Annotated in this window: 57 protein-coding genes (1 of these 57 running past the window's edge); 36 read left to right on the top strand and 21 right to left on the bottom strand. The window is 66.9% G+C overall.

Annotation, left to right across the window (positions count from 1 at the left end; genetic code table 11):
• From PV772_RS14770 to PV772_RS14745, 6 genes are all read left to right on the top strand, one after another.
• A protein-coding gene (locus PV772_RS14770; protein ID WP_347886636.1) for a bifunctional aldolase/short-chain dehydrogenase crosses the window boundary here: on the top strand, positions 1–173 show its final stretch. The gene continues 1,864 nt to the left of window position 1, outside the view; 173 of the gene's 2,037 nt are visible here — the last part of the coding sequence; its start codon lies off the left edge, out of view; its stop codon occupies positions 171–173.
• Positions 170–1,639, top strand: a complete 1,470-nt coding sequence (locus PV772_RS14765; protein WP_347886635.1) for a rhamnulokinase family protein — start codon at positions 170–172, stop codon at positions 1,637–1,639. The genes PV772_RS14770 and PV772_RS14765 overlap by 4 nt, the downstream gene beginning before the upstream one ends.
• 2 nt (positions 1,640–1,641) lie before the next feature.
• On the top strand, positions 1,642–2,655 hold the full coding sequence (locus tag PV772_RS14760; RefSeq protein ID WP_347886634.1) for an acetylxylan esterase: 1,014 nt from the start codon (positions 1,642–1,644) through the stop codon (positions 2,653–2,655).
• A 241-nt stretch (positions 2,656–2,896) separates the two neighbouring features.
• Entirely contained in the window at positions 2,897–4,018 is a 1,122-nt protein-coding gene (locus PV772_RS14755) for a 3-deoxy-7-phosphoheptulonate synthase (RefSeq protein WP_141182398.1), read from the top strand.
• A gap of 155 nt (positions 4,019–4,173) precedes the next feature.
• Positions 4,174–4,386, top strand: a complete 213-nt coding sequence (locus PV772_RS14750) for a helix-turn-helix domain-containing protein (RefSeq protein WP_018761777.1) — start codon at positions 4,174–4,176, stop codon at positions 4,384–4,386.
• Between the two features lie 151 nt (positions 4,387–4,537).
• Positions 4,538–4,636, top strand: coding sequence for an AURKAIP1/COX24 domain-containing protein (locus PV772_RS14745; RefSeq protein ID WP_003792170.1), 99 nt, complete (start codon positions 4,538–4,540; stop codon positions 4,634–4,636).
• A 60-nt stretch (positions 4,637–4,696) separates the two neighbouring features.
• Here the strand turns inward: PV772_RS14745 and PV772_RS14740 are convergent, their stop codons facing one another.
• Positions 4,697–5,515, bottom strand: a complete 819-nt coding sequence (locus PV772_RS14740) for an HAD-IB family hydrolase (RefSeq protein ID WP_141159431.1) — start codon at positions 5,513–5,515, stop codon at positions 4,697–4,699.
• A 78-nt stretch (positions 5,516–5,593) separates the two neighbouring features.
• On the opposite strand from PV772_RS14740, the gene PV772_RS14735 reads away from it, so the two are divergent.
• Positions 5,594–5,848, top strand: a complete 255-nt coding sequence (locus PV772_RS14735; protein WP_347886633.1) for a glutaredoxin family protein — start codon at positions 5,594–5,596, stop codon at positions 5,846–5,848.
• Between the two features lie 10 nt (positions 5,849–5,858).
• A complete protein-coding gene (locus tag PV772_RS14730; protein ID WP_141159433.1) occupies positions 5,859–6,563 on the top strand; it encodes a redox-sensing transcriptional repressor Rex in 705 nt (234 codons plus the stop codon).
• Positions 6,564–6,632: 69 nt separating this feature from the next.
• On the opposite strand, the gene PV772_RS14725 is transcribed toward PV772_RS14730, so the two are convergent.
• From PV772_RS14725 to PV772_RS14715, 3 genes are all read right to left on the bottom strand, one after another.
• On the bottom strand, positions 6,633–7,415 hold the full coding sequence (locus tag PV772_RS14725) for a hypothetical protein (protein ID WP_347886632.1): 783 nt from the start codon (positions 7,413–7,415) through the stop codon (positions 6,633–6,635).
• The gene (locus PV772_RS14720) at positions 7,412–7,543 is read right to left on the bottom strand and encodes a hypothetical protein (protein ID WP_347886631.1); all 132 of its coding nucleotides are present in this window, start codon (positions 7,541–7,543) and stop codon (positions 7,412–7,414) included. The genes PV772_RS14725 and PV772_RS14720 overlap by 4 nt, the downstream gene beginning before the upstream one ends.
• 94 nt (positions 7,544–7,637) lie before the next feature.
• Complete coding sequence (locus tag PV772_RS14715; protein WP_141159435.1) at positions 7,638–8,186, bottom strand: YceI family protein; 549 nt, start codon at positions 8,184–8,186, stop codon at positions 7,638–7,640.
• A gap of 215 nt (positions 8,187–8,401) precedes the next feature.
• Here PV772_RS14715 and PV772_RS14710 point away from each other — a divergent pair, with 215 nt between their 5' ends.
• The 10 genes from PV772_RS14710 (at position 8,402) to PV772_RS14665 (ending at position 22,388) form a co-directional block, all read left to right on the top strand.
• Complete coding sequence (locus PV772_RS14710) at positions 8,402–9,082, top strand: histidine phosphatase family protein (RefSeq protein ID WP_347886630.1); 681 nt, start codon at positions 8,402–8,404, stop codon at positions 9,080–9,082.
• A 53-nt stretch (positions 9,083–9,135) separates the two neighbouring features.
• Entirely contained in the window at positions 9,136–9,696 is a 561-nt protein-coding gene (locus PV772_RS14705) for a TlpA disulfide reductase family protein (RefSeq protein ID WP_210411397.1), read from the top strand.
• Positions 9,697–9,711: 15 nt separating this feature from the next.
• Positions 9,712–10,467, top strand: a complete 756-nt coding sequence (locus PV772_RS14700; RefSeq protein ID WP_347886629.1) for a cytochrome c biogenesis protein CcdA — start codon at positions 9,712–9,714, stop codon at positions 10,465–10,467.
• Complete coding sequence (locus PV772_RS14695) at positions 10,467–12,224, top strand: cytochrome c biogenesis protein ResB (protein WP_347886628.1); 1,758 nt, start codon at positions 10,467–10,469, stop codon at positions 12,222–12,224. Before PV772_RS14700 ends, PV772_RS14695 begins: the two co-directional genes overlap by 1 nt.
• Positions 12,224–13,312: a c-type cytochrome biogenesis protein CcsB gene (gene ccsB, locus PV772_RS14690; RefSeq protein WP_141159439.1), complete on the top strand. Its 1,089-nt coding sequence runs from the start codon at positions 12,224–12,226 to the stop codon at positions 13,310–13,312. The genes PV772_RS14695 and ccsB overlap by 1 nt, the downstream gene beginning before the upstream one ends.
• 172 nt (positions 13,313–13,484) lie before the next feature.
• Positions 13,485–15,623, top strand: a complete 2,139-nt coding sequence (locus PV772_RS14685; RefSeq protein ID WP_347886627.1) for an Hsp70 family protein — start codon at positions 13,485–13,487, stop codon at positions 15,621–15,623.
• A gap of 1 nt (position 15,624) precedes the next feature.
• Positions 15,625–17,712, top strand: coding sequence for a LuxR C-terminal-related transcriptional regulator (locus PV772_RS14680; RefSeq protein WP_347886626.1), 2,088 nt, complete (start codon positions 15,625–15,627; stop codon positions 17,710–17,712).
• 163 nt (positions 17,713–17,875) lie between these two features.
• The gene (locus PV772_RS14675) at positions 17,876–18,922 is read left to right on the top strand and encodes an IniB N-terminal domain-containing protein (RefSeq protein WP_347886625.1); all 1,047 of its coding nucleotides are present in this window, start codon (positions 17,876–17,878) and stop codon (positions 18,920–18,922) included.
• A gap of 95 nt (positions 18,923–19,017) precedes the next feature.
• Complete coding sequence (locus PV772_RS14670; RefSeq protein ID WP_347886624.1) at positions 19,018–20,886, top strand: dynamin family protein; 1,869 nt, start codon at positions 19,018–19,020, stop codon at positions 20,884–20,886.
• On the top strand, positions 20,883–22,388 hold the full coding sequence (locus tag PV772_RS14665; RefSeq protein WP_347886623.1) for a dynamin family protein: 1,506 nt from the start codon (positions 20,883–20,885) through the stop codon (positions 22,386–22,388). The genes PV772_RS14670 and PV772_RS14665 overlap by 4 nt, the downstream gene beginning before the upstream one ends.
• Positions 22,389–22,398: 10 nt before the next feature.
• Here PV772_RS14665 and PV772_RS14660 read toward each other — a convergent pair whose 3' ends face one another.
• Together PV772_RS14660 and PV772_RS14655 are read right to left on the bottom strand one after the other, a co-directional pair.
• Positions 22,399–22,968 (bottom strand): hypothetical protein, encoded by a 570-nt coding sequence (locus PV772_RS14660; RefSeq protein ID WP_246839845.1) that lies wholly within the window; start codon positions 22,966–22,968, stop codon positions 22,399–22,401.
• 5 nt (positions 22,969–22,973) lie between these two features.
• Complete coding sequence (locus PV772_RS14655) at positions 22,974–23,363, bottom strand: PLD nuclease N-terminal domain-containing protein (protein WP_347886622.1); 390 nt, start codon at positions 23,361–23,363, stop codon at positions 22,974–22,976.
• 61 nt (positions 23,364–23,424) lie between these two features.
• Between PV772_RS14655 and PV772_RS14650 the strand changes: the two genes are divergently transcribed.
• The gene (locus PV772_RS14650; protein ID WP_347886621.1) at positions 23,425–23,736 is read left to right on the top strand and encodes a DUF4229 domain-containing protein; all 312 of its coding nucleotides are present in this window, start codon (positions 23,425–23,427) and stop codon (positions 23,734–23,736) included.
• Here the strand turns inward: PV772_RS14650 and PV772_RS14645 are convergent.
• From PV772_RS14645 to PV772_RS14625, 5 genes are all read right to left on the bottom strand, one after another.
• Positions 23,733–24,614: a 1,4-dihydroxy-2-naphthoate polyprenyltransferase gene (locus tag PV772_RS14645; protein WP_141182387.1), complete on the bottom strand. Its 882-nt coding sequence runs from the start codon at positions 24,612–24,614 to the stop codon at positions 23,733–23,735. The genes PV772_RS14650 and PV772_RS14645 overlap by 4 nt on opposite strands.
• A gap of 75 nt (positions 24,615–24,689) precedes the next feature.
• Positions 24,690–25,901: an AMP-binding protein gene (locus PV772_RS14640; protein ID WP_347886620.1), complete on the bottom strand. Its 1,212-nt coding sequence runs from the start codon at positions 25,899–25,901 to the stop codon at positions 24,690–24,692.
• A 12-nt stretch (positions 25,902–25,913) separates the two neighbouring features.
• Positions 25,914–26,867 carry a 1,4-dihydroxy-2-naphthoyl-CoA synthase gene (locus PV772_RS14635; protein ID WP_043452376.1) on the bottom strand — a complete coding sequence of 318 codons (954 nt, stop codon included), beginning with the start codon at positions 26,865–26,867 and terminating at the stop codon, positions 25,914–25,916.
• A 22-nt stretch (positions 26,868–26,889) separates the two neighbouring features.
• Positions 26,890–27,330, bottom strand: a complete 441-nt coding sequence (locus tag PV772_RS14630) for a VOC family protein (protein ID WP_307359571.1) — start codon at positions 27,328–27,330, stop codon at positions 26,890–26,892.
• 51 nt (positions 27,331–27,381) lie between these two features.
• Positions 27,382–28,143 (bottom strand): lysostaphin resistance A-like protein, encoded by a 762-nt coding sequence (locus tag PV772_RS14625; RefSeq protein WP_347886619.1) that lies wholly within the window; start codon positions 28,141–28,143, stop codon positions 27,382–27,384.
• 209 nt (positions 28,144–28,352) lie between these two features.
• Between PV772_RS14625 and PV772_RS14620 the strand changes: the two genes are divergently transcribed.
• A complete protein-coding gene (locus PV772_RS14620; protein ID WP_141159452.1) occupies positions 28,353–29,813 on the top strand; it encodes an amino acid permease in 1,461 nt (486 codons plus the stop codon).
• A 102-nt stretch (positions 29,814–29,915) separates the two neighbouring features.
• Here PV772_RS14620 and PV772_RS14615 read toward each other — a convergent pair whose 3' ends face one another.
• Complete coding sequence (locus tag PV772_RS14615) at positions 29,916–30,653, bottom strand: dienelactone hydrolase family protein (RefSeq protein ID WP_141159453.1); 738 nt, start codon at positions 30,651–30,653, stop codon at positions 29,916–29,918.
• A gap of 126 nt (positions 30,654–30,779) precedes the next feature.
• Between PV772_RS14615 and PV772_RS14610 the strand changes: the two genes are divergently transcribed.
• Complete coding sequence (locus PV772_RS14610) at positions 30,780–31,835, top strand: DNA polymerase IV (protein ID WP_347886649.1); 1,056 nt, start codon at positions 30,780–30,782, stop codon at positions 31,833–31,835.
• Positions 31,836–31,994: 159 nt separating this feature from the next.
• On the opposite strand, the gene PV772_RS14605 is transcribed toward PV772_RS14610, so the two are convergent.
• Positions 31,995–32,171: a CsbD family protein gene (locus PV772_RS14605; RefSeq protein WP_043452369.1), complete on the bottom strand. Its 177-nt coding sequence runs from the start codon at positions 32,169–32,171 to the stop codon at positions 31,995–31,997.
• Between the two features lie 124 nt (positions 32,172–32,295).
• Here PV772_RS14605 and PV772_RS14600 point away from each other — a divergent pair, with 124 nt between their 5' ends.
• From PV772_RS14600 to PV772_RS14585, 4 genes are all read left to right on the top strand, one after another.
• Positions 32,296–32,970, top strand: a complete 675-nt coding sequence (locus PV772_RS14600) for a pentapeptide repeat-containing protein (RefSeq protein ID WP_141159454.1) — start codon at positions 32,296–32,298, stop codon at positions 32,968–32,970.
• Positions 32,971–33,088: 118 nt separating this feature from the next.
• The gene (locus PV772_RS14595) at positions 33,089–34,315 is read left to right on the top strand and encodes a thiolase family protein (RefSeq protein ID WP_347886618.1); all 1,227 of its coding nucleotides are present in this window, start codon (positions 33,089–33,091) and stop codon (positions 34,313–34,315) included.
• Positions 34,315–35,121, top strand: coding sequence for an enoyl-CoA hydratase/isomerase family protein (locus tag PV772_RS14590; RefSeq protein WP_347886617.1), 807 nt, complete (start codon positions 34,315–34,317; stop codon positions 35,119–35,121). The genes PV772_RS14595 and PV772_RS14590 overlap by 1 nt, the downstream gene beginning before the upstream one ends.
• 3 nt (positions 35,122–35,124) lie before the next feature.
• Positions 35,125–35,997, top strand: a complete 873-nt coding sequence (locus PV772_RS14585) for a 3-hydroxyacyl-CoA dehydrogenase family protein (RefSeq protein WP_347886616.1) — start codon at positions 35,125–35,127, stop codon at positions 35,995–35,997.
• A 24-nt stretch (positions 35,998–36,021) separates the two neighbouring features.
• Here the strand turns inward: PV772_RS14585 and PV772_RS14580 are convergent, their stop codons facing one another.
• A complete protein-coding gene (locus PV772_RS14580; protein ID WP_141159459.1) occupies positions 36,022–36,255 on the bottom strand; it encodes a DUF6480 family protein in 234 nt (77 codons plus the stop codon).
• A 77-nt stretch (positions 36,256–36,332) separates the two neighbouring features.
• Between PV772_RS14580 and PV772_RS14575 the strand changes: the two genes are divergently transcribed.
• The 3 genes from PV772_RS14575 to PV772_RS14565 all read left to right on the top strand — a co-directional run bounded on the left by PV772_RS14575 (position 36,333) and on the right by PV772_RS14565 (position 40,056).
• Positions 36,333–36,941, top strand: coding sequence for a GNAT family protein (locus PV772_RS14575; RefSeq protein ID WP_347886615.1), 609 nt, complete (start codon positions 36,333–36,335; stop codon positions 36,939–36,941).
• A gap of 203 nt (positions 36,942–37,144) precedes the next feature.
• Positions 37,145–37,843 carry a tyrosine-protein phosphatase gene (locus PV772_RS14570; RefSeq protein WP_347886648.1) on the top strand — a complete coding sequence of 233 codons (699 nt, stop codon included), beginning with the start codon at positions 37,145–37,147 and terminating at the stop codon, positions 37,841–37,843.
• 95 nt (positions 37,844–37,938) lie between these two features.
• The gene (locus PV772_RS14565) at positions 37,939–40,056 is read left to right on the top strand and encodes a S1 family peptidase (protein ID WP_347886614.1); all 2,118 of its coding nucleotides are present in this window, start codon (positions 37,939–37,941) and stop codon (positions 40,054–40,056) included.
• 21 nt (positions 40,057–40,077) lie between these two features.
• Here the strand turns inward: PV772_RS14565 and PV772_RS14560 are convergent, their stop codons facing one another.
• Positions 40,078–40,521: a hotdog fold thioesterase gene (locus PV772_RS14560; protein WP_347886613.1), complete on the bottom strand. Its 444-nt coding sequence runs from the start codon at positions 40,519–40,521 to the stop codon at positions 40,078–40,080.
• Positions 40,522–40,663: 142 nt separating this feature from the next.
• Here PV772_RS14560 and paaZ point away from each other — a divergent pair, with 142 nt between their 5' ends.
• Positions 40,664–42,775, top strand: a complete 2,112-nt coding sequence (gene paaZ, locus PV772_RS14555) for a phenylacetic acid degradation bifunctional protein PaaZ (RefSeq protein ID WP_347886612.1) — start codon at positions 40,664–40,666, stop codon at positions 42,773–42,775.
• Positions 42,776–42,953: 178 nt separating this feature from the next.
• On the top strand, positions 42,954–43,349 hold the full coding sequence (locus PV772_RS14550; protein WP_347886611.1) for a VOC family protein: 396 nt from the start codon (positions 42,954–42,956) through the stop codon (positions 43,347–43,349).
• Between the two features lie 83 nt (positions 43,350–43,432).
• On the opposite strand, the gene PV772_RS14545 is transcribed toward PV772_RS14550, so the two are convergent.
• The 4 genes from PV772_RS14545 to PV772_RS14530 form a co-directional block, all read right to left on the bottom strand.
• On the bottom strand, positions 43,433–43,738 hold the full coding sequence (locus PV772_RS14545; RefSeq protein WP_141159465.1) for a hypothetical protein: 306 nt from the start codon (positions 43,736–43,738) through the stop codon (positions 43,433–43,435).
• A 103-nt stretch (positions 43,739–43,841) separates the two neighbouring features.
• The gene (locus tag PV772_RS14540) at positions 43,842–44,471 is read right to left on the bottom strand and encodes a TetR/AcrR family transcriptional regulator (protein ID WP_347886610.1); all 630 of its coding nucleotides are present in this window, start codon (positions 44,469–44,471) and stop codon (positions 43,842–43,844) included.
• Between the two features lie 91 nt (positions 44,472–44,562).
• Positions 44,563–45,915, bottom strand: a complete 1,353-nt coding sequence (gene paaK / locus PV772_RS14535) for a phenylacetate--CoA ligase PaaK (RefSeq protein ID WP_141182369.1) — start codon at positions 45,913–45,915, stop codon at positions 44,563–44,565.
• Positions 45,916–45,922: 7 nt separating this feature from the next.
• Complete coding sequence (locus tag PV772_RS14530; protein WP_141159468.1) at positions 45,923–46,399, bottom strand: hotdog fold thioesterase; 477 nt, start codon at positions 46,397–46,399, stop codon at positions 45,923–45,925.
• 342 nt (positions 46,400–46,741) lie between these two features.
• Here PV772_RS14530 and pta point away from each other — a divergent pair, with 342 nt between their 5' ends.
• From pta to PV772_RS14510, 4 genes are all read left to right on the top strand, one after another.
• On the top strand, positions 46,742–48,811 hold the full coding sequence (gene pta, locus PV772_RS14525) for a phosphate acetyltransferase (RefSeq protein ID WP_347886609.1): 2,070 nt from the start codon (positions 46,742–46,744) through the stop codon (positions 48,809–48,811).
• A gap of 53 nt (positions 48,812–48,864) precedes the next feature.
• A complete protein-coding gene (locus PV772_RS14520; protein ID WP_307359538.1) occupies positions 48,865–51,600 on the top strand; it encodes a LuxR C-terminal-related transcriptional regulator in 2,736 nt (911 codons plus the stop codon).
• Positions 51,601–51,727: 127 nt separating this feature from the next.
• Positions 51,728–52,408, top strand: coding sequence for a hypothetical protein (locus tag PV772_RS14515; protein ID WP_307359535.1), 681 nt, complete (start codon positions 51,728–51,730; stop codon positions 52,406–52,408).
• Positions 52,409–52,503: 95 nt separating this feature from the next.
• Entirely contained in the window at positions 52,504–52,689 is a 186-nt protein-coding gene (locus PV772_RS14510) for a hypothetical protein (protein WP_210411369.1), read from the top strand.
• Here the strand turns inward: PV772_RS14510 and PV772_RS14505 are convergent.
• Entirely contained in the window at positions 52,686–52,979 is a 294-nt protein-coding gene (locus PV772_RS14505) for a hypothetical protein (RefSeq protein WP_347886608.1), read from the bottom strand. The genes PV772_RS14510 and PV772_RS14505 overlap by 4 nt on opposite strands.
• A 104-nt stretch (positions 52,980–53,083) precedes the next feature.
• Here PV772_RS14505 and PV772_RS14500 point away from each other — a divergent pair, with 104 nt between their 5' ends.
• A complete protein-coding gene (locus tag PV772_RS14500) occupies positions 53,084–53,440 on the top strand; it encodes a VOC family protein (RefSeq protein ID WP_347886607.1) in 357 nt (118 codons plus the stop codon).
• A gap of 54 nt (positions 53,441–53,494) precedes the next feature.
• On the top strand, positions 53,495–54,658 hold the full coding sequence (locus PV772_RS14495; RefSeq protein ID WP_141159474.1) for an acetate kinase: 1,164 nt from the start codon (positions 53,495–53,497) through the stop codon (positions 54,656–54,658).
• A gap of 13 nt (positions 54,659–54,671) precedes the next feature.
• Here PV772_RS14495 and dctP read toward each other — a convergent pair whose 3' ends face one another.
• Complete coding sequence (gene dctP, locus PV772_RS14490; RefSeq protein ID WP_347886606.1) at positions 54,672–55,784, bottom strand: TRAP transporter substrate-binding protein DctP; 1,113 nt, start codon at positions 55,782–55,784, stop codon at positions 54,672–54,674.
• Between the last annotated feature and the right edge of the window lie 174 nt (positions 55,785–55,958).

Below are 55,958 nucleotides of genomic sequence, written 5' to 3'. Positions count from 1 at the left end.
TGGACGAGGAGAAACTGGGCGAATACTACGCCCAGCGCACCCTTCTCAAGCGCGAGGTCCTGCCCGAGCACGTGGCCAACGCCGCCGCCGTGCTCACCAGCAACGAACTGTCCCACACCACCGGCCTGCACATCCCCGTGGACGCCGGGGTGGCGGCGGCCTTCCTCCGGTGAGCACGTCTTCGAACGGTGTCGACGGCGGCGTGTTCGCCGCCGTCGACATCGGCGCCTCCTCCGGCCGCGTGATCCTTGGCCGCGCCAGCGGGAGCGGAATATCGCTGCAGACCGTCCACCGCTTTCCCAACGGCGTGGTGGAGCACGACGGCGGCCTCCGCTGGGACTTCGACGCCCTGTTCACGGAAGTCCTTGCCGGCCTTCGGGCCGCGGCCACCGTGGCCTCGGCGCAGGGCGAAGCGATTGCCAGTATTGGCATCGACACCTGGGCAGTGGACTACGGACTGGTCAACAAGGCCGGCGAGCTCGTGGCCCAGCCCTTCAGCTACCGGGACGACCGCAGCCGGGCCGCCGTCGCGCCCGTGCATGCCAAGCTCGACCCGAGCCGGCTGTACCAGACCACGGGGCTGCAGTTCCTGCAGTTCAACACCATCTACCAGCTGGCCACCGAACGCGGCCTGGACGGGCTGCAGGCACTCCTCATCCCGGACCTGATCGCCTTCCGGCTCACCGGCGTGCGGCGGACCGAGGCCACCAACGCCTCCACCACCGGGCTGTTCGACGCCGTGGCAGGGGAGTGGGCCACCGAATTCTTCACGGCGCTGGGCTTGCGGAAGGACCTGTTCCCGCCCCTGATCCAGCCCGGTGAAACTGTCGGCACCCTGCTGCCGGAGATCGCCGCGCAGGTGGGGCTTCCGCAGGACACGAAAGTTGTGGCCGTCGGCTCCCACGACACCGCGTCCGCCGTCGCCGCAGTCCCCGCACAGGGCGAAAACTTTGCCTACATCTCCTCAGGCACGTGGTCGCTGGTGGGGCTGGAACTGAAACATCCGGTCCTGACCGAGGCCAGCCGGGAAGCGAACTTCACCAATGAACGCGGCGTGGACGGCACCACCCGCTACCTGCGGAACGTGGGCGGACTGTGGCTGCTGAGCGAATGCCAGCGCACCTGGGCATCGGAAGGGTTCAAACCCGACCTCACGGCCCTGCTGGCCGCGGCCGCCGCTTTGCCCGCCGGCGGCCCCCAGATCAACGCCGACGATCCGTACTTCATCGCCCCGGACAACATGCCGGAGCGCATCCGTGCGGCAGTCCGGCGCACCGGCGATGTCCTGTCCAGCGAACCGGCAGCCATCACCCGCTGCATCATGGACAGCCTTGCGGCCGGCTACGCCAGGACCATCACTGCTGCGGAACGCCTCGCCGGCCGTTCCGTGGACGTGGTGCACGTGGTGGGCGGCGGCTCCCAGAACGCCCTGCTTTGCCAGCTCACGGCCAACGCCACCGGACGTCCCGTCGTCGCCGGGCCGGTCGAAGCCACCGCCCTGGGCAACGTGCTGGTCCAGGCCCGGGCCGCCGGGGCCATTGCCGGCGGACTGGCCGAGCTCCGCCGGATCGTCGCCACCGGGACCAGCCTGGACCGGTACCAACCACTTGTCGCTGCGCGCCAGGGATGCGTGAATTAGGAATGCCCCTTTTCGACCTCCCCCTCGCCCAGCTGCGCAGCTATACCTCCGGGGTCACGCCACCGGGGGACCTCCAGGCGTTTTGGGATGCCACGGTGGGGGAAGCGCGGGCGTATCCACTGGACGCCACTTTCGAACCGGTGGAGAACTACCTGACCGTGATCGACACCTTCGACGCCACGTTCTCCGGCTTTGGCGGCGCGCCCATCAAAGGTTGGCTGCACCTGCCGGCCAACCGGGAGGCAGGCGCCCGGCTGCCGGTGGTAGTGACCTACATTGGCTATTCCGGCGGCCGTGGCCTGGTCAACCAGGACACGCGCTGGGCGCAGGCCGGGTACGCGCACTTCATTATGGACACCCGCGGCCAGGGGTACGGCGGCCTGGTGGGTGATACGGCTGATCCGCATCCGTCCGCGGGCGACGTGGCGCATGCTGGCCTGATGACGAGGGGCATCTCGAGCCGGGAGGATTACTACTACCGCCGTGTCTACGTGGACGCCTTCCGCGCGGTGGAGGCCGCCCAGGCCCACCCCGCCGTCGATCCTGCCAAAGTGGTGCTGGCCGGTGTCAGCCAGGGTGGCGGCCTGGTGGTGGCCACGGCGGGGCTCACCGCGGGACGGCTCGACGGCGTCATCGCCGCGCTGCCCGACGTCCCCTTCCTCCAGGACTTCCCCCGCGCCATCGACATCACCCCGCGCGGCCCGTACCCGGAGATCGCCCAGTTCCTCGCCCGGCACCGGGACCGGTACGACGCCGCCATGGAGGTCCTCAACTATTTCGACGGCGTCAATTTGGCCGCCTGGGCCTCCGTTCCGGCGCTGTACTCCGCTGCCCAGATGGACGACATCTGCCCGCCGTCGACGGTTTTCGCCAGCTTCAACGCCTATGGATCAGCGGCAGCATCGGGCGGCAATCCCGGTAAGGAGATGGAGGTGTACCGGTTCAACAACCACGAAGGCGGCCAGGAACACCACTGGATCCGGCAGCTGCAGTTCCTGCGCAAGCTGCTGGGGTAGGCGGCGCGGGAATGTGACGGACACGGATTTTGCGGCGGCGGGCGGCCGGGCTTATGGTCTTTCCCATGACTAACCGTTGGTATGCGTATTTTTCGTTGGCTCTGGAGGAGCCCGCGTCTAACTGACACGCATCCAACTTCCTTCAGAGCCAACAGGGCAGAGATCATTCTCTGCCCTTCGCCGTTTCTCCGGCGGGTTCTGAAATCCGGGCCCGCTTCCCATCTGGAACAGGACCCCGAACATGAGCACCGCAACAGCAGCAGCCCCGGCCAGCGACACCAAGTCCACCTCGAACCTGCGCGTCAGCGAATTCACCCCGCTGCCCACCCCGTCGGCACTCCTCACCAAACTGCCACTGGACGCCCGGGCCGCTGCCGTCGTCGAACGCGGCCGCGATGAGGTGCGCGCCATCATGGACGGCGTGGACGACCGCCTGCTGGTCATCGTAGGCCCCTGCTCCATCCACGACCCCAAGGCCGGCCTCGAGTACGCGCGGCGGCTGGTCAGCCAGGCCGAGAAGCACAAGGAAGACCTGCTGATTGTCATGCGGACCTACTTCGAGAAGCCGCGTACCACGGTGGGCTGGAAGGGCCTGATCAACGATCCCCGGCTGGACGGCAGCCACGACATGGTCACCGGCCTCCGCACGGCCCGGCAGTTCCTGCAGCAGGTCACCGCGCTGGGTCTGCCCACCGCCACTGAATTCCTGGAACCGATCAGCCCCCAGTACATGGCTGACCTGATCTCGTGGGGCGCCATCGGTGCGCGTACCACGGAGAGCCAGATCCACCGGCAGCTGGCGTCCGGGCTTTCCATGCCCATCGGGTTCAAGAACGGGACCGACGGCGGCCTGCAGGTTGCCATCGATGCCTGCGGTGCCGCCGCGGCGGCGCAGGCGTTCCTGGGGATCGACGGCGAGGGCCGGGCAGCGCTGGTGGCAACGGCAGGAAACCCCGACACCCACGTCATCCTCCGCGGCGGCCGGAAGGGGCCCAACTACTCCGCGGCCGACGTGGAACGGGCCTCCACCGAATTGGCAGGCAAGGGGCTCAATCCCCGCCTGATCGTTGACGCCAGCCACGCCAACAGCGGCAAGAGCCACCACCGGCAGGCGGAGGTCGCGCTGGAGATCGGTGCCCAGCTTGAAGAGGGGGGAGTGGCAGCCCGGGCCGTTGCCGGCGTCATGCTGGAAAGCTTTCTGGTGGGCGGAGCCCAGAACCTGGATGTTGCAGAGCACGCGGCGGGGCGCTCCACGCTGGTCTACGGCCAGAGCGTGACGGACGCCTGCATGGACTGGGATGTCTCGGCTTCGGTCCTGGAGCAGCTGGCAGCGTCGGCGCGGAAGCGGCGGCAGCAGAATTAGGGGGCGAAATAGGGGAGGCCACTACTTTCACATCTGCCACATGAACATCTAGAGTATCTTCTTAGGTGGTTGGTGGATGGCTCAGCATCGGAACACCGCATTGGCACGTACCTGGGGTCACTGTTGTCCATCCGTCAGCAAAGGAAAATAGGGAAATGTCGGCAGAACAGAACTTCTCCAACGCGAAGTTCCTGACCGTGGCTGAAGTGGCCGAGGTCATGCGCGTCTCCAAAATGACTGTTTACCGCCTGGTCCACTCCGGCGAAATGCCCGCGGTGCGCTTCGGCCGCTCCTACCGGGTCCCCGAAAACGCCGTCGAACAGTACCTTAAGGGCGCTGTTGTGGACGGCCACAGCGAGACCGCCTGAGGCGGCCTGTCCTGAGCCGCTCCCGATAAGCGGTACCCTGTTAAGGAACGTTTTACGTCATTGTAAGAATCTGTCAGTTGTTCAGTTCGTAGCTTTGTCCACGGACATTTCCCATCAGGCAGGTACTGCATCTAGTTTGTAAGGAACTTTCGTGGGTTCAGTTATCAAGAAGCGTCGCAAGCGTATGGCCAAGAAGAAGCACCGCAAGCTGCTTCGCAAGACTCGTCACCAGCGCCGCAACAAGAAGTAGCAATACTTCGAACAGCGTGAAGATGCCCGTCGCCCTCCAAGGCGGCGGGCATTTTTTTGGCTACGCCCGGGGGCCGCGGATGCGGGCGAAGCCTTTCCAGAGGCCGTAGATGGCGCCGCCGAAGGTTGCTGCCTTGAGGCCAAGGGTGGCGGCGCGGCGGCCGGCGCGGAAATCGTAGACCGGCCAGTTCCGGTCGCGGGCGTGGCGGCGGAGCTTGGCGTCCGGGTTGATGGCAACCGGGTGGCCTACCAGCGAGAGCAGCGGAACGTCGTTGTAGGAATCGCTGTACGCCCAGCAGCGCTTGAGGTCCAGGTCCTCCTGGTCCGCGATGGCCTGCACGGCTACCGCCTTGGCCGAACCGTGGAGGATGTCTCCCACCAGGCGTCCGGTGTACATACCGTCCGACACTTCCCCCACCGTGCCCAAGGCCCCCGTCAGCCCCAGCCGGGTGGAGATCACCGTGGCCACTTCGATGGGCGTGGCCGTTACCAGCCAGACGCGGCGGCCCACCCGGAGGTGCTGTTCAGCCAACGCCTTGGCACCTGGCCAGATCCGCGACGCGATCATCTCGTCGTAGACCTCTTCGCCCAGCGCCTTGATGTCGTCAACGGTGATGCCGGCGGCGAGGGTCAGGGCCGAATCGCGGACCGCATGGACGTCGTCGATGTTTTCCCCGCGCGCCACGAACTTGAACTGCTTCCACGCGAACCCGGCAGCCTCAGTGAGCGTAAACGCCCCCCGCTGGTGCATCTTGCGGGCCACATGGAAGAGGCTGGCACCGCGCATCAAGGTATTGTCCACGTCGAAAAACGCCGCCTCACCGGGCTGCGGGGCAGCAACCGGCCGTGTAACGACGGCAACGTATTTCTCCTCGGGCATGGACTTGAGTCTAGTCAATCCACATGGCCGGCGCGGTCGGCGTCAACTGCACGGCGCGAACGGCGATACCGTTAAGCCATGGCCACCCCCCGCGTCGTCCTGGTCACCAAAGCTGAGTGCCACCTCTGCGAAGAGGCGCGCGACGCCGTCGGCCGGGTCACTTCCGCGTTGGGCCTTGAATGGAGCGAAGAGCTGGTGGACAACCAGCCCGAACTGCGCGAGCGCTACGCAGAAGAGATTCCCGTGGTCCTGGTGGACGGGGTGCAGCGCGACTTTTGGAAAATCGACGAAGCCCGGCTGGAACGCGTCCTGCGGCGCGCCATGGCCAAGTAGGGGGATGCGAATGACGTCCTTGGATTCAACCCCCCAGCCTGTGCCGGACGTGCCGGATGCCGCGGGCTCACCGGCCAAGCAGATTCCTCCCGCCGCCGTGGCCCGGTTGACGCTATACCTGCGTGCCCTGAATACGTTGCTGGCCGAGGGGGTTGAGCGTGTTTCGTCGGAATCGCTCGCGGAAGCCTCCGGCGTCAGTTCCTCCACGCTGCGCAAGGACCTGTCCCATGTGGGGTCCTACGGGACCAGGGGAGTGGGCTATGAGGTGCAGTACCTGAGCCGCCACATCGCTGCGGCCCTGGGGCTGACCCATGACTGGAAAGTGGCCATCGTCGGAGCCGGAAACCTGGGCAAAGCACTGGCACGCTACGGCGGCTTCGAATCGCGGGGCTTCGACGTGGTGGCCATTTTCGACGCGGACCAGATGGTGGTGGGCAACGAGGTGGGCTGGCTGCGGGTCAGCGACGTGGCAGACCTCGAGACCGTCCTCCACCGCACCGGGGCCAACATGGTGGTGCTGGCACTTCCCGCGGCGGTGGCCCAGGGCATCTGCGACCGGGTGGTGGCGGCCGGTGTGCACAGCGTGCTCAGCTTCGCTCCCGTCATGCTGCAGGTCCCTGAAGGAGTGAACCTCCGCAAAGTGGACATGGCCACCGAGCTCCAGATCCTGGCCTATCACGCCCAACGAGCGCAGGCGCCGGGACAGCCGGCCTGAGCCCCGGTTTAAAAGCGGTGGCCCGGGATGCTGGACATCCCGGGCCACCGCTGCGTTCTGCCGTAGGCGTTACCGCCCGTAAGGGTTGCCGAAACCGCCGGAATAGGGGTTGGCGAACGGCTGCTGTTTCCGGAAGTACGGGGCAGCGGCCGGGAGGTAGAGCAGGACAATGGCGGCGATGCCCAGGACCGTCCCGAGCGTTCCGAAGGTGGGGACCCCGAACAGGCCCAAAACGGAGAGCGCTGCAAACACGGTTCCGAGGATGCGTGCCCAGTTTTTGCCCTTGCGGACAAAGAACGCCACCAGCAGGTAGAGCGCGACGCCGATGATCGCGAAGACCACCAGCGTGCCGGCGATGACGCTCTTGATGTCGTCATACGTAACGGCCGCTCCGCTGGCTTTCACCTGCTGCTCAAAAGCCTGACGGAACTGTGGGTCATCGAGCTGGGTGAGGCCGGCGAGCACGGAAACGACAAAGATCACGGCGGACGCGATCAGCAGCCAGAACGAGATGTTCACCAGTTGCGGGATGCCGTTGCTTCCCGCCGGCTGGGGCTGCTCCGAGGGGTATTGGCCGTACGGGGACTGGCCATACGGCGACTGCCCGTACTGGGGAGCATTCTGGCCATATTGGGAACCGTACTGCGGCGCATTCTGGCCGTACTGCGGTGCTGCCGGGGGCTGCGAGCCGTATTGGGGCTGGTTCTGGCCGTACTGCGGTGCGTTCTGGCCGTACTGGGGCGCGTTTTGGCCGTAGCGCGGCTGCTCGGGTCCGGGCTGCTGGCTGCCGGACTGGGCATTGCCGGAATAGGGGTCTTGGGGCGCGGGAGGCGGGACGGGAGGAGTACTCATGGGCGTTCCTTCTGCAGGTCGGGATCCGGGTGGGCTGCCGGGATTCGGTCCTCAGCCTTCCCCCCAGCATGGCTTAGCTCCACCGTACCCCCGGCGGCGGGGATGTGGGTGATGCGGGCGGTATTCACGCGCAGAACTGTGACCTGGAACGGCGCCTTTAAACAGCGCACCCCGGCGCCGGGCCGGGAAAGGCCTGGTGCCGGGGTGCCCCGGATGGGGAAGTTATGCTGCGGGGGCGATGAAGGCAAGCTCCAGGTTGATGGCAACCTTGTCGCTGACCAGGACGCCGCCGGCTTCGAGGACGGCGTTCCAGGTAAGGCCGAAGTCCTTGCGGCTGATGGTGGTCTCGGCGGTCAGGCCGGCGCGGGTGTTGCCGAACGGATCGACGGCCACGCCGTGGAGCTCGGTCTCGAGGGCCACGGGGCGGGTGACACCCTTGATGGTGAGGTCGCCCTGGAGCTCGTAGGCGTCGCCCTTGGGGACGATCGCGTTGGAAACGAAGGAGATCTCCGGAAACTTCTCGACGTCGAAGAAGTCTTCGCCGCGGACGTGGCCGTCGCGGTTGGCGTCGCCGGAGTCGAAGCTGGCGGTCTTGATGGTGGCGTTGACCTTGGAGTCGGCCACGTTCTCGGCGAGGCTCAGGGTGGCCTCGGCTTCCTTGAACTGGCCGCGGACCTTGCTGATGCCGGCGTGCCGGACGGTGAAGCCGATCTCGCTGTGGGAGTTGTCGAGGGTCCAGGTGCCGGTGGTGACGTCTGCGGGAAGTGCCATGATGTTGCTCCTTGGTGTGAATGCCTGCTGTGGTCCTGCGGTTGAATCTTCATCGGTTGAAGCCTCAACTATCTTGCTGCATCCAGTATAAACATGCGTTTGCATGTTTTGTTCCCGCTTTCGGAACATTTCTTCAGAAACTTAAGTTCTACTCTTTGTAGAAAGCGCGTCCCGGAGATTTCGGATCGCACGCCATCTTTGAGAAACTGGTAAACATGCCCCAAGCCACTGTCCATCTGCTCCGCCACGGCGAGGTCCACAATCCCGACGGCGTTCTCTACGGACGGCTCCCGGAATTCCACCTCTCCGAGCTGGGGCAGGAGATGGCCCGGACCCTGGCCGAGCACTTCCGGCAGCGCGCCGAGCGCGGCGCCCGGATTACCTACCTGGCCGCCTCACCGCTTGACCGTGCGCAGGAAACCGCGCGGCCGACGTCGGAAGCGCTGCGCCTGCAGATCCACACCGACCAGCGCATCATCGAAGCGGAAAACTACTTTGAGGGCATGAAGGTCACCAGGGCTGAACTCCGCCGGCCAAAGCACTGGCCTCGCCTGGTCAACCCGCTGCGCCCGTCGTGGGGCGAACCGTACAAGGAGCAGGCGGCAAGAGTGGCGGCTGCGGTGCAGGACGCACGGCTGCGCGCCATCGAACTGGCCGGCGGCGACTTTGGTGCCGCTGGCCCCGAGGCCATCCTCGTCAGCCACCAGCTTCCAATCTGGGCGGCACGGCTGAGCGCGGAGGGCCGGCCGCTGTGGCACGACCCGCGCAAGCGCGAGTGCACCCTGACATCCCTTACGTCCCTGGTTTTCGACGACGACGGCTCGCTTTTGCGGGTCGAGTACAGCGAGCCTGCGGCGTCCCTTCTTCCCGGTGCCGCCAGCACCCCTGGAGCCTAGCAGTGAGCAACAACAACCTTCCCTCGCGCCGGAGCCTGCTCTCGGCAGGCGGCATGGCCCTGACCGCGCTGACCCTTGGCCTGTCCGGCTGCGCACAGGAGGATGCCCTGGCCAAGCAGGCCAAGGCCGGCGACAACAAGAACTATGTTGCCGGCGACGGCTCCGTAACCGAGTTCGCCGCCGGGGACCGCAAGGAAGCCGTGCAGATCCAGGGAGCGCTTTTCAGCGGCGCCGCCGTGACCCCCGCAGACTTCCAGGGCAAGGTCAGCGTCCTGAACTTCTGGTTCGCCGCCTGCGCGCCGTGCCGCGTGGAGGCGCCGCTCCTGGAGGAGCTGCACCAGGAGTTCAAGGACCAGGGCGTGCAGTTCTTCGGCGTCAACCTCCGGGACGAGAAGCCCACGGCCGAAGCGTTCGAGAAGACCTTCAACCTGACCTACCCCAGCTTTGACGACAAGGACGGCAGCGTCCTGCTCTCCGTGTCGGGCCTGGTCCCGCCCGGCGCCGTACCCACCACGCTGGTGCTGGACAAGCAGGGCCGCGTGGCCTCCCGCGTCCTCGGGGAAATCGAGAAGGGCACCCTGAAAGCCCTCATCACCGCCGCCGTGGCGGAATAGGGACGGGCCGGGACCGTGAACAGCCCCTTCGCCGAAGCCATCCTCAGCGGCTCCCTCCTGCTCGCCATTCCGGTGGCCCTGCTGGCAGGACTGGTGTCCTTCCTTTCGCCGTGCGTCCTTCCCCTGGTTCCCGGATACCTGGGCTACGTGACCGGCCTGAGCGGCGTGGACCTGCAGAAGCAGAAACGCGGGCGGATGCTTGCGGGCATTGGGTTGTTCGTCCTGGGCTTCTCCGCGATCTTCGTCCTGCTGGGCGGTGCATTCGGCCAGCTGGGCACGCTGATTACGGGCAGCCAGAATGCCTGGATCACCCAGCTCCTGGGCGTCCTGGTCATCATCATGGGGATCGTCTTCATGGGCGGTTTCAGCTGGCTGCAGCGTGACGCGAAGATCCACGCCAAGCCGCCCGCCGGGCTCTGGGGAGCGCCACTGCTGGGCCTGACCTTCGGCCTGGGCTGGGCCCCGTGCATCGGCCCCACCTACTCCGCAGTGCAGCTGCTCAGCCTCTCCGGCGGATCCTCTGCGGCCAAGGGGGCTTTCCTGGCCTTTGTCTACAGCCTGGGACTTGGCATCCCGTTCCTGCTGATCGCCCTGGCCCTGCGCCGGGGGATGGGCGTCATGGCGTTCTTCCGGAAGCACCGCGTGGCCATCCAGCGGACCGGCGGCGGGATCCTGGTGGTGCTCGGGATTTTGATGGCCACCGGGGTGTGGGGTGCCTGGGTGACCGGGCTGCAGTACTGGTTCCAAACCGATGTGAAGTTGCCGATCTGATGAGCGAGCGTGTGAACGTAAAGAAGAAGCAATCCGCCCCTGTGGCAGAGGCGAAAGCCCAGGCCGCCCTTCCGGCCCTGGGACCCAAGGGCATGCTGCGGTGGGCCTGGACCCAGCTGACCAGCATGCGCACCGCGCTGTTCCTGCTGCTGCTCCTGGCCGTGGCCGCGGTCCCGGGATCACTGTTCCCGCAACGCCCGGCAAACCCGGCGGTGGTAACCCAGTACATCAAGGACCACCCTGACTACGGCAAGCTGCTGGACTCCCTGCAGCTCTACGACGTCTACTCCTCGGCCTGGTTCTCGGCGATCTACCTGCTGCTGTTCATCTCCCTGATCGGCTGTGTGGTACCCCGCGCCATCGCCCACTACAAGGCCATGCGCTCCCAGCCGCCGCGGACCCCGCAGCGCCTCTCCCGGCTGCCCGAATACGGCACCCTGGTGATCCCCTCCGGTGCTGCCATCCCGTCGTCGGACGCCATCAACGGCGCGGCCCGGGTGCTGCGGAAACGCGGCTACCGGGTGGAGGTCAGGGATGCCGACGGCGCCCTTCCGTCCCTGGGTGCCGAACGCGGCTTCATGAAGGAAGTGGGCAACCTGGTCTTCCACACCTCGCTCATCGGCGTGCTGGTGTCCGTGGCAGCCGGCGGCCTGTTCGGGTACAGCGGCCAGCGCATCCTGGTCGAAGGCGACACGTTCGTGAACACCCTGGTGGGCTACGACCAGTTCAACCCGGGAACCAACTTCCAGCCCAGCCAGCTCCAGCCCTACTCGCTGCAGCTGGACAAGTTCAACATCACGTTCGACCGTGAATCCAAGGGCAAGTTCGGCCAGCCCATCGACTTTGCCGCCACGGTAACCACCAAGGAAAACCCGGACGCTCCGCCCAAGCAGGAGACCCTGAAGGTCAACGACCCCGTGAGCCTGGGAGGCACCAGCATCTACCTCACCGGCAACGGTTACGCCCCGGTGGTGACTATCCGGGACGGAGCGGGCAACGTGGCCATGCAGGGCCCGGTGGTCGCAAAGCTGCAGGGCGAGAACTACTACTCCTCCGTAGTGATCAAGGTCCCTGACGCCCAGCCGGACCAGCTGGGCTTCGTGGGCTTCTTCCTCCCCACCGCGTTCGTCACGGACAAGAATGTCTCCTTCAGCGCCGACCCCGAGCTGTTCAACCCGCAGCTGACCCTGAACTCGTACTACGGCGACCTGGGCCTGAACAAGGGTGCCCCGCAGAACGTCTTCGAACTGGATGTCAAGAACCTGACCCCGCTTAACGCCCGGAACCTGGCTGCCGGCGGCATTACGCTGGCACCGGGCTCCACCTACACGCTGCCCGACGGCAAGGGCAGCATCAGCTTCGACGGCGTCAAGCGGTACATCGGCGTGGACATCCACCACAATCCCGGGCAGCTGTCCGCCCTTGTCTTCGCGCTGCTGGCCGTGGCAGGCCTGATCCTCTCGCTCTACGTCAACCGCCGGCGCGTCTGGGTACGCACCGGCACCGCCGCCGACGGCCGCACCATGGTGGAATACGGGCTCCTGGCCCGCGGTGAGGACCACCGCCTGGCCGGCGAGGCAGCAGCGCTGCGGAAACTCTTCACCGCAGAGTGGCAATTGCCTGACGAGGCGGCCCCTGGGGATACCGCTTCCGCAGGCGCCGCCCCGTCCCAGCAAACTCCCAGCCGGGCAGGCGATAATGTCGCAGGCTCCGTCAGCACCCCAGCAGGCCCCACCGGGCCCAAAAAGGACCAGTAATGCCATTTGGAATCAACGAAACCATGGGCCAGTACAGCGAACTCTTCATGCTGCTGGCGGCGGGCACCTATACGGTGGCCTTCATCGCCTTCGCCTGGGACCTGGCCAAGAGCAGCAAGGCCCTGCGCGCCGTGGACCTCAAGGCAGCCCAGGCCGGGACCGCCGCCAGGGTTCCCGTGGGAGCCGGCGTTGCCACGGGATCTGCCGGGGGCCGCCTGAGCGGGCCGGCCGACCGTGCCGAGCGCCCGTCGTCGTCCACTGCCAAGGCCGGCGGCGCAGGAACGGATGGCATCGTGACGGCGGGCGGCGACATGAAGTATGCCGCGGAACGCCGCGTTCCGGCGCGGGTCGCCGTGGCCCTGACCACCCTGGCAGTCCTGATCCATGCCGCCGGCGTGGTCACCAGGGCGCTGGGAGCCGGGCGCGTGCCATGGGGCAACATGTACGAATTCCTCACCACCGGCGCCTTCCTGGTGGCGGCCGTATTCCTGCTCTCGCTCATCCGCCGCGACCTGCGCTTCCTGGGCACTTTCGTGGTGGGCCTGGTGATCATCATGATGGTGGCCGCCTCGGTGGCTTTCTGGACCCCCGTCGGCCACCTTGTTCCCGCCCTGCAGAGCTACTGGCTGGTCATCCACGTTTCCATCGCCGTGCTTTCCTCGGCCCTTTTCACCCTGACGTTCGCGATGTCGGCACTGCAGCTGGTCCAGTCCCACCGGCAGAAGACCGTTGCCGCCGGCGGGACCGACAAACTTGGTTTCATGCGCCTGGTGCCCTCGGCACTGAGCCTTGAGAACCTGTCCTACCGGATCAACGCCATCGCCTTCATTGGCTGGACCTTCACCCTCATGTTCGGTGCCATCTGGGCCGAAAAAGCCTGGGGCCGGTTCTGGGGCTGGGACACCAAAGAGGTGTGGACGTTCGTGATCTGGGTTGTCTACGCCGGATACCTGCACGCGCGTGCCACGCGCGGCTGGACCGGTACCCGCGCCGCCTGGCTCTCGATCGTGGGCTACTTCTGCGTGATCTTCAACTTCACCATCGTGAACACCTTGTTCAACGGGCTCCACTCCTACTCCGGCCTCTAGGAGGGCCTTCCCGGCCGGCAGCGACCGGGAAACCACGCACAACGCGGCACCTGCCCGCCAAATAACCATTCGATGTAGCAACAGGGCTGTCCCCGGGTCCCTCGGAATGCTACGTTGGTGACGTTCACTGTGATGAAGCTTGCATGTGGACGGCCAGCCTTCCGAGGTAACAATGAGCTACGCACTCGCCGTAGACGTCGGGACCAGTTTCACGGCAGCCGCCGTGGTTCGCTTTCACCAAGGTCCTTCCGCTGTGCCCGAGTGCCTGCCCCTGGGCGCGCGTGGAGCTTCCATCCCCTCCGTGGTCTACTTCCCGGAGGAAGGCACCGTCCTGGTGGGCGAGGCTGCGGAACGCCGCGGACTGGACTCGCCGGAACGCGTTGCCCGTGAATTCAAACGCCGCATCGGCGACGACGTGCCCATCATCCTTGGCACCCTGTCACTGCAGCCGGAGGACGTCTTCGCCACCGTCGCCCGTTGGGTTGCAGACCGGGCCGCAGAACGCGAGGGCGGTCCGGCGTCGGCCGTCTACCTGACCCACCCGGCCGCCTGGGGCAGCCACCGGCTGTCCGTGATCCGCGAGGCCCTCACCGCCCACGGCGTGCAGAACGTGACCCTCCTCCCCGAACCCGAGGCCGCCGCACTGCACTACGCATCCCAGGTGCGCGTGGAGGAAGGCAGCACCATCGCCGTGTACGACCTCGGCGGGGGCACCTTCGACACCGCCGTCCTTAGGAAGGTCGGCACCAGCCGCTTCGAACTGCTTGGCCGCCCCGAGGGCATTGAAGACCTCGGCGGCGCCGATTTCGACGCTGCGGTATTCAGCTACGTCGCCGCCCATACCGGCAATGCCCTGGCGGACCTTGATGCCACCGATCCCGCGGTCCTCGGCGCCCTGGCCCGGCTCCGGCGCGAATGCGTGGAAGCCAAGGAAGCCCTGTCTGCGGACAGCGAGGCAAGCATTCCGGTGCTCCTGCCGGGCGTGCAGCAGCAGGTCCGCCTGGTCCGTTCAGAGTTTGAGGCCCTGATCGAAGAGCCCGTGCGGGAAACGGTGGATGCGCTCGAACACTCCCTGGCCCAGCTCCACCTTGCGCCGGCGGACCTGTCGACGGTGCTGCTGATCGGCGGTTCGTCGCGGATCCCGCTGGTGGCCCAGGTGGTCTCAGAGGAGCTGGACCGGCCCATTGCAGTGGACGCGGACCCCAAGTCCTCCATCTGCCTGGGGGCGGCCGTGGCGGCGCTACTGGCCCATACCGCAGCAGCCCTGGAAGCGGCGGCACCGGCGGGAACTGAAGCCAAGAAAACCCTTGCGGCAGGGACTGATGCGCGCAGCGAAGGGGCGCCGGCCGTCGTCGTACCCCCGGCCGTGCCACCCGCCCCGACCGGACCGGCGATGCCCAGCTGGTCCCGCAAATATGCGACGGCGGGAGCCGGGCCTGGGCAGGGCGCCGGCCGGCGTGAGTGGCACGGTGGAAGGGGAGCCCATGCACCGAAACCCACCGTCCGCATCACTGCCGTCGCCGCGGCGGCTGCGCTCCTGACGGTCCTCACGGCAACTGCCGCGCAAAGTCCCGACGGCTTTGGAAGCCTGACCGCCATGTTCGTGCCGCAGGCCGGCGCGAGCACGGAGGGCGGCTCCACCGGCCAGGCAACTCCGGGTGCAGGGGCAACACCAACGGTGGATGCGCCCCAGCCACTGGCAGGCATCGAAGCGAGTGTCCGGAAGCCAATCGGGCAGGTACCCGGACTTGACGTATCCGCCTCACCGACCACCCGGCAGGCCTCGGGAGGTGAACTGGCCGTGGGCGGAGCAAAGCCGGGCGGCCCGGCAGCCGCCGGCGGGAATCCACCCCCCGGAGCCAACACGGGTGCAACAGGGACGGGTATCATTCCCGACTCGGCCACCGTGGGTCCGGCAATGCCGCCGGGCACCGCCGAGGCCGTCCCAACAGGCCCCGCCCCCGTTGACACGGCGTCGCCGGACCCTACGACGCCCAGCCCCACGGACACCACCCAGCCAACAACGACGGACCCGGGCACGCCGTCGCCCAGAGGCACCGGCGAACCGTCGGGTTCCGGCACCCCTACCCCTGATCCCGGCACGTCGTCCCCCGGCACCGGGGAAACGACCCCCACCGCGGTGCCCACCACCATGGCGGCCCCGGACCCGACAGGTGATCCCGTCGTTTCCCCTACGGCTGACCTGACGCCCACCCCGGCCGTTGCACCGTCACCCACTCCGGAGGACGCCACCACCAGTCCCAGTGAAACTGCCGTCGCAACAGCCTCGACCACCTCACCGGGGGCCTGACATGGATGGAAACCTGCAGCGGGCAGAGCGGCCCGTACCACTGCACACCGCACCGGACCACCAGGGGCACCCACCCCATGTGGCGGAGTTGATGGCCAAACAGCTGAAAGGCGCGAACGCTGCCCTGCGGGAGCTGCTGCTGGCGCTCTCGGTTGGCTTCGCCCTGCCCGGCCCGTTGCCCGCGGACCTCCAGCACAAGTTGATGAGTGGCACCGTGGAGGACCTCGATTCCCTGGTGGACCGCGCCGAAGCGGCCGGGCTGCTGACACCGGACGGCACGGTGGTAGGGACCGCCCAGCACGCGCTGCTGAGCGCCGCGCCCACCGCCAAAGTCCACGCGCTCCAGCGCGAGCTGGTGACGGTTTTCGCGTCCGCGGGCCAACCACTTGGCAACCTGGCCCGCGAGTTGGCCAGGGGCGGCCTGGCGGATCCCCGGGTGGCTGCGGAACTGGAGCAGGCGGCGGACGCCATGCTCGAAACCGACCCCCGCCTTGCATCGCAACTCTACGAGGAAGCACTCCTGGCAGGCTCCGATCCGCTTGCCTTGGCAGCCCGGCGCGCCCAGGCCGCCGCTGGTGACGGGGAACTCGACGCAGCGGCCCGCATCATCGATGCCCTCCTGGTCAGCCCGGATCCGCCGGACGTGCGCCGCGGAGCCGACGTCGCTGCTGCCGTTTGGGCTCAGCGCGGCATGCTGGCCCGGGGCGCGGACGTGTACAGCTGGCTGGGCCCGGGACGGGTGGGACCCTCCGCCCCGCTCGCTGCCGTCGCCATGATCGGCGCCGGCGACCGGGCAGCGGCGGAGGCCTTCTTCAGGCCTGAGGCTCCTGCGGCCTCGCCAACGCTCCTCGCGGCCGCCCTGGTGCAGACCGGCCAGGGAATCCTCGCATCCCTGGGAGACAAACCGCACCAGGGCATCCCCATCCTGATCCACGCCTCGGACATGCTGAACTCTGCAGGCACAGCCCTTCCGCTGCCCGAAACGCCCGCCGCGCTGGCGGCCCTGCTGGCCCTGCACAGCGGGGAACCGCACCTGGCCGAAACCGTCTGCCGGGCAGCCGCGGCGGCCGGGCAGGGCGGCCATACTGCCCAGCCCCGGCTCCTGCTGCTCCAGGCCTGGGCAGCCATGATGCAGGACAAACTGGAGGACGCCCGGCTGGCGGCCACGGAAGCAGCCAAAGCAAACCATTGGCCGCTGGTCCCGCGCGATGAGTTCATGAGCGCGGCCCTGGAAGTGGGCCTTGCCCGCAGGAACGGCGACGTCCCCGAGCTCATCAGGGCATGGGAACGGGCGCGCGAAGCCATGCTCCACACATCAGTGGACCTGTACAACCTGCTGCCGTGGGGGGAACTGCTGATCGCAGCCGCCAGGCTGCGTGAGACGCGCCGCGTGGCGCAGTACCTGGAGGACGCCTGGAAGCTGTTGGGGCGCTTGGGCGGCCCTGCTCTGTGGGCCGTTCCCCTGCACTGGTCCGCCGTGCAGGCTGCATTGCTGAGCGAAAGCCCGGCCGATCTCGCCCCGCACGCAACAGCATTGGCACGGGCGTCTACCCACAGCCAGCTCGCTGCCGTACTCGCCACGGCAGGCAAGGCCTGGGTCTCCGTGCTGGCCGGCCGCTTCCGGACCGCGGAGGTGGAGGGCGCGGCAAGGCTGCTCGGTGCGGTGGGAATGCCATGGGAGGGTGCCCGGCTCGCCGGCCATGCCGCAGCCCGTGCGGAGGAGCGGCGCGACATGATGCGCCTGCTCTCGTGCGCCCGGGACCTTCATCCGCAGGGGAGCCCCGCCGGCGGAGCGTCTGGGGCAGCGGAAGTGCAGGCCGGCACCGGTGCCGACAACGGAGGCAAAGGGGCCCAGCCGGACGCGTCCGGTTTGAGCGAGCGCGAAAAGGAAGTGGCCAGGCTGGTGCTTGAAGGCAAGACGTACCGGGAGATCGGCGAGGCGATCTACATCTCGCCCAGGACGGCGGAGCACCACATCGCCAGGATCCGGCGCCGGCTGGGGGCGGAAAACAGGTCAGACCTGCTGGCCCGCCTCCGCCTGTCCCTTGGCGTGGAGCATTCCCAGCAGTTGAATCCACAGCAGGAATAACCCTAATACCCCTACGCGCGGAGGTGCTGGCGCCCCGGAACGGCATTCGCGGGTAGGGGGGATGCGCCCGATGCCCTGTCCCCGGCGACGTATCTAGGTTGGAAACACTCGGATACGTTCACCGGATGATCCACAACTCAATGAAGATGTGAGGACCACGCATATGCCAACGCTCGCAAATGACCTTGTCCAGTTCCTCATGCAACTTTTTGGGGACCGGGAAGCGGTCCAGGCGTTCCTGGATAACCCGGAAAGGGCGCTTGAGGAACACGGGCTGGCCAACGTGTGCTCGGCCGACGTTGACGCCGCGATGCCAGTCGTCCTCGACTATGCGCCCATCACCCTCAATGCCCTCTCCTTCGTCCGGGGAAACGCCGGCAGCGTGTGGCACGGGTCCGCAGGTGCTCCCGCCACACACGCCGGAAACGCCCCGGCCATCCACGCCGGCGGGATGGCTGCCGGCTATGGCGGCGCCAACTACGACCACGATGACCACGCCCATGCGGTCCAGCAGCTCCAAAACGTGGTGAACCACTTCTCCTACACCACCCAGACCACCATGCTGGACGACCGGGATACCATTACGGACCAGTCCGTCAACCAGAACATCTGGGCGGATGGGGACGTGGAGCAGTGGTTCGACAACCACGCCGCGGTGGCTTCCGGCGACCGTGCCGTCGCCGCCGGTGACGACGCCGCTGTCCGGGACTCCAACAACGTCAGGGATTCCTACAACACCGACCATTCGACCGATAGCTCCACGGACAACTCCGTCCATGCCGGCGGTGACGTCAGCATCGGCACCGAGGAGACGGACATCTCCGGCTCCTTCAATACTGACCTCGACCTGGACGTGGACGATTCCTTTAACGACAGCCCGGACAATTCCTACCACCCGGACTATTCGGACCATTCCGTCAGTACCGACATGGACCTCGACGCCAGGAACTCGTTCAACGACAATTCCACGAACAGTGCCGTGGATGTGGACGATTCCTTCAACCAGGACAGTTCCATGGCCACGGCAGTGGAAGTCCACGCGGACGACGCCTTCCAGGACAACCCGGCCACGAGCCTCGCGGAGGACAGCCTGGTGGCCGCCGACAACCAACTCGATTTCACGGAGGACAGCTCCACGCACACTGATGTGGACCCGGACAACCATGCGGCCATCGATGATGCAGTGGTTGACGACTCCACCGCGCTGTAACACGCTAGTTCCGTAAGGCGAACCGCCGCGCGGGCGGGCACTGGGCAGGGGGACACGCTGTGGCAGAGGCAGGACCGGCAAGGCCACCGGGGCCCATGACAGCCGGACAGCTGGTGAAGCTCCTGGAACAGGGGCTCCAGCTGGTGGGCGACGGGGACCGCGCTGACCTCCGCCGAAGGCTGGAGCAGGCAATGGCCCGGCTGCAGGACCCCAGCATCAGGGTCATTGTGGTGGGGGAGTTCAAACAGGGCAAGAGCAAGCTCATTAACGCCCTGGTCAACGCTCCGGTCTGCCCGGTGGACGACGACATCGCCACTTCCCTGCCCACCATCGTCCGCTACGGCGAACCGGCTTCGGCCGCCGTCCTGGTCCCCGCGACGGACACCCCTGCCGGGGACGCGCACGGCCTGGCCGCGGAGGACGGCGTGGAGCGCCGTCCCATCGAACTTTCCGACCTGCCGGCCCTTGTCTCCGAGCAGGGCAACCCGGGAAACAGCCGCAACCTCACGGCAGCCGAAGTCTGCCTGCCCCGTCGCATCCTGACCGGCGGCCTCACCATCATCGATTCCCCGGGCGTTGGCGGCATGGGCTCGGCCCACACCCTGACCACCCTCACCGCCCTGCCCACCGCGGACGCCATGCTGCTGGTCTCGGACGCATCCCAGGAGTACACGGAACCGGAGCTGCGGTTCCTGCGCCAGGCCATGCGCATTACCCCCAGCGTGGCCGCGGTCCTGTCCAAGACAGACCTCTACCCGGACTGGCGGCGCGTCGAGGAGCTGGACAGGGCCCACCTGGAGCAGGTGGCACCTGACATCCCGCTGTTCCCGTTGTCGGCCGACCTCCGCCTGGAGGCTTCACGGCTCCAGGACGCCGAGCTCAACAGTGAATCCGGTTTCCCGGACCTGGTGGCCCACTTGCGCAATGAGATCGTGGGAAAGGCCCAGCGCATCCAGCGGCGCTCCGTCAGCCAGGACCTGCTCTCCGTCACCGAGAACCTCCGTCTGTCCCTGCAGTCCGAGCTTGAGGCGCTGGAGAACCCCCGCGGCACCCCGCAGATGCTCGCAGCCCTGGAACAGGCCAAGACGGAGGCGGACGAACTGCGGAAGCGCTCGGCAAGGTGGCAGCTGACGCTCAGCGATGGCATCAACGACCTCATCGCCGACATGGAATACGATCTCCGCGACCGCCTGCGCCGGATCCAGAGGGAAGCCGAGACGGCCATCGACCAGGGCGACCCGGGGCCGGTCTGGACGCAATTCTCCCAGTGGCTTGAGGAATGCGTTGCCGCAGCGGTTTCGGACACGTTCGTCTGGACCAGCGAGCGGTCCCAATGGCTGGCGGCGCAGGTGGCCGAACACTTTGCCGCCGACGAGGTGGCCCTGCCCGTCCTGCATGTGGCGGAGTCCGGGGACGCGCTGGACCCGGTGGACCAGATGCCGGCGCTGGACCCTGGCCGCGTGAACCCCATCCAAAAGGTCCTCATCGGTATGCGCGGGTCCTACGGAGGCGTCCTGATGTTTGGGCTGCTGACCGGCATTTTCGGGATGGCCCTGATCAATCCGCTCTCGGTGGGCGCCGGGCTGCTGCTGGGACGCAAGGCCTACCGGGAGGACAAGGAAACGCGGCTGAAGCGGCGGCAGGGGGAGGCCAAGGCGCTGGTCAGGCGGCAGCTGGACGATGTGACGTTCCAGGTGGGAAAGCAGTTGAAGGACAGGCTGCGCCTGGTGCAGCGCACCATCCGGGACCACTTCACCGAGATCGCCGACGAATACCACCGGTCCCTGTCGGATTCGGTGGCAGCAGCCCAGAAGGCAGCCAATTCCTACGCCCAGGAAAGGGAGGGCCGCATTCAGGACATCAAGGCTGAACTCAAAAAGGTGGATGCCCTGCACCGCGCCGCGGAAGCGGTGTCTGCCGAAGTTTCCGCCTCCGGTGCCCGTTCTGCGGCGGGGGTGGGATGACGGCGTCCACCACGGCCGGAGCCGCAGGCCTGATCCGCGAGGCACTCGAGGTGTATGCCGATGACCCGCCCGCCATCCAGGCGCTGCAGGGCCATGCGCAGCGGTTGGCCGAGCCGTTGAGGATTGCCATTGCGGGAATGGTGAAGGCAGGAAAATCCACCCTGCTGAACGCCATCATCGGCGAGGAAATCGCGCCAACCGACACCGGCGAATGTACCCGGATTGTCACCTGGTACCGGTATGGCCACACACCGCGCATCACCTTGCACCCTGTTGTGGGCGAGCCCCGTAACCTTCCCCTGAAGCGCGCAGACGGCCGCCTGGTCTTCGTCCTCGACGGTGCGCGGGCGGACGAGGTGGAGCGCCTCGACGTCGAATGGCCCTCGCCGGCCCTGCAGGCCATAACCCTGATCGACACCCCCGGGATCGCCTCCCTCTCCCAGGAGGTGTCCGCACGGTCGGTCAGGTTCCTCACTCCGGAGGATTCGGCGTCGGAAGCTGATGCCGTGGTCTACCTCCTGCGGCACCTGCACGCATCCGACATCCGGTTCCTGGAGTCCTTCCGCGACACAGCCGCCGGTCGCTCTGGCACCGTTAATGCGATTGCAGTTTTGTCGCGGGCGGACGAAGTGGGAGCCGGACGAATCGACTCGCTGCTGTCCGCCGGTGCCATCGCGGAACGGTACAGCCGGGACCCCAACCTCCGCAAGCTCGCGCTCGGCGTCGTCCCTGTGGCTGGGCTCCTGGCCCAAAGCGCCCGCACCCTGCGCCAGGCGGACTTCGAGGCCCTCCGGCTCCTTGCCACCATTGATCGAACTGCCCGCGAGAGGATGCTGCTTTCGGCCGACAGGTTCCGCCGCTCGGCGGAACCGCGGGAACTGACCGAAGAGGCCCGTGCGTCACTGCTGGAACGCTACGGACTCTTTGGCATCCGGCTGGCTGTGGTCCTGGTCCGCAACGGGTTTGGCGACCCGACCCCGCTGGCCCACGAACTGGCCAGGCGCAGCGGGCTGGACCCGTTGCTGGAGCTGCTGGACCGTCAGTTTCTGGCGAGGGCAGAGGCACTGAAGGCCAGGACAGCGCTGGCAGCGGTGGAAAGCCTGCTGGCCGGCCGGCCCCGGGAGGGGACCGAACGCCTGGCGGAGTCCCTGGAGCGGCTGCAGGCCAACGCGCACGAATTCCGCGAGCTGCGGTTGCTGGCCGCGCTGCGGACGTCGGGAGTGGAATTGGCCCCGGAGCTTGCGGCGGAAGCCGAACGGCTTATCGGGGGCCTGGGCGCCGAAGCATCGCAGCGGCTGGGCGTGGCGTCCGGCACGGGTCCGGAGGCGCTTGCCGCCGAGGCGCGCTGCGTGCTGGCCCGCTGGCGCAGGGTGTCCGAAAATCCCTTGACTGCGCGGTCGGCCGTGGAAGCCTGCAGGGTGGTGATCCGCAGCTGCGAGGGCGTCCTGGCGGATTGCACCGGCAGCGAAACCGGCACGGCCCGGCAGCCGCAGTCAGCCTAGGGGCCCGCGCTCAGGCCCGGCCGCGCCCGCCCTTGAGCCAGGTTCCGGCAGGGGGAAGGAACAGGAGCACCAGCCCTGCGAGGGCCAGGACCACTCCGGCGCCCCAAAGCATCACGACGTAGCTGCCGGCGGCACCGGCGGGGACCAGGAAGGCGGACGCCAGAAAAAGGACAAGGAGATGGCTGGCCAGCAGCGGAATCAATGTCCAGCGTGCCCATGCCCTGCGGCCCAGCACGGCGGCCAGGACAGCAGCCTCAAGCACCGTCACCAGGAGCAGGGCAACGATGCTGCCCCAGAACACTATGTCCGCCGCGGTTCCAACCGAATCGGCGTCGCGGCCTGCGGCCATGTCCGCCACCACCCCGCGAAGCCGCCGCAGGTTCGAGTCCCGGGCTGCCAAGGACCCCAGCAGGACGGCCAGTCCGGCGGCAAAGCTGAAGAGCCAGAGCGAGCGGGCGGCACGGACGGTCCGCGGCAACGCGGGGCTGGCCGGGATGGGCGGTGGGGCGGAGTGGGACAGGCCGGGCCTTGGTGGGGGAGCGGACAGGCGCCGTTCTTCGCCGCCGGCTGGGGACGCCATCAGCGCTATTTCAGTCCGTCGGCATCGTGTTCGTCGGTGCCGTGCTGGTGCTTCCCGCCGTCCTCCTTGGCCTTGGATTCGAGGTCGTCGCGGAGTTTCCTGAGGCGATCGGCCTCAGCCTGGCTGCGGCGGCGTGCCTCAAGGTTGCGGAGGAATTCCGGGTCATCATCCGGAGCGGTGGGGTGCGGGTAGCTGGGCCGCGGCTGCGCAGAGCCCCGCGGCCGGCCGATCAGCAGCCACAGGAGGGCACCAAGGACGGGCAGGACAATTTGGACGATGATCCACGCGGGTTTCGAAATCCCGCGGGTCAGGCGGCCTTCAGTGCGGATCACGTCCACCAGGCCATACACAAAGATGACGAGGACTGCGACGGCCAAAGCCACACGGAAGAGCATGCCATCAAGTCTATCGTCAGGACGCGCAGGGGCCGCGGGCCGGGGCGGCTAAACTTGAATAGTGGCCTTTTTGAAATATTCCCTGATCCGCCTGGCGATCTTCCTGCCCCTGTTCGTCCTGTTCATGCTCCTGCAGGTCGGGGCGCTAATGGCCGTCGTCTGCGCCGCGCTCATTGCCTTCGCCATCAGCTACCTCTTCTTCCAGAAGCAGCGCGACGCCGCCTCCGCAGCCCTGCAGCACCGGTTCTCGGGGAAGGCCAAGCCGCTGCGCTCCGCCGGAGAGGTCCAGGACGCCAACGCCGAGGACGCCCTGCTGGACGCCAACCCGGACATCACCATCAACAACGCCAAGGGCAGCAGCAAGAAGAACTAGAACCCGTGGCTGAGGATCAATCCCAGTGAGAACAGCACGCTGTAGCCGAGGTTGATCAGGCCGGTCTGCTTCAGCACCGGGATCAGGCTCTTGCGCTTGCGGCCGTTGATCATCAGCCACGCCGGCATCAGGCAGGCCGGAATGAGCAGCAGCACAATCAGGATCCACGGCCGACCCGGTGCCAGGATGACCACCAGCAGGATCGCGACGGCGAGCATCAGGACGTAGCTTTCGCGCGCGTGCTTGTCGCCAAGGCGCACGGCCAGGGTCTTTTTGCCCGCCTGCATGTCCGTGGGAATGTCCCGTACGTTGTTGGCCATCAGCAGCGCAGTGGCGATCAGCCCGGTACCGATGGCCCCGATGACCGCGGAAAGGCTGATGTGCCCGGCCTGGGTGTAGGTGGTGCCCAGGGTGGCCACCAGGCCGAAGAAGACGAACACGAACAGGTCGCCGAGCCCCATGTAGCCGTAAGGGTTCTTGCCGCCCGTGTAGCCCCACGCCGCCATGACGCAGCCCAGGCCCACCAGGATCAGCCACCAGGCCTGGGTGAGGACCACCAGGACCAGGCCGAACACCATGGCCAGCGCGAACGTTCCGAACGCCGCCCACTTGACGTGTTCCGGCTTGGCGGCGCCGGAGCCCACCAGCCGCAGGGGGCCTACCCGGTCGTCATCGGTACCGCGGATGCCGTCCGAGTAGTCGTTGGCGAAGTTCACGCCCACCTGCAGCAGGAGCGCCACCAGCGCAGCGAGGATGGCGTTGGGCAGGAGGAACGAGCCCATCTCATAGGCTGCGGCAGTGCCGATCAGCACCGGCGCGATCGCTGCCGGCAGCGTCCGGAGTCGGGCGCCTTGGATCCATTGGGCGGCTGTTGCCACGGTTAGTACCTCGTGTTGTTTCGGTAAGACGGCTGGATGGAACGTGCGCACCCGCCGCGGTGGTGCAGGTCCACTCTACTTTCCTCCGTGCTGCGTGCTGAGTTCGGCGGTCATGGCGAGCCGGTCCGGCTTTCCGTTCGGCAACATCCGCAGCGCCGGCGCGGTGCGGACCGTTTTGGGCGCCAGCACCCCCAGCTCCTGCTGCCAGCGCTGTTGAAGGGCGACGGCGGGATCCCCTGCCTCCTGCCCGGGTCCGGCTTCAGCGGCGGCTCCACGGCCGGGTGCCAGCGCCACGTAGGCCGCCACCGCCTGGCCCCATTCGGCGGAGGGGACCCCGGCCACGAACGCCGCCGCGACGGCGTCGTCCTGTTCCAGCCGCTCCTGCACGTGACCGGCGGAAACCTTGACGCCGCCGGTGATGATGACGTCGTCGGCCCGGCCCAGCACGGTGAGCCGGCCGTCGTCGTCGATCGAGCCGAGGTCGCTGGTGCGGTACCAGCGCACGCCGTCCTCTTCGAAGAACGTCCCGGTCTCTTCATCAGGGGCTTCGATGTACCCTGCGGCCACGGTGTCCCCGCCCAGCAGGATGCGGCCGTCTTTAGCCACCCGGACGGAGACGCCTTCCAGAGGGTAGCCGTCGTACACGCAGCCGCCGGACGTTTCCGCGGATCCGTACGTGGTGACCACCCGGACTCCGGCATCGCGGGCGGCGGCCAGCAGGGCCGGGGACGCAGGCGCGCCACCCAGCAGGACCGCGTTGAAGCGCCGCAGCACGGCGAGCGTCTCGGGGGAGGGCTGGTCCAGGAGGCGCTGGAGCTGCGTGGGGACCAGGGACGTGAACCGGATCTTGTCCGTCAGTTCCAGCGCGGCCGCGGTGAAGGCCTCCGGGGTGAAGCCGCCGGACATGTCCATGACCCAGGGCCGGGTGCCGGCAAAGAGGGACCGCACCAGCACCTGGATGCCGGCAACGAACTGGACGGGCAGGGCCAGCAGCCACTGGCCCTCGCCCTTGAGCCGCAGCGCGGTGGCCATCGAGGAGGCCGCCAGGCACTCCACGGTCAGCAGGGTTGCCTTGGGTGCCCCGGTGGACCCGGACGTGCGGACCACGGCCACGGCGTCGTCACAGCCGGGGGTCTCGACGTGCCCAACGATCAGGCCGCCGTCCGGGCCCACGGACAGTTCGACGGCGGGGCCCTCGCCATGGAGGGCGGCCGCGAGGGCCTTCAGGGCCGGTTCGATGTTGAGCCGACCGCCGTGGCCCGTCCTGGGTGAGGCTTCGCTGTTCATTGCCGTCCTGCCTTAGAAGTAGTGCGGGAAGCGTGACCAGTCGGGGTCGCGTTTTTGCAGGAAGGCCTCCTTGCCCTCCACGGCTTCGTCCGTCATGTAGGCCAGCCGGGTGGCTTCGCCGGCGAACACCTGCTGGCCCGCCAGTCCGTCGTCGGCCAGGTTGAACGCGAACTTCAGCATGCGGATGGCCTGCGGGGACTGCCGTGCGATGTCCGCGGCGTACTCCAGTGCCACCTCCTCCAGGCGTTCGTGGTCAACGGCCTCATTGACCGCGCCCATGCGGACCATGTCTTCCGCGGAATATTCGCGGGCCAGGAAGAAAATCTCGCGGGCCGTCTTCTGGCCCACCTGCCGGGCCAGGAGCGCTGATCCGTAGCCGGCGTCAAAGCTTCCCACCGTGGCGTCGGTCTGTTTGAACTTGCCGTGCTGCCGGGACGCTATGGTCAGGTCTGACACGACATGCAGTGAGTGGCCACCGCCGGCCGCCCAGCCATTGACGACGGCGATGACCACCTTGGGCATGGTGCGCATCAGCCGCTGGACCTCAAGGATGTGGAGCCTGCCTGCACGGGCGGGGTCGATGGTTTCCTGGGTCTCGCCGTCGGCGTACCGGTAGCCGTCCCGGCCCCGGATCCGCTGGTCGCCGCCGGAGCAGAAGGAGTGGCCGCCGTCCTTGGGGGAGGGGCCGTTGCCGGTGAGGAGCACGGTGGCCACGTCGGGGGTCATCCGGGCGTGGTCCATGGCGCGGTAGAGCTCGTCAACGGTCCCCGGCCGGAACGCGTTGCGGACCTCGGGCCGGTTGAATGCGATCCGGACCGTTGGCAGGTCACGTACCCAGCCGCCGTCGGAATCCCGCTCCACCTGCCGGTGGTAGGTCATGTCCTGGAAGTCCTCGAAGCCGGAGACCACCCGCCAGCGCGTGGGATCGAAGACGTCGGACACCGGGGCGGGGATCTGGTTGCTCACCGTCCAAGTCTAGTAATCGTGCTTAGCTGATGCAGAACTCGTTGCCCTCGGGGTCCGCCATGGTGTGCCAGGAATGCGGTCCCTGCCGAGCAGACCAAAGGAAGGAAGCCCCGCGTGCCTCGAGTTCGCGCCGCACCTCATCCTTGTCCCTGCCGTCCAGCCGGACGTCCCAGTGCACCCGGTTCTTCACCGTTTTTCCCTCGGGTGCGGTCTGGAACAGGATGCGCCGCTGCGGATCCTTGGCCTCAATCTCTTCCGGTGGCCGGATGGCGGCGCCGTCCTTCCACACCAGGTTCCCGCGGTGCGTCATAGTCTGGTTTTCGGTGGCGTAGCCCTGCTCGATCATTGTGCGGATGAAGGCTGCGTCCTGCGGTTCCACCGCCCACTGCAGGGTTTCGGCCCACCAGTCGGCCAGTTCGTGCGGGCTGGCGGAATCGACGACGATCTGGATGTTCAGTCCCATCCGTCCACGGTACGGGCGGCCGGCTCGTTGGGGAAGGTCCCGTGCGGGTGCTCAGGCCTGGACGTTCTGCATCTGGTTGATCAGCTCCGGCGGGATGGCGTACACCAGGACCACGGCCAGCAGGTTCTTGGCGGCATGGACGAAGTAGGAGAACATCACGTTCTTCCCGGTCCACATGTAGACGAACACCAGCGTGGCGCCCATCGCCAGGTAGGGGAGCAGCGCAGTCAGGGTCACCGCCTCCTGGCCCACGATATGGAGGGCCGCGAAAAGCGCCACCGAAAGCGCACAGCAGATCCAGATGTTCACGCGGCGGGACATCTTCCCAATAAGGAGGTGGCGGAAAATATACTCCTCCACGAACGGGCCCACCACCACCAGCAGTGGAACCATGAGCCATGCCGGGACCTGCTGCATCAGTGCCTGCAGCCCTGCCTGGTTGGCCGAGGTTTCAACCTGCCCGTTGGCTGCCACCACCACGGCGGTGAGGATCATCATGGCGATGACGGCTGCCGGCACCATCAGCAGCGTGAACCATGGCCGGGTTGCCAGGACCTTGAGGTCCCTGACCACCACTCTGCGGGCCGCCAGGAGCGCCAGTATTCCCACCGAGGCATAAAACAGCAGGTTCACGGCGTAGGACGCCGCTGCCGGGGATGGGGCGATCTGCCGAAGCAAGGGCGCGAGCACGTTGCCGGCCACCGCGAAGAAGCCGGCGATGGCAACGTAGAGGCACAGCGTGGCCAGGTCCAGCGGGGAAAATCGGTACAGCTGCGGCTGCGGGGCGGGCGGTAAGCGGTGGGCTGTGGCCATGCCTCCAAGCCTATCGCCGGGGGCGGCCGTGTAGTGCGCGTCACGTACCACCCCACACCGTCTTGTAAGATGGTCAGGCCGCGTGAAGCTTCGGCAGTTCGGCCGATTCACCCTCACATCTGCTGGTCCCCAGGCCTAAAGGCCGAATTTTGTGAGCTTGATCATACGTAGACCGGATGCGGCCAACCCCCAACCCACAAGGAACAGTTGTGCCTCAAAGTACCCCCACAGAACTAAAGAACAGCGCGGCGCCATCCTCCGCCGTCGACCCCTCCCTCAGCGCCGAGGGATACAAAAAGACGCTTGGCCGACGCCACGTCACCATGATCGCCATGGGCGGCGCAATCGGCGTCGGCCTCTTCATGGGCGCCGGCGGACGCCTTGCCTCCACCGGCCCGGCCCTGATCTTCTCCTACGCCATCGCCGGCGTCATCGCCTACCTGCTCATGCGGGCCCTGGGCGAGCTCATCATGTACCGCCAGACCTCCGGATCGTTCGTCAGCTACGCCGGCGAGATGTTCGGCAAGAAGGGCGCCTTCCTCTCCGGCTGGATGTACTTCATCAACTGGGCCATGACCGGCATCGCCGAGCTCATCGCGATCGGCCTGTACTTCCAGTTCTTCTTCCCCAACGTCCCCGTTGAACTGTCCGCCATCGCAGCGCTGGTGCTGCTGGTGGCCGTGAACCTGTTCAGCGTGAAGGCTTTCGGTGAATTCGAATTCTGGGCTTCCGTCCTGAAGGTCGCCGCCATCGTCATCTTCCTGGCCGTGGGCACCTTCATGGTGGTCACCAACGCCAAGGTGGGCGGGGGCCACGCATCGGTGAACAACCTCTTCGCGGCCGACGGCGGCATGTTCCCCAAGGGCGCCCTGGTGATGATCCTGGTCCTGAACGCCGTGATCTTTGCCTACAACGCCATCGAGCTGGTGGGCATCACCGCGGGCGAGATGCAGAACCCGGAACGCGAAGTTCCCAAGGCGATCCGCGCCGTCGTCCTCCGCATTGTCGTGTTCTACGTCGGCTCCGTGACCTTGCTTGCCATGCTGCTTCCCTCGGACCAGTACCATGCCGGCACCTCCCCGTTCGTCACCGTCTTCGGCCAGATGGGCTTGGGCTGGATGGGCGATGTCATGAACATGATCGTCATCACCGCTGCACTGTCCTCGTGCAACTCAGGCCTGTACTCGATCGGCCGGATCTTCCGGACCATGGCCAACAACGGCCACGCCCCGCAGTGGCTGACCCGCATGTCCACCCGCCACGTGCCCTACGCGGCGATCCTGGCCATCGGCGGCGTCTACCTGGTGGGCATCCTCCTCAACATCTGGCTGGGCGGTTCCCACGCATTCGACCTCGCCCTGAACACCGCCTCCATCGGCGTGATCTTCACCTGGGGTTCCATTTTCGCCAGCCAGATCGCGCTGCGGAAGAAAAAGGGCAACGTCTCCAGCCTGCCCATGCCGGGCTCGCCCTGGACCAGCTGGGCCGGACTCGTCGCCCTGCTCGTCATCACCGTGCTCATCGGCTTCGACACCATGACCAGCAAGGACGGCGAGGTCTTCTACCTGGGCCTCTGGACGCTGGCCACCATTCCGTTCTTCGCCGTGGTCCTTTGGCTGGGCTGGCAGAAGGTCAAGGACAACCAGCCCAAGAGCGAGCTCTTCAGCTAGGTTTTTCCGGACTGCGTTCGACGGCGGGCCGACCCCTTGGAGGGGCGGCCCGCCGTCGGCGTTTCCACAGGGTGCCGGGATGGGTCCACCCGGCTGGCTGCCTCAGTCCTTCAGGTACCTGGCGAAGTGGTCCTCGATGCGCCGCCAGGCCTCGGGGGCGGATGCCGGGTCCGGCCCCACGCCCATGACCCGCATCAGCGGGCGGAGGAGTACTGGTCCGATTTCTTCGTCATTGAGGAAAGCATGGCCTGCGCCGGGAAACTCCTTCACGCTGTGCTCGATGCCCAGCTGGTCCAGGGCTGATTCGAGGCGCGCCGCGGCCCCCTTCAGGGACCTGTCCGCTCCGCCGTAGTTGGCCACGATGGGGCAGGAGCCACGCAGTGCCTCCACCAGGTCCTGCTGTTCCTTGCCCGGGAGCCGGCCGTAGTTGACGGAGGCGGCATCGAACCCGTCGCGCGCGGTGAGCAGGGCAAAGCCGCCGCCCATGCAGAATCCGATTACCCCGGTCCTGCCATTGCCCAGCTCGGACTGCGCCAGCCAGGTACGGGCTGTGGCGATGTCGGTGAAAGGCCTGCCGGCGCGGGCCGCCATGGCCCGCATGGTTCCCACCAGGCACCGCCGCGGGCCGCCGTCGCTGTACAGGTCCAAGGCCAGGGTAAGGTATCCGGCCTTTGCCAGCCGGTCCGCGTGCCGCCGGGTCTGGTCATCCAGGCCGAACGCTTCATGGATCATCACGACGCCGGGAAAAGGACCCTGTCCAGCAGGTACGGCGAGGTAGCCGTTCAGGGAGGGCGAGCCGCCGGCAGCGGCGCTCTCCGCACTCAGGTCTACATTCGTCATGGGCCAAGGCTAACCGGCCGGTCCGGGGATGTCTCGCCGGTTGCGCCCGGGAATTACTACGGCGGGTGGCCGGGGTGGTGCCGGGCGGTCCGCCGGGGCAGACTGGGGCCTGTGAGCGAACCGTGGGTGCTGCATGTGGACCTGGACCAGTTCATCGCGGCCGTCGAGGTGCTGCGCCGCCCCGAGCTGGCGGGCCGGCCGGTTATCGTAGGCGGCCGTGGCGATCCTGCCGAGCGTGCTGTGGTGTCCACAGCGTCCTACGAAGCACGTGCCTACGGCGTGGGATCGGGCACGCCGCTGCGGATCGCGGCGCGAAAAGTGCCGGACGCGGTGATCCTGCCCGTGGACCATGACGCCTATGTTGAGGCGTCCGGGAAGGTCATGGCGGTGCTCCGTTCACAGCCGGGAACCACGGTCCAGGTGCTTGGTTGGGACGAGGCATTCGTAGGCCTTGAAACGTCTGATCCGGAGGCCTTCGCCCGCCAACTCCAGCAGGCAGTCCTGGCGGAAACCCGGCTGCACTGCAGCGTCGGCATCGGCGACACCTTGGTCCGTGCCAAGGTCGCCGCCACCTTCGGTAAACCCGCCGGTGTTTTCCGGCTCACGGAGGACAACTGGCTGGAGGTCATGGGGGAGCGGCCCACGATTGAGCTGTGGGGTGTGGGAAAGGCGGTATCCCGCCGCCTCGCCACCTTGGGCATCAAGACCGTTGCTGAACTGGCAGCGGCCAACCCCGCTGACCTGGTTCCCGAATTCGGTCCAAAAATGGGGCCCTGGTATGCACAGCTTGGCCGGGGCGACGGTTCCCGGACCGTCGATGACACCCCCTGGGTGGCGCGGGGGCACAGCCGTGAAACAACCTTCCAGCGGGACCTGGCGGAGCCGCAACAGATTGACGACGCCGTCCGCGAGTTGGCGGCGCACGTCCTGGAGGATGTCGCTGCCGAGGGGCGGCCCGTGGTGGGCCTGACCCTGAAGGTGCGCTACGCCCCGTTCACCACCAAGACGTATGGCCGGAAAATCCCGGAGACCACCGATGCCGACGAGGTGTTGGCCAAGGCCCTTGACCTGGCGGCGAAGATCGAGCCGGGGCGTCCTGTCCGGCTCCTCGGGCTGCGGGCCGAAATGACCATGCCGGACGACTCGCGGCAGGGGCACACACCCACCCGCAGCGGTTGGTAACCCCAACCATTGCTCCGTACCTGTCGTTTTCAGGCCTCAAAACGACAGGTACCCGGCAGTCGATGGTTCGGTGACAGCGAAACGGCGGCAGATCCAGTGGATCCGCCGCCGTTTTGGGCTGTGGCAGCACGCCGTTCGCTGCGGCTGCCCCAGCAAGGACTAGTCGCGCTTGAATTCGTCCTTCACGCTCTCGCCCACCTTTTTGGCGTCTGCCTTGACCTGGTCGGCCTGGCCTTCTGCCTTCAGGCGGTCGTTGTCGGTCGCGTTGCCTGCAGCTTCCTTGGCCTTGCCGCCAAGGTCCTCTGCCGCGTTACTGATCTTGTCTCCGAGGCCCATGGTTCCGGCCTCCTTTCGTTTCCGTCGATCAACCGTGCCCCTTCACGATAAGCAAAGCCTGCTTACTATTTCAAGCCCTCCCGCGCGGTGTTCCTTGTCGGGGGCCGGGGCTAGGCTCGGGGATATGGACAAAGTGCGTGGCAAGCGCCCGGCAGCAGTTGCGGCACCCAGGCTCTCCCCCGTGGAGTTGCCGGGCCTCGAGGACTCGCCGGAAGTCGCTATCCAGCATGCCGGCAGGCATGACAACGTTCGGTTCAGCCGTATCGACGGGGATGGGTTGGAGCTTGGCGGAACGGTCTTTTCCGAATGCCTTTTTGAGGGTGCTTCCTTCAACGAGGCACAGCTTCGGGGTGCCTCGTTCCGCGACAGCATCCTGGGGGAGCTGTATGCACCCGTGTTCCGCGGTGCCCGCAGCACCTGGCGCGAGGTTGAGTTCCGCAATCCCCGCCTGGGCTCCGCTGAACTCTATGAGAGCGGCTGGCAGTCCGTCCGGATCGACGGCGGCAAGGTGGACTTCCTCAACCTCCGCGGGGCCAAGCTTACTGACGTGCTGATCAGCGGCTGCATCATCAACGAACTGGACCTGGGGGCCGCCACCGCAACAAGGGTGAAGCTGGAGGACTGCACCGTCGGATCGCTGGACCTGGCCGGAGCCACATTGAAGGACTTCGACATCAGGGGCACGGAATTCCGCAAAATCAGCGGCCTGGGCAGCATGTCCGGGCTTGTCATCGATGAGTACCAATTGGGCCTCCTGGCACCCCTGATCGCCGCGCACCTGGGGGTGACCGTCCTGTAACCGGATGCGCAGCATGACCCTGCCGTGTACCATTTACAGAACGAACGGTCGGTAAGTGGAGCATTCTGCTGTGCCGGCCGCCGATGACAGTGCTGTTTATCGCGTGAAGGGTGTTTCCATGGCTGCAACCGCAAGTCCGCAGGCTTTCCTTGTTGGCGGCGTCCGAACGCCCGTGGGCAGGTACGGAGGGGCGTTGTCCGCCGTGCGGCCGGATGACCTCGCTGCCCTCGTGGTCCGCGAAGCCGTGGCACGCGCCGGCCTGGACCCGGAAAGCATTGACGAAGTCATCCTTGGCAACGCCAACGGCGCCGGCGAGGAGAACCGCAACGTGGCCCGGATGGCCACCCTGCTGGCCGGACTGCCCCTGCATATTCCGGGAATCACGGTGAACCGGCTCTGCGCTTCCGGCCTCAGTGCCATCATCCAGGCCAGCCACATGATCAAGGCCGGCGCAGCTGACATTGTGATCGCCGGCGGGGTGGAGTCCATGAGCCGCGCCCCCTGGGTCCAGGAAAAGCCCACCAGCGCTTTCGCCAAGCCGGGCCAGATCTTCGACACCTCCATCGGCTGGCGTTTCACCAATCCCCACTTCCAGCACGGCGGCCTGTCCCGGGACGGCAAGATGACCTACTCCATGCCGGAAACGGCGGAGGAAGTAGCCCGGGTGGACGGCATCTCCCGTGAGGACGCTGACGCATTCGCCGTCCGGTCCCACCAGCTCGCTCTGGACGCCATCGAGGCGGGCCGGTTCAAGGACGAAATCGTGCCCGTCACAGTCAAGACCCGCAAGTCGGAAACTGTGGTGGACACCGACGAGGGCCCGCGCGCCGGTACCAGCATGGACGTTCTCGCGAAACTTAAGCCCGTGGCGCACGGCGGTTCCGTGGTGACGGCCGGGAACTCCTCGTCCCTGAACGACGGCGCCTCCGCCATTATCATCGCCTCCGAAGCAGCCATTGAGCGGCTTGGCCTCATTCCGCGCGCCCGCATCGTCGACGGCGCCTCTGCCGGCTGTGAGCCCGAGATCATGGGCATCGGCCCTGTGCCTGCCACCCAAAAGGTGCTCAAGCGAAGCGGCCTGAGCGTCGGCGACCTGTCCGCCGTCGAGCTTAATGAAGCTTTTGCCACGCAGTCCCTGGCCTGCATCCGCCGGCTTGGGCTGGAACCGGAGATCGTGAACCGGGACGGCGGCGCGATCGCCCTGGGGCACCCCCTCGGCTCCAGCGGGTCGCGGATTGCCATCACCCTGCTGGGGCGGATGGAACGCGAGGACGCGAAGTTCGGGCTTGCCACCATGTGCGTCGGCGTGGGACAGGGCACTGCGATGCTGCTGGAGAAAATCTGATGGCGGCGCCGGTGGACCTCGCGGCCGGGAACTTCTCCGCGCTCCTCGTTGAGGAGCGCGAGGACCGGGTGGTGGTGCTGCTCAACAGGCCCCAGGTAAAGAACGCGATCGACCAGCAGATGGTGGACGAACTCCACACAGTCTGCGCAGCCCTGGAACAAAACCCCAAGGTGCTGATCATCGCCGGCGTGGACGGGGTCTTCGCCTCCGGTGCCGATATTGCCCAGCTGCGCGAACGCCGGCGCGACGACGCCCTGCAGGGCATCAACTCCACCATCTTCGTGCGGATCGCCAAGCTGCCCATGCCGGTCATCGCCGCACTGGACGGCTACTGCCTGGGCGGCGGCGCGGAACTTGCCTACGCCTCAGACTTCCGCATCGGCACCCCCAACGTGCGGATCGGCAATCCGGAAACGGGGCTGGGGATCCTCGCCGCCGCCGGCGCCAGCTGGCGGCTCCGGGAACTCGTTGGCGAGCCACTGGCCAAGCAGATCCTGCTGGCGGGGCTGGTCCTTGGCGCCGACGAAGCCAAGGCCGCCAACCTCATCACGGAAATTCACGATCCCGCCGATCTCCTGGACGCGGCGCACAGCCTGGCCAACAGGATCGGGCGGCAGGATCCGCTGGCCGTCCGCATCACCAAATCCGTGTTCCACGCACCCGCAGAAGCGCATCCGCTCATCGACCAGCTGGCCCAGGGCATCCTCTTCGAGTCCCAGGCCAAATTCGACCGGATGCAGGCGTTCCTGGACCGCAATGCAGCGAAGAAGGCAGCCGCCTCCGCCAACCCCGCCGACGGAAAGTAGACCATGAGTAATTCATCAGTAGCCCCCGGCCTTCCCCCTTTCGTTGGCGTACTGGGTGGCGGCCGCATGGGCGCGGGCATCGCGCACGCCTTCCTGATCAAGGGCGCCAACGTGCTGGTGGTGGAGCGCGACGACGTTTCCGCCGAGGCCGCGCAGGAACGCGTGCAGTCCGCAGCGTTGAAGAGCATCGAACGGGGTGCAGTGGATGCCAACTTCGAAGAGCTGGTGACCCGGCTGACCGTCAGCACCGACTACGACGCCTTCAAAGACCGCCAGCTGGTGGTCGAAGCCGTCCCCGAAGACTGGGACCTCAAAGTCACGGCATTGAGGGGAATTGAGGAACGGCTGGGGCAGGACAGCTACATCGCGTCCAACACCTCTTCGCTGTCCGTCAACGGATTGGCCCGTGAACTGAAGCGGCCTGCGAACTTCCTTGGCCTGCATTTCTTCAACCCGGTACCGGCATCCACGCTTATCGAGGTGGTGCTGGGCGAACATACGTCTCCCGAACTTGCTGCCGCGGCCAAAACCTGGGTTGAGGCACTCGGCAAGACCGCCGTCGTCGTCAACGATGCTCCGGGGTTTGCCTCCTCCCGCCTTGGCGTGGCCATTGCGTTGGAAGCGATGCGGATGGTGGAGGAGGGCGTGGCATCGGCGGAAGACATCGACGCCGCCATGGTGCTGGGCTACAAACACCCCACCGGGCCGCTGAAAACCACTGACATTGTGGGCCTGGACGTCCGCCTGGGCATCGCCGAATACCTGCACTCGACGCTGGGGGAGCGGTTCGCGCCGCCGCAGATCCTGCGCGACAAGGTGGCGCGCGGTGAACTCGGCCGCAAAACCGGCAAGGGGTTCTTTGACTGGCCCAGCTAGGTGGGCCGCCGGCCGGAGCAAGGCCTAGTCAAAAAAGCCCACGATGTAGCCGATGAAGTACAGCAGGAACAGCAGCACGCCCGCTCCGATGGCCGCCAGCCAGAAGATCTGCTGACCTCGGCCGGAGCCCGGCTGGCGGGGCTCCTGGGTGCCCGCCACGGAACCTTCGCCCGGCGGGGTTTCTCCCGGCGGCACTCCACCGCCGGGCTCCAGGCCGGTGATCTTGTCGTCTTCCGGGTCCGGATTGGTTCCTGACACCTTAACTCCCTTGCCTTGCTCGCGGTCTGGGTTTTCCCAGCGTAACCGGCCCCGGTGATTGGTCCTAGGCTGGTGCAGTGACTTTCCTTGAACCCCTTACCCTGACCGGCCGGCATGTAATCCTGGAGCCGCTGGCGACGGAACACCACGACGGACTGCTGGAAGCGGCCAGGGACGGCGAGCTTTGGAAGCTCTGGTACACCTCGGTTCCGGAACCGGAGGCCATGGCCGCGGAAATCCGGCGCCGGCTCGCCCTGCAGGAGCTGGGATCCATGCTGCCCTTCACCACCCGGCTCATTGATCCGGGCACGGGCGGGCCGGGCCGCATTATCGGCATGACCACCTATATGAACATCGACCCGGCCACGCCCCGGGTGGAGATCGGCTCCACCTGGAACGCGGCGTCCGTGCAGGGGACAGGGACCAATCCCGACTCAAAGATGCTGCTGCTCCGGCATGCCTTCGAAGTGCTGGGCTGCCCGGCCGTGGAGTTCCGCACGCACTGGCTCAACCACCAGTCGCGGGACGCGATCGCACGGCTGGGCGCCAAGCAGGACGGCGTGCTCCGCAGCCATTCACGGACCAGCGACGGCAACCTGCGCGACACCGTGGTGTTCTCCATCCTGGAGCATGAATGGCCGGCGGTCCGCACCGGGCTTGAGCACCGGCTGGCCCGCCGGGGTTAGTGGGTGAGCCTTATATCGCCGTCGTGCTGCTGACCTCTTTATCTGATTCCCCTTTGAATGTGGATCTTCAGGCGTAGCTGCAGGGTATTGCCCTAGCCACTGGCCCGTCATGGGGGCTTTCTACCCTTCCCTGCAGAGGACTTTTGGGGGCGTCATCCAGGCGCGTGTGGTTAGCTGTGCTGGTGGGCGAACAGGGCAGGCCGGTGGGCTGGGATGGCGCCGTCAACGCGTGGCGGATATCCGGTGGAATCTACCGGATGGGGCGGCGGGAGTGGCTGACCGAAAAGGGCTGGAAACAGGCGTTCGACGACGGCGTCCGCACCGTGCTGGATCTCCGGAACCCCTCGGAGGGGCGGCGCCGGGACACGGATCCCGTGGTTCCGGCCAGTGCCTGGGCGGCCTTCGACGTGGTCCAGGCGCCCACAGAGGAGTCGGGCGATCCGCGGTTCACATCCGTCACCGGACCCTACCTGAACGATCCAGCCCACTATCCCGAGAATGCCAGGCTCTTCCCGGAGAAACTGGTGGGCGTCTTCCGGGCGCTGGCCCTTGCTGCACCCAAGGGAGACGTCGTGCTGCACTGCGCCGCCGGGCGCGACCGCAGCGGACTGGTGGCAGCCATGATCCAGGACCTGGCGGGTGACTCCGATGAGGAAATTGCCGATGGTTACCGGCGGGCCGCCCGCGGCATCAACGAGCGCTACCGCACGCATGGGCCGCCACACAGCCGGGAGCGATACCTGACAGAGGGGGAACTTAAGCCCCTGCTGGAGCAGCGCGGGCTTGCAGTGGTGGAATTCGTCCGCAATTTGGACACCCGCGGCTACCTCCTGGCCCATGGACTGCTGGAAGCGGAGCTTGATTCTGTTTCCGACCTCGCGTTCCGGAAGATAACCTTGTGACTTAAGTTACTGAAGTGACTGCTGATATTTGTTGATGGCAGTTGAAGTCACCGAGCGCCTCGACGCGGGCGTGGATGAGCGGAACGGCGAGCCCCATGAAGAAGATCTTTGCCGCAGGAACCATGGCCGGCGTGATGCTGTCATTCGGGTTGGCTGCCGGACCCGCAGTGGCCCAGCCCGTGCCGGCCACCCCGGACGTTCCCGTGGACACCACGGGGCCCTCCAGCGCTGGCCTGGCTGAGGCGCTTCGGCGTGATCTCGGCATCAGCATGGCCGAATTCAATGCTGCCGGCGAGCTCGGCCGCCGGGCCGCTGAGGCAGCGCCCGGCTTACGGACCCTGCCTGGCTTCGTGGGCATCAGCCTGGACGCCGGCACGATCAAGGTGCAGGGTGACGGGCCGGAGCTTCGGGCCAAAGTGGATGAACTGAACCGCTCGGGTCACGCGGACTTTGTGCTGGTTCCACCCAGGGCCACGCCCGCGTCAACACCGGCCGCCCCGTCCGCCGCCGCCCTGCAGGACACGCCGCCGGCATCTCCGCCGGCACCCGTGCTCGTCGCGGGCGACATCGACCAGCTGTACAGGGCCTACCTCCGCGACGTCGGACCCCAGGGCCTCCAGGCAATCGCCTACACCGGCGGCCATTTCGTCATCCGCACAGGGTCCGTCAATACTCCTGAGTCCGGAACCCAGGCAAACCAGCCGGAGGCCACCCCGGCCACCAGCGGGCCAACCGGCACCGGCAAGATGACGCCGGCGCAGTTTGTTGCCCTGTACACCAACGTAAAACTGGAGAAGGGCGCCGCGGTCAAAACCGAGGGGGATCTCCTGGGCGGACAGGGGTACTACGCCGACAACACCGCGATCTGCTCGGCCGGTTTCAGCGCGTTCAGCCCGGCGGGGCTGCCCTTGGTCCTGACTGCCGGGCACTGCACTGCTGACGGACTGGCACGGCAGGCGGCCGTGGAGCCTCCCGCGTGGGCGCCCGCCAGCGGCCCCGGTGCCGCCACGCCCCAACCGCTGCCTCCGCTGGCACCCTTGGGCACCTTTGGGTTCAGCCAGTTCGGCGGCCCCGGCAACTCGGCGGCAGCGGCGGACGGGTCCGTGGCCGGAACTGATATCGCCGTCATCCAAAACATCGCACCGTCGGTGACCCCCCTGCCGGCAACCACCACCTGGGCGTCTCCGGCGGCGCCGGACCCAGTCAAAATCATCGGAACCATGGCGCCCTGGCAAGGCCAGGACGTCTGCAGGTCCGGCCGCACGTCCGGCTGGAAATGCGGCACGGTCGATGCCGTGGGCATCTGGATGATGCCGGGCGAAAAGAGTCTTCCGCCCAACTACGACAACGATCTCCGGCCGGTCCGCGCCTTTGATTCATCGACGGTCAAGTCGAAGGGAGGGGACTCCGGCGGCCCGTGGATCAGCGGCAACTTTGCCGTTGGGACCCACACCGGTGCCGAGAGCGAGAACGGCGTCCAGACCCGGGCCATCGCAGCTACCCTGCAGGATGCCCTTGCGGTGCTGCCCGGCTACCAACTGGAATTGTTCCTCAACAAGCCTGCCGTCACGGCCCCCGCTGCCGGGAAGGCCTACCAGCCTGGCCAACAGATCAGCGGCCAGGTTCCGGCGGCTCCAGCATCTGCGGTCGCGGCAGGATCCTCGGTCCGTATCACCTTCCAGGGAAAGGATCCGTTTGAGGTGCCCGTGGACTCCGCCGGGACGTGGACCTTCACAGCTCCGCAGGATGCGGGCACGCTGCGGTTCACCGCGGAAACGGTCAACGGGTACAGCAGGTCCGGTGCGAACAGCTTCGAATTCGGGTCGGCTTCGCCGCCGGTTCTTCCGGCCAGCCCGGCACCGACCGCGCCGCCAGCAATGCCGGCCCCGTCATCACCCGCGCCAGCTACGCCCGCTCCGCCCGCTTCCACCGCAACCGCGCCTGCTCCGGCTGTCCCTGCCCCCGCAGATCCGTCACCCATGCCGCCCGCTGAAACTCCCGCCGTCGTACCTCCGCCGGTAGCCGGCCCGGCCACCAGCGCACCTCCCGCCGGACTTGCCAACACGGGCGGAAGCGGGGATGCCGGCAGCGGCGGACTGGCCTATACCGGACCATCCGGATTGGTGCCAGCGGCGGCTGGTGCGGGCGCTGCGCTGGTCATTGGGATCCTGCTGACGGTCATTGTCCGCCGCAGGAAGAGGCAGTCGGACTAGGGTTCCGTGGGGCAGCCGCCGCTACTTGTGGCGCTTCATGAGCAGGTTGGTGATGCGCAGCGTGCACAGCCGCTGGCCGGCCTCGTTGGTGATCAGCACCTCGTGGGTGGTGAGTGTGCCGCCCAGGTGGATCGGCGTGGCGGTGATGGTCACCTGGCCCTCACGCGCAGGGCGGTGGTGGGTGGCGGAGACATCCACCCCCACGGCAGTCTTGCCCATGGTGCTGGCATGGATCACCGCGGCCCAGGACCCCACGGCCTCGCCCACCGCCAGGGAAGCGCCGCCGTGCAGCAGCCCGAACGACTGCCTGTTCCCCGCCACGGGCATGGTGGCCACCACGCGCTCCACGGACTCTTCCAGGATCTTCACGCCCATCTTCTCGTCCAGCTCCCCAAGGGTGATCTTCCAGAGTTCGTGCTCCGAGGGCTGGCTTCCGGCATCATCTTTCGGGGCAGGGGCGTTCATGGTTCTCCTTTGGGGCGGCCAATTCAGTGCTGGCCTTCTAGTCTGCAGCACGGCACGTCATGTATGGTGAATATATTACCGAACGGACGGTCAGTAATGACCGGCCGGTTTGCCTGCCCCCTTGTTGGAAGGACCGTCAACGATGACCACCACAGCCACAGCTCCCCAGGCCACGGTCGACACCGTGGAGACAGTGCCCAGTTTTGTCATGGACGCCTGGTGGACGCCCGACGCCGGTTCCTCGGCTTCCGCGGTCCCCGTCCGGGACGCGAGCACGGGGGAGATCCTGGCCAAGGTGAGCACGGAGGGGCTGGACCTCGGCGCCGTCGTGGAGTACGGCCGCACCACCGGCCAGGCCGGACTGGGCCAGTTAACCTTCCACCAGCGCGCCCTGAAGCTCAAGGAACTGGCGCAGTACCTCAACGCGCGCCGCGAGCACTTCTACGCTTTCTCCTACCAGACCGGTGCCACCAAGATCGACTCGATGGTGGACATCGACGGCGGCATCGGCGTCCTGTTTACCTTCGGCTCCAAGGGCCGGCGCGAACTGCCCAACGCCCAGGTGGTGGTGGACGGCCCTATGGAAGTCCTTTCCAAGGACGGGTCATTCGCCGGCGAACACATCTACACCCGCATCCCGGGCGTCGCCGTACAGATCAACGCCTTCAACTTTCCGGTCTGGGGCATGCTCGAAAAGTTCGCCCCCGCCTTCCTCGCCGGTGTCCCCACCATCGTCAAGCCGGCCACCCCAACGGGATATGTTGCCGCAGCCGTGGTCAAGGCCATCGTGGAATCCAACATCCTGCCCAAGGGCTCCCTGCAGCTCATCTCCGGGTCGGTCCGCGGCCTGTTGGACGTGCTGGATTACCGCGACCTGGTGGCCTTCACCGGTTCCGCCTCCACGGCCAAGTCCCTGAAGGCCCACCAGAACGTTGTGGAGGGCGGCGTCCGGTTCACTTCGGAGACCGACTCCCTGAACGCCGCCATCCTTGGCCCGGACGCTGTGGAGGGGACCCCGGAATTCGATGCCTTCGTCAAGTCCGTGGTCACCGAGATGACGGTCAAGGCGGGCCAGAAATGCACCGCCATCCGCCGGGCCATCGTTCCGCAGGAACTGGTGCCGGCCGTGTCCGCGGCCATCGGCAAGCGCATCGCCGAGCGCGTGGTCCTGGGTGACCCCCGCGGCGAAGGCGTCACCATGGGCGCCCTCGCGTCCGTGGAACAGCTGCAGGATGTCCGTGCCGCCGTGCAGTCAATGCTCGACGCCGGCGGTGAGCTTGCGTACGGAACGCTCGATTCGCCGTCGGTCACCTCCGCCGATGGAACCACCGGGGTAGTGGACGGTGGAGCCTTCATGGCACCTGTGGTCCTGAACTGGGACAACCCGGAAGCCGAGGCAATCCATTCGCTCGAGGCTTTCGGGCCGGTGTCCTCCGTGATTGGCTACAAGGACCTGGCCGACGCCGTCCGCCTCGCCGCCCGCGGCGGCGGTTCCCTGGTGGCCTCGGTGTGCACCAACGATCCTGAGGCGGCCCGCGAACTGGTCACCGGGATCGCAGCCCATCACGGCCGCGTCCTGATGCTCAACCGCGAGGACGCCCGCTCCTCCACGGGGCACGGCTCACCCGTTCCCCACCTTGTCCACGGCGGGCCGGGACGCGCCGGCGGCGGCGAGGAACTGGGCGGCATCCGGTCCGTGCTGCACCACATGCAGCGGACCGCCATCCAGGGCTCCCCGAACATGCTCACCGCCGTCACCGGCGTGTGGCACACCGGGGCTGACCGCAACTTTACCGTGGAGACCGAAGGAACCCACCCGTTCCGGAAGCACCTGTCCACCCTGCGGATCGGCGACGCCGTCCGCTCGGACCTCCGGCAGGTCACCCTGGAGGACATCACGGCGTTCGCCAACTCCACCGGGGACACCTTCTACGCCCACACGAACGAAGAGGCCGCGGCAGCCAACCCGATCTTCCCGGGAATCGTGGCGCACGGCTACCTGCTGCTGAGCTGGGCCGCCGGACTCTTCGTGGAGCCTGCGCCGGGCCCCGTCCTGGCCAACTACGGCCTGGAGAACGCACGCTTCACCAAGCCGGTTGCCGCCGGCGATTCCATCCGCGTGACCCTCACCGCCAAGAAGATCACGCCGCGCGAGACCGACGAATACGGTGAAGTGGCCTGGGACGCCGTGCTCACCAACCAGGATGACGAGATCGTGGCCGCCTACGACGTCCTCACCCTCGTCGAAAAGTAGCCACACGCCCCATCACTTACTGTCGGTTCTTCCCACACGCCCCATCACTTCTTTGAAGAAATTGATGGGGCGTTTGGGTTTGGTGGGCGGGAGGTGATGGGGCAATTGGACGCGGTTCTTTTTGGGGCCGCCGGGCGTATGATTCTGCCCGTAGGAGGTGGCCCCAATGACCCTGAAAATGAACGCAGCCACAACCATCCTTCCTGTCGATGATGCAGCCCGTGCCCGCAGTTTCTATACCGAAAAGCTGGGGCTCCCGCACCGCGGAATGACGGACGATGGCAGCGAATTGCTCGGCACCGACGGCGGGCCGCTGTTGCAGCTGATGCCGGTCTCCGATGGCAGGCATTCGGACCACACGGCGCTGAGTTTTGAGGTGGCGGACATCGAGGCTGCGGTCCGTGACATGGAGGCGCGGGGCGTCATGTTCCAGGACTACGACCTGCCCACGCTGAAGACGGAAAACCACATTTGCACCACGGCATCCGAGAAGTGCGCATGGTTCATGGACACCGAGCACAATATCCTCTGCGTCCACCAGAACCTGGGCAGCGGGCCGGAGTACCAGGTCTAGGCATTCAGCACGCTGACAAACGAAAACAGCAGGGGCGCCCCGGTCGGATCGGGGTGCCCCTGCTGGTTCACTGTCTCCCGGCGTTAGCTCTCGGCGCCGCCGTGCAGGCCGTCGTCGCTGCTGTCATCCTCGCGGCCGGTGCCGTGGCCGTCTTCGCTGCGGTCGGAGAGGTCCATGTTGCCGCGGGCCTCGTCCATGGTGGGGCCGCCCGGCGGGACGCTGTAGGTGTCGGGGCGGATTCCGTGCGACTGCTCCTCGATCAGGGCCTGCTCTTCGCTGAAGCGGATTGCGTTGGCCTCGTCGCCGGCGTCGCCGGGGATGTCTTCGCGGAGCTTTGACGGATCCGGGATGATGAATCCTCCGTCGGGCTCTTCTTTATGGGTGCTCATCTTCCCTACCTCCCTGGAATCACTGGTTTCCTACCACCGTAGCCGGGGAGCCGCTAAATACCAAGCACGCTTAGTACTTTGCTGCGTCCCGGGGCTGCGCGGCCTATAAGTCTACGTGCAGGCCGTCGAATGCCATGGAGATGACGTCGTCGGCCAGGCGCTGCGGGGAGAGGGACCCGCCCGGCTTGTACCATTCCACGATCGAGTTGATCATGCCGAACAGGAGCCTCGTGACGGTGCGGGGATCGATATCCTGGCGGAGCGAACCCTCGTCGCGGGCGGCCGAAATCAGCACGGCCACCTTGTGGTCGAAGGTCCGGCGGCGTTCCAGCGCGTCCCGCTCGATTTCGGTGTTGCCGCGCAGCCGCAGCAGCAGCGTGACGAAGGGCAGGCGGTCCACCAGCACCGCCACCGTTTGGCGAAGGACAAATTCCAGCCGGGCATCCGCGGCTCCTGAGGCGGCCTCCGGCTGCTCAAGGATGGACTCAAGGCCGCCGAGTGCGTGGTCAAGGGCAAGCTTGAGCAGGTCGCCCTTGGACGGCACGTGGTGGTAGATCGCGGACTTGGAGATGCCCAGGTTGTCCGCCAGGATCCCCATCGACGTGGCGTCGTAGCCATGGCGGTTGAAAACGTCGACGGCGATGCGCAGCACGGACTGCTGGTCGTATCCGGGACGGCCGCGCTTGGCGGCGCCGCCGACGGCGGGGCTGGTGGTCTGGCTGGTGCTGGGCATAGTGGCTAGTTTCTCACGAACGGTCGGTCGGTCCGGGAGTCCGGGCCGGCCGGGAGGTACCCCGGCCGGCCACGCCCCGCAGCATGTCTCACTACGCCTTGGGCCGCATGTCGTAGATACGGCGGAGCTTGCCGTTGGACCGCTCCAGCGAGCCGGGTTCCACCACGTTCACGGTGCACGAAGAACCCACGTGGATCTTGATCTGTTCCTTCAAGGTGCGCGCCGCCGTCGTGCTCTGCTCAACGGTGACCGCGTCCCGGCGTTCGATCCGGACCGTCAGCTGGTCCATGCGCTGGCCTTCCGGGCGGGTCAGTTCGAGCTGGAAATGCGGGCTCAACTCGGGGATGCGGAGGGCGATTTCCTCGATCTGGGACGGGAACAGGTTCACGCCGCGCAGGATGATCATGTCGTCGCTGCGGCCGGTGATGCGGCCCATCCTGCGGTGCGCCGGACGCGCCGATCCGGGCAGCAGGCGGGTGAGGTCCTTGGTCCGGTAGCGGATGATGGGCAGCGCTTCCTTGGTGAGCGACGTGAAGACCAGCTCGCCGTGCTCGCCGTCGCGCAGGACGTTTTCCTTGCCCGGGGCCGGGTTGAAGGCGTCGATGATTTCGGGGCGGAAGTGGTCCTCCCAGATGTGGCTGCCGTCCTGGGTTTCAACGGCCTCGCCCGCCACGCCCGGGCCCATGACCTCGGACAGGCCGTAGATGTCGCACGCCTTGATGTTCATCATCACTTCGAGTTCGTGGCGCATCTCCTGGGTCCACGGCTCGGCGCCGAGGACGGCGAACTTCAGCGAGGTGGAGGCGGGGTCGATGCCCATGTGTGCCATGGCGTCGGCGATGGTGAGCAGGTACGTGGGCGTGGCAAGGATGGCGTCCGGTTTGAAGTCCTGGATCAGCTGGATCTGGCGCTCGGTCTGGCCGCCGGACATGGGGATGACGGTGCAGCCCAGGGCTTCGGCGCCCGCGTGCGCGCCGAGGCCGCCGGTGAAGAGGCCGTAGCCGTAGGCGTTGTGGACCTTCATGCCCGGGCGGATGCCGGAGGCGCGGAAGCTGCGGGCAACGAGCTTGGCCCAGTCGGCCAGGTCCTGCTTGGTGTAGCCGACGACGGTGGGCCGGCCGGTGGTGCCGGAACTGGCATGGATCCGGGCTACTTGGTTCTGCGGCACCGCGAACATGCCGAACGGGTATTCCTCCCGCAGGTCGTCCTTGGTGGTGAAGGGGAAGTTGCCAAGGTCCTCGAGTTCGCGCAGGTCGCTGGGGTGGATCCCGGCTTCGTCGAACTTGCGCTTGTACAGCGGCACGCGCTCATAGGCGTAGGCCACGGTGTGCTGGAGGCGGGTGAGCTGGAGGGCCTCGAGCTCGTCGCGGGAGATGGTCTCCTCGCGGTCCAGGCCAGGATCGATGCCGGCAGCGGCGGGGGTTTCGGGGGCATGCAGGGTCATGATTTTCCTACTTCTTAGGGATGGTGCGGCTGCGTCCGCGGAACTCGGCGATGAGCTCGCCCGGGCTGCTGGAACTGGGCTGGCCTTCGGGAGCCGGCGCACCGGCGTCGGCGGCGAAGATTTGGATGTCGTAAAGTCCGCTGCGGCCGGCGCTGGAGCGGCGGTCCGCGACGGCGGTGAGCACCTGGCCGCGGAAAGCGGGCTTGAGGAAATTAATGTCGACGCCGGAGGCAACGGTGATGGTGTTTTCCTCGCCGGGTGCAGGGTGGATGGGGTTGCACGCCAGGGCGAAGGCAGTGTCGCCGAAGGCGAAGATCATTCCGCCGTGGGCCATGCCGAAGCCGTTGAGCATTTCCTGCCGCAGCGTCATCCGGATGGTGGCGTGGCCGTCGCTGAGGGCGAGGACCTCGATTCCCATCCACTCGGAGGCGTAGTCGTTTTCCAGGATGGGGTGGGTAGCCCCGGAAAGTGTAGTTTCAGCCATGCGTCATTGCCTCCAGCTTTATTTACCGAATGTTCATTAGGTAATCCCATGAGGGGGTCCGGTGTCAAGGGGAGGCGCCCCGCGGGCGGGCCTTCCCGCCCTGTTACCCGGCCTGTTTTCCGCACCAAACCCGGGACACGCCGTCGTCTGCGGCGCGCCGCAGGGTGCCTAGGAAAGCAACTGGGCTGGAAAGCACGACGGCGGCACGCACCTTCCGCTGCAGACTTCCGCGAGATGGCACCTCACGGCAGTTTCCGGGCGTGGACACCACCATCAAGTGCCATCTCGCGGGCTGGAAGTGCAAGGATTGGAGGGACCGGCACCAAGAGCAAAGGGCGGACCATGGCCACAGGCATCTATGTCAGCGCAACCACCCCCGGGTCGGGCAAGTCCCTCGTGGCCCTGGGCCTGGCGGACACTTTGCACCGGCATGCGGACAGGATCGGCTTCTTCAAGCCGGTAGTCCACGGGCCCTTGGCTGCCGATGACCCCATGGTGGCGCTGATGAAGGCCCGGTTTGCCCTGGAGGACGAGCGTTGCCGCGGCGGCCTGACCCACGAAGAGGTCCGCACCCTGCTCGCAGAAGGAAACCGGGCGGAAATCGATGCCCGGTGCGTGGAGATTTTCGCGGACATCGCCCGGCACTGCGATGTGGTGATCGTGGAGGGGACGGACCTGGTGGGGCAGGATTCCGCCGTCGAATTCGACCTCAACGCGCGGCTGGCCAACAACCTCGCCACGCCCGTGGTGGCGGTGGTGGGCGCCAAAGGGCGGACCGTCGCCGAGACCGCGGCCGCCGTCGAAGTTGCCCGCAAGGAACTCGCCGCCGAACGGTGCGCACTGCTTGCCATCATGGTCAACCGGGCCGCCGCCGCAGACCTGGACGCCATCGCGGCAGCCCTGAAGCCCGGAGCTTCCGGCCGCCCCGTTTACATCCTGCCGGAGCTTGAGGAAATCGCCCGCCCCACCACCGGTGAGGTGGCCGCGGCGCTGGGCGTCCGCCAAATTGCTGGAACGCCGGACATGGAACGCGACGTCAGGGACATCAAAGTTGCCGCGATGAACGTGGGCAACTTCCTGAACGTCCTGGACGAGGGCGCCCTGGTGATCGTGCCGGGGGACCGGGCGGACGTGATGGTGGCCTGCCTGGCCTCGTCCTTCTCGCCCGAATTTCCCGTGGCCTCGGCGCTCATCCTCACCGGCGGCCTGGCGCCGGATGCCAACATCTACCCGCTCCTGGCGCAGGCACCGTTCCCTGTTTTTGCCGCGGACGAGGACACGTACCAGACCGCCCGACGGGTGTCGGAGGTGCGCAGCGAAATCTGGTCCGGGCACCGGCGCAAAGTAGCCTCCGCGCTGGGCCTCTGGTCCCGCCGCGTGGACGAAGCCGAGCTGGTGGAGCGGCTGCACCTTCCCAGGGCGGAACGGATGACCCCGCTGCGGTTCCTGCACGACCTTATCGAACGGGCCCGGGCGCAGCGCCGCCACGTGGTACTGCCCGAGGGGACCGACGTGAGGATCCTGCGGGCCGCCGAGATCCTGCACCGCCGGGACGTCTGCGACCTGACGCTCCTGGGCCCGGAGTCCGACGTCCGGGAGCTGGGAGCCGCCAACGGCATCGACCTGTCCGGCATCACGGTCATCGACCCCGCCACTTCAGACCTTCGGCTGAAGTTCGCCGAGAAGTACGCTGAACTGCGGGCGCACAAGAGCGTGGACCTGCCCAAGGCGCTGGAGATCATGCAGGACGTCAGCTACTTCGGCACCATGATGGTCCAGCTGGGCGTGGTGGACGGGATGGTGTCCGGTGCGGCGCACACCACGGCGCACACCATCCGGCCGGCCCTGGAGTTCGTGAAGACGCGTCCGGGGGTGAAGATTGTGTCCTCGGTTTTCCTGATGCTGATGCCGGACCGCGTGCTGGTCTACGGCGACTGCGCAGTCAATCCGGACCCCAACGTGGAGCAGCTGGCTGACATCGCCCTGGCGTCGGCCGAGACAGCGGCCCAGTTCGGGGTGGAGCCGCGGGTGGCCATGCTCTCGTACTCGACCGGTGGCTCGGGCGCGGGTGAAGCCGTGGACGAGGTGCGGCAGGCCACCGAACTGGTGCGCCAGCGCCGCCCGGACCTCGCAGTGGAAGGCCCCATCCAGTACGACGCCGCCGTGGACGCTTCGATCGCCGCGTCAAAGATGCCCGGCTCCTCCGTGGCCGGCCAGGCGACGGTGTTCATCTTCCCGGACCTGAATACCGGCAACAACACCTACAAGGCGGTCCAGCAGAGCTCCGGGGCTGTGGCGGTGGGCCCGGTCCTGCAGGGGCTGCGGAAACCGGTCAACGACCTCTCCCGGGGCTGCACGGTGGAGGACATCGTGAACACGGTGGCCATCACGGCCATCCAGGCGCAGGCCTGACAAAGGACGACGCCGGCACTTAGGCAGGTGCGGGCGTCGCCTAGGGTGATCACATGGACCAGCCGCTGATGGCCACGAAGCTTTACGTTCCGGTCCCTCCGCGGGGCCTGGTTGCCCGGCCACGCCTTTTCGAAAAACTGGTCCACACCGAAGGCGCCGCACTGACGCTCGTCTCCGCCCCGGCAGGCTTCGGGAAGACCGCGCTCCTCGCCGACTGGCTCGCAGACACCACGGAGCAACAGCGGAACGTCGCCTGGCTTTCGCTGGAACCGGCGGACAGCGACCCGGCCACATTCTGGGCTTATGTCATAGCTGCCTTCCGGAAAACACTCCCCGGTATCGGCACCGCAGCGCAGGAGCTGGTCGCGTCCCCACCATTGGCAACCGAACTTGTCCTGACCGTGCTGCTCAATGACCTCGCCGCAGCCGCCCATGACATCTGGTTGGTCCTGGATGACTACCACGCAGTGGACAGCCCTGCCATCGCTGACGGTATTGCCTACTTCCTCAAACACCATCCGCCCAACGTGCACGTGGTGGTATCCACGCGCTCGGATCCTGGCCTGCCCCTTTCACGCTGGCGGTCACGGGGAGAGCTCCTGGAGATCCGGGCAGCAGACCTGCGGTTCACCCGGGACGAGGCTGCGGCTTACCTCAACGGCGCAGCCGGGCTCGGACTGGCCGACGCCCAGGTGTCAACGCTGGAGCAGCGGACGGAGGGCTGGATTGCCGCCCTGCAACTCGCCGCACTGTCCATCCGGGACCGGCCGGACCCCGCTGGTTTCATTGAGGGGTTTGCAGGTGATGACCGGTACGTCGTGGATTACCTTGTGGACGAAGTCCTGCGGCACCAGACGGACAACGTCCGGAGCTTCCTGGAGCGCACCGCAGTCCTGGACCGCCTGACGGGTCCCCTGTGCGATGCCGTGGCTGGAACGCAGGACGGCGGCCGCATGCTGGCAGACCTGGAGCGGGCAAACCTCTTCGTCATTCCCCTCGATGACAGGCGGGATTGGTACCGCTACCACCACCTTTTCGCCGACGTCCTTCGAAACCGGCTGCTCAGGGACGATCCCGGGCGCGTTCCGGTACTCCACCGGCGGGCCAGCCGCTGGCATGCGTCCCACGGTGGCACCGCCGACGCCGTCCGGCACGCCCTCGCAGGCCAGGACAACGAGTTCGCGGCCCTGCTCGTGGAACAAGCCGTGCCGCTGCTCCGGCGCAACCGCCAGGATACGGTGCTGTTCGCGTGGCTCCGGAAACTCCCTGACGGCTCCATCCGCCGAAGCCCGGTGCTTACCGTCTTTTATGGGGCGATGCTGATGGCGGAGGGCGACCTGCGCGGCGTGGAGCAGCGTCTTGCCGACGCCGAGGAAATGCTCGCGGCCGCGGCTGCCGTCCGTCCAGAGAATCCGGACATGCCGCCGGACCCGGAGAACCTGGAGCTTCAGGCGTTACCGGCGACAATCGCCACCTACCGCGCAGCACTTGCCTTGGCCCGGGGAGACACGGCCGGAGCTGCGGCGTACGCGCGGGAGGCCCTTGAACGCGGGCGCCCGGAGGACCACCTGTCGCGCGGTGCGGCGGCGGGATTCCTGGGACTCGCTGCCTGGGCTGCCGGGACGGTTGATGAAGCGCGGCAGATCTTCACGGAGGCTATAGCCAGCCTTCATGCCGGGGGCAACCTTCTCGACGGGTTCGGCAGCACCGTGATACTGGCGGACATTTTGCTCACGGCGGGCCGGCCCGGTGAGGCGCGCCGGATCTGCAATGTTGCGCTGCAGGCTGCCGCAGATCATGGGGAATCGCTGGTGCGCGCCAGCGCCGAACTGCACGTGGCTCTCAGCGAAATGTGCCGGCAGGCCGGAGAACCTGGCGCGGCAAAAAGCCACCTTGATGCCGCCGCAGAGTTCGTCGAACGCGGGCCGATGACGGAAAGCCGCTACCGCTGGTTCCTGGCCGCTGGATTGTTGGCGCAGGATGCGGGCGACGCTGGACGGGCTGTCAGCTGCCTGGACCGGGCAGAGCAGCTGTACCGGCCGGGTTTCTTTCCGGAGGTCCGCCCTGTTCCCGCAGTCAGGGCACGCCTCTGGATACGCCAAGGCAACCTCGCCGCCGCCGGTGCCTGGGCCCGTGCGCTCGGGATCACAGCGCATGACGACCTCGGTTACCTTGGGGAGTACAACCAACTGACCCTTGTCCGCCTGATGATCGCCGAGCAGCCGGCCGATCCTGCTGCCGCTCTTGATGCACCTGACCTCCTGGGCCGGCTGGCCACCAATGCCGCGGCATCAGGCCGGGCGGGCAGCCTGATGGAAATCAGGATGCTCCAGGCCTTGGCCCTTGCTTTGTTGGGCCGGCGGGCGCAGGCGCAGGAGGCGCTAAGGGAGGCCCTCACGGCGTCACCGGAGCCGGAGGCCTACGTGCGGTTGTTCCTCGACGAAGGGGAACCACTGCAGGCACTTCTGCGCGAGACCGTACGGTCGGGTGACGGGACGCACCACGGCGCCGCTGCAACCGCCCGGCACCTGCTCGGCTTGGCTGCCCCATCCGGGGAGGAGCCGGCACGCTTGGGGGAGGAGCCGCCGGCCGTCATTGATCCGCTGAGTGAGCGCGAACTTCAGGTCCTCCGGCTCCTGGGCACTGAGCTCAGCGGCCCGGAAATTGCCCGGGCCCTCTTCATTTCGCAGAACACCCTCCGTACCCACACCAAGCACATCTTCACCAAGCTTGGCGTGACCAGCAGGCGGTCGGCGGTCGCCCTTGCGCGACGTCATGGCCTGGCCTGACTCCCGGATCACCCTCACGGATCACATCATCGGGTGATGCCCGCTCACCCAACGGATTCCTACCTTGGACTTATCCGGCAGCGCTCCGCAGCCGGAACCCGGAAACCCCAAGGCCCAGGAGCCCAACATGTCCATCACCACCACCCGCCTCACCCGTTGGGCCGGCGTCAGCGCCGCCGCCGCGGGTGCACTGTTCATCGGTGTCCAGATCAACCACCCACACTTGGACGCCGAGTTCGCAGTCACCACAGAGTACGCCGTCCGCCAATCCCTCAAGATCCTCATGGCCTGGCTGTCCCTAATCGGCATCACGGGCATCTACCTTCGTCAGGCTTCACGGGCAAGCATCCTGGGGCTGGTGGGATACCTTGTATTTGCCGCGGGCTACCTCATCATGACCGGCATGGAACTGATCGGACTTGTGGTCCTTCCAACGGTGGCCCGTACCAATCCCGGCTACGTGAATGACGTCTTTGCCCTGATCCTGGGTGAGCCCGTGCACGGCGATGTGGGCCTGATGACGGTGCTGAACCTGGCCGGTGCAGCCACGTTCCTGGGTGGCGGCCTCTTGTTCGGCATCGCACTGTTCCGTGCCCGGGTCCTGGCCCGCTGGGCCGCCGCACTCCTGGCCGCAGCCTCGGTGTCAACCCTGGCCATACCGTTCCTGCCGCAGGTCAACGAGCGGCTCTTCGCCATTCCCACCGGTGTGGCCATGATCGGCCTCGGTTACTCCCTCTGGCGCGGACTGAAGCCTGCTGGCGAGTCCCCGGCCCCAACCGCGGTACTGGGCCAGGTCGGTATGCCGTGACCGCGGTCCCTCGACAAGATATGCCCGGCCGGTACCGCATCCGTGTCGGAGGGCACCTTGACCGGAACTGGTCTGCGTGGTTCGGAGGACTGGCGGTGACGCACGACGACGGGGGAACCACCTCCCTAAGCGGGACGGTCCCGGACCAAGCGGCCCTTCACGGGCTGCTTGCCAAGGTCCGTGACCTTGGCCTCGTGCTCATCTCGGTGGAGGCGGAGGGAACGCATGACGGCGGTACCGGGCTTTTCCGACAAAGCCCGGTACCGCCGTCGAACGCCTAGCTATTGTCCGGCTTGGCGGGGCTCTCAGGGTCCTCCTGCTTTGCGGGTTCGTCGGAGAGACCCTGCGGCGTGAGGTCCAGGTCTTCGGGGTTCTCCGGTGCTTCCGGCGCCTCACCGGTTTCCGCAGCCTTAAGGTTCCCGGTATCGTCCAGCGCCGGGTTGGCGCCCTCAACGACGGTAGGGTCCTTGGAGCCGGACCCGGAGCCGGAGCCGGATTGCAGCGGCGCCGTGCTGCTGGATCCGGTGTTGGTGGGATCGTTCTCTTCGCCCGAAGTGGGTTCGTTCGTCATTCGGAAAGTCCTCTCGACGTGGGCCAGCCTTGTCCGCCGACCATAGGCACAGCCGGGGTGCATGCGCAAGGAAGGAGTGCACTCCATCCGTTACCATCACTGGCATGCCCGGTACAGCCATCACCACCGCCTTCATCCCCGTCCGTGACCCTCACGGGGCGGCCCACTGGTACAGCCGCATGCTGGGACTCACCGTCGCGGACACGAACAATTTCTCGGCACTCCTTACTGGCACCGGAACCGCATCGGTGACGCTGATGGGCCCGGACAGCGGCATCCAGGCTGACCCGGGGCTTTCGTGGGCGACGTGCAACTTCAAAGTCGATGACCTGGGCGCCAAGCGCGCAGAGCTGGCGGGCCAAGGCGTCCCGGTGGGGTCCATTACGGGCTCCCCGGACGTCTGCCTCTTCTTCACGGCCCAGGACCCGGACGGGAACACGCTGCTGCTGACCGACCGTTAGCGCGGCCACATATAGTGGGGTTGAACTGCAGACGCCAGGCTGAGGAGGCCCCGCATGCTCGTGCTCGTGATCAACTCCGGTTCGTCGTCGTTGAAGTACCAGGTCCGTGACGTGGCGGCCGGGACGGTGCTCACCGAGGGACTGATCGAGAAGATCGGCATGGGCAACGGCGGCGGCGGGGACGGTGAGGTCGAAGGCCCGCGGGACCACGCCGAGGCCCTGGAACAGGTTGACGCGGCGATCCACCGGGAGCTGGGGGACCGGGAACTGGGCGCCGTGGGGCACCGGGTGGTCCACGGCGGCGAGCGGTTCGCCGAGCCCGTGCTGGTGGACAACGAAATCACCCGTGCGATCGAACGCCTCAACCCGCTGGCGCCGCTGCACAACCCCGCCAATGTCCTGGGCATCCGTGCGATCACCAGGAAATGGCCCAAGATGCCGCAGGTGGCCGTCTTCGACACCGCCTTCCACCGCACCCTGCCCGAGCATGCCTGGCGCTACGCCGTCCCGGACGAGCTGTACACCAACCACGGCATCCGCCGGTACGGCTTCCACGGAACCTCGCACGAGTATGTTGCGCGCCGGGCCGCGGCGCTGCTGGACGTCCCCATCGAGGAGTTCGACGGCGTCATCGCCCACCTGGGCAACGGCGCGTCCGCCACCGCCATTCGGGGCGGCCTCTCCGTGGACACCTCCATGGGTTTCACTCCGCTCGAAGGCCTGGTGATGGGCACCCGCTCCGGCGACCTGGACCCGTCCATCCTGGTGTTCCTGGGCCGTGCCGGGTGGACGCCGGAGGACATCGACACCATGCTGAACCGTGAATCCGGGCTGAAAGGCCTGGCCGGCAACAACGACATGCGCTCCGTGGTGGAGGCCGCCGAGTCCGGCGACGAGAAAGCCAGCATGGCGCTCGCGGTGGCGTCCTACCGGCTGGCCAAGTACATCGGCGGCTACCACGTGGCCGTCGGCGGGGCCAAGGCGCTGGTGTTCACCGCCGGAATCGGTGAGAACTCCCGGCAGTTCCGGGCGCATGTGGCGGACCGGCTCGGCGCCCTGGGCATCGAGCTCGACGGCGGCCTGAACGCTGAGCGGTCAAAGGAACCGCGCGTCATATCCACGCCGGGCTCGGCGATCCCCGTCCTGGTGGTTCCCACCGACGAGGAGCGCGCCATCGCGGAGGCGACCGCCGCCGTCGTCGGGTCAGCTGCCTCCTGACCCCGCCTGATCCTCAGTAGGTGTCGTAGTCGCAGGGTTTGACCGCGGGGTCTGCCGGAGTCCTGGCGGGCAAATCCTGCAGCCGTCCAATGAGTTCCCGGGTATCCGCGTCCTGTTCCAGGACCCCGTAGACCGGTGCTGAGGCCGCACGGAAAGCTGCGAGCTCCTGCTCTGTTGCCATGACCACCTTGCCGCCACCCTCGCAGTACTTCCGGGCTTCCGCTGAAAGCGGTGCGAGAAGGGCGGAGGCCCATTCCCTGGTTGCATCGGCAGCCTCCTGGAGAATCCGCTGTTCGTCCCCGGTGAGGGCGGCCCTGGCCTTGTTATTGATCACCAAGGTGCTGATCTTCGAATGAACCACAAGGTTTCCGGTGGCGATGGCACGGCCCATTGCGTTCCGTGCCGTCGGCAAATCCTGGGCGTAGGCCATGGACGATTCGGCGCCCCCCACCGTTCCCCTCTCCACGCCGTCACCGAACTCCTGGTCGTCCAGGTCCACGGGTATGGCACCCAGGGCCGCGAGGATGGCGAAGGTGGTGTCGGACAGGGGCGCCCTGACCACCATGCCCTTGACATCCGCGAGGGTGAGGATGGGTGTGGTGAAGGAGAACAGCATCCTTGGGCCGTCCGGAAAGAGCGCCAGGCCTGTGACCCCGGCACTCTCGAGGCTGGCCAGCATCCCGCGGGCATGCTCCGGTTTCACTACTTCCTTGATCATTGCGCTTGATGTCACCAGGAAGGGCGCGGAGAGTGCCCGGAAGTCCAGGACGCCCTCCGTGTCCCACGTCCGGGCCGGCACTACGGCCATCTCCAGGTCTCCGCCCATCACCCGTCGGGCAACCACCTGGTCCCAGCCTTTGCCCGAGTCCCCTCCCGCCCGGTACACCGGGTCAACCACCAAGGTCCGGTGGGAACGGGCCTGCACCTGCCGGGCAAATTCTTCGATCTGGCCGCGGGTGGGCCCGATTGCATCGTCCTGGGTGCCGATGCGGAGCACTTTGGGGCTGGGAGCTGTTGTTGTTGCTGCCCGGGTGGGGTCCTCCATGGAGTCCTCGTACGTGCAGGAAGTGGCGCCCAGCAGAATGCCGACGGCGACGAGGGCTGCCCAGGGGTGTGCGGACTTCACTCTTGCCCCTACTTTCCAAAGGAACGGTAGATGCGACAACACGGGCGCCAGCGAGCCGTACGCGAACGGTACTCCCGGAGGTTCGCCGGGGCCAGAGCCCGCGTTGACTCATTGAAAACCTCCGCGTTGCCGGATTCGTTGCCTCATTTGAAACCTCCGTTTAGCGGCGTGGTG

Origin of the sequence: Pseudarthrobacter sp. CC12 (genome assembly GCF_039907755.1) — a bacterium.
Classification (GTDB): domain Bacteria; phylum Actinomycetota; class Actinomycetes; order Actinomycetales; family Micrococcaceae; genus Arthrobacter; species Arthrobacter niigatensis.
Note: the sequence above shows the minus strand (reverse complement) of the source record. Positions and strands in the feature narration are given on the sequence as shown.

Coding starts and splice junctions, on each gene's coding strand:
- PV772_RS14520 (WP_307359538.1), top strand. CDS start 48,865: ATGGACCAGCCGCTGATGGCCACGAAGCTTTACGTTCCGGTCCCTCCG.
- PV772_RS14615 (WP_141159453.1), bottom strand. CDS start 30,653: ATGACGAATGTAGACCTGAGTGCGGAGAGCGCCGCTGCCGGCGGCTCG.
- PV772_RS14600 (WP_141159454.1), top strand. CDS start 32,296: ATGGACAAAGTGCGTGGCAAGCGCCCGGCAGCAGTTGCGGCACCCAGG.
- PV772_RS14760 (WP_347886634.1), top strand. CDS start 1,642: ATGCCCCTTTTCGACCTCCCCCTCGCCCAGCTGCGCAGCTATACCTCC.
- PV772_RS14750 (WP_018761777.1), top strand. CDS start 4,174: ATGTCGGCAGAACAGAACTTCTCCAACGCGAAGTTCCTGACCGTGGCT.
- PV772_RS14545 (WP_141159465.1), bottom strand. CDS start 43,738: ATGAGCACCCATAAAGAAGAGCCCGACGGAGGATTCATCATCCCGGAT.
- PV772_RS14670 (WP_347886624.1), top strand. CDS start 19,018: ATGACAGCCGGACAGCTGGTGAAGCTCCTGGAACAGGGGCTCCAGCTG.
- pta (WP_347886609.1), top strand. CDS start 46,742: ATGGCCACAGGCATCTATGTCAGCGCAACCACCCCCGGGTCGGGCAAG.
- PV772_RS14710 (WP_347886630.1), top strand. CDS start 8,402: ATGCCCCAAGCCACTGTCCATCTGCTCCGCCACGGCGAGGTCCACAAT.
- PV772_RS14675 (WP_347886625.1), top strand. CDS start 17,876: ATGCCAACGCTCGCAAATGACCTTGTCCAGTTCCTCATGCAACTTTTT.
- PV772_RS14725 (WP_347886632.1), bottom strand. CDS start 7,415: ATGAGTACTCCTCCCGTCCCGCCTCCCGCGCCCCAAGACCCCTATTCC.
- PV772_RS14655 (WP_347886622.1), bottom strand. CDS start 23,363: ATGCTCTTCCGTGTGGCTTTGGCCGTCGCAGTCCTCGTCATCTTTGTG.
- PV772_RS14740 (WP_141159431.1), bottom strand. CDS start 5,515: ATGCCCGAGGAGAAATACGTTGCCGTCGTTACACGGCCGGTTGCTGCC.
- paaK (WP_141182369.1), bottom strand. CDS start 45,915: ATGACCCTGCATGCCCCCGAAACCCCCGCCGCTGCCGGCATCGATCCT.
- ccsB (WP_141159439.1), top strand. CDS start 12,224: ATGCCATTTGGAATCAACGAAACCATGGGCCAGTACAGCGAACTCTTC.
- PV772_RS14730 (WP_141159433.1), top strand. CDS start 5,859: ATGACGTCCTTGGATTCAACCCCCCAGCCTGTGCCGGACGTGCCGGAT.
- PV772_RS14505 (WP_347886608.1), bottom strand. CDS start 52,979: ATGACGAACGAACCCACTTCGGGCGAAGAGAACGATCCCACCAACACC.
- PV772_RS14715 (WP_141159435.1), bottom strand. CDS start 8,186: ATGGCACTTCCCGCAGACGTCACCACCGGCACCTGGACCCTCGACAAC.
- PV772_RS14705 (WP_210411397.1), top strand. CDS start 9,136: ATGGCCCTGACCGCGCTGACCCTTGGCCTGTCCGGCTGCGCACAGGAG.
- PV772_RS14735 (WP_347886633.1), top strand. CDS start 5,594: ATGGCCACCCCCCGCGTCGTCCTGGTCACCAAAGCTGAGTGCCACCTC.
- PV772_RS14500 (WP_347886607.1), top strand. CDS start 53,084: ATGCCCGGTACAGCCATCACCACCGCCTTCATCCCCGTCCGTGACCCT.
- PV772_RS14640 (WP_347886620.1), bottom strand. CDS start 25,901: ATGAACAGCGAAGCCTCACCCAGGACGGGCCACGGCGGTCGGCTCAAC.
- PV772_RS14685 (WP_347886627.1), top strand. CDS start 13,485: ATGAGCTACGCACTCGCCGTAGACGTCGGGACCAGTTTCACGGCAGCC.
- PV772_RS14560 (WP_347886613.1), bottom strand. CDS start 40,521: ATGAACGCCCCTGCCCCGAAAGATGATGCCGGAAGCCAGCCCTCGGAG.
- PV772_RS14665 (WP_347886623.1), top strand. CDS start 20,883: ATGACGGCGTCCACCACGGCCGGAGCCGCAGGCCTGATCCGCGAGGCA.
- PV772_RS14755 (WP_141182398.1), top strand. CDS start 2,897: ATGAGCACCGCAACAGCAGCAGCCCCGGCCAGCGACACCAAGTCCACC.
- PV772_RS14680 (WP_347886626.1), top strand. CDS start 15,625: ATGGATGGAAACCTGCAGCGGGCAGAGCGGCCCGTACCACTGCACACC.
- PV772_RS14540 (WP_347886610.1), bottom strand. CDS start 44,471: ATGCCCAGCACCAGCCAGACCACCAGCCCCGCCGTCGGCGGCGCCGCC.
- paaZ (WP_347886612.1), top strand. CDS start 40,664: ATGACCACCACAGCCACAGCTCCCCAGGCCACGGTCGACACCGTGGAG.
- PV772_RS14695 (WP_347886628.1), top strand. CDS start 10,467: ATGAGCGAGCGTGTGAACGTAAAGAAGAAGCAATCCGCCCCTGTGGCA.
- PV772_RS14585 (WP_347886616.1), top strand. CDS start 35,125: ATGAGTAATTCATCAGTAGCCCCCGGCCTTCCCCCTTTCGTTGGCGTA.
- PV772_RS14595 (WP_347886618.1), top strand. CDS start 33,089: ATGGCTGCAACCGCAAGTCCGCAGGCTTTCCTTGTTGGCGGCGTCCGA.
- PV772_RS14590 (WP_347886617.1), top strand. CDS start 34,315: ATGGCGGCGCCGGTGGACCTCGCGGCCGGGAACTTCTCCGCGCTCCTC.
- PV772_RS14660 (WP_246839845.1), bottom strand. CDS start 22,968: ATGGCGTCCCCAGCCGGCGGCGAAGAACGGCGCCTGTCCGCTCCCCCA.
- PV772_RS14495 (WP_141159474.1), top strand. CDS start 53,495: ATGCTCGTGCTCGTGATCAACTCCGGTTCGTCGTCGTTGAAGTACCAG.
- PV772_RS14605 (WP_043452369.1), bottom strand. CDS start 32,171: ATGGGCCTCGGAGACAAGATCAGTAACGCGGCAGAGGACCTTGGCGGC.
- PV772_RS14630 (WP_307359571.1), bottom strand. CDS start 27,330: ATGGGACTGAACATCCAGATCGTCGTCGATTCCGCCAGCCCGCACGAA.
- PV772_RS14625 (WP_347886619.1), bottom strand. CDS start 28,143: ATGGCCACAGCCCACCGCTTACCGCCCGCCCCGCAGCCGCAGCTGTAC.
- PV772_RS14530 (WP_141159468.1), bottom strand. CDS start 46,399: ATGGCTGAAACTACACTTTCCGGGGCTACCCACCCCATCCTGGAAAAC.
- PV772_RS14550 (WP_347886611.1), top strand. CDS start 42,954: ATGAACGCAGCCACAACCATCCTTCCTGTCGATGATGCAGCCCGTGCC.
- PV772_RS14565 (WP_347886614.1), top strand. CDS start 37,939: ATGAAGAAGATCTTTGCCGCAGGAACCATGGCCGGCGTGATGCTGTCA.
- PV772_RS14515 (WP_307359535.1), top strand. CDS start 51,728: ATGTCCATCACCACCACCCGCCTCACCCGTTGGGCCGGCGTCAGCGCC.